The following is a 41,726-nucleotide window of genomic DNA, read 5'->3' as shown; positions in this document are numbered from 1 at the left end:
GGCGGCTACACGATCATCAAGGATTACATCCGCGAGCGCGAGCGTCGGGGCCAGGAGATGTTCGTACCGCTGGCTCACCCGCCGGGACATGCGCAGGCCGATTTCGGTGAAGCGATCGTCATCATCGGCGGGGTCGAGCAGAAGGCCCATTTCTTCGTCATGGACCTGCCGCACAGCGACGGCTGTTTCGTGCGGGCCTATCCCGCGGCGACGGCGGAGGCCTGGATGGACGGCCACGTCCATGCCTTTGCCTTCTTCGGCGGGGTGCCGTTGTCGGTGCTCTATGACAATGACCGCTGCCTGGTCTCGAAGATCCTGCCGGATGGGACGCGAAAGCGCGCCACGCTGTTCAGCGCCCTGCAGTCGCATTACCTGTTCCGGGACCGCTATGGACGGCCGGGCAAGGGGAACGACAAGGGAAGCGTCGAGGGGGTCGTTGGTTACGCCCGCCGGAACTTCATGGTGCCGATCCCAAGGTTTGCCAGTTGGGAGGCGTTCAACGCCGACCTCGAAGCCCAGTGCCACAAGCGCCAGAACGCCACTTTGCGCGGCCATAAGGAAACGATCGGCGAGCGGTTGCAGCGCGATCTGGCTGCGCTGAGGCCTCTGCCCGGGGCACGCCTGTCGTTCCGCGTCCTTGCTTCATTTGTCATTGTCGCGGTCGTCGCGCTCGATATCGCGCTGGCTGGGGCGTTCGCCGGTCTTGCCCTTGATCCGGTTGGCGTAATCCGCCGTCCGTCCGGCAAGGTTGGCGTCGAAATCCAGGCCAATCTCTTCGCCCATCTGTTTCATCGCAGGCATCCGCGCATGACACCAAGACAGACAACACGGAGGTAAGTGGGATGACACTTAACAGACGGAAATTCCTGGGCGCGACAGCGGCGATGACGGGTGCAGCGATGCTGCCCCGGGCGGTGCTGGCGGCCGATGCGATCAAGCTTGGTTCGATCGTCGACACCTCGGGCATCTTCGACGCCTATGGCAAGCCGATGGACATGGCGCTGCGCCTCGCGGTGAACGAGATCAACGGCGCAGGCGGGTTGCTGGGACGCAAGATCGAGGTGATTGCCTATGACACTCAGTCGGACATGGCGCTCTATTCTCAATACGCCCAGCAACTGACCCGTCAGGACAAGGTTGATGTGGTGCATGGTGGCATCCTCAGTGCCTCGCGCGAGGCGATCCGCCAGACGATGCGCAAGACCAAGACGCTGTATTTCTACAACGTCCAGTACGAGGGCGGCGTTTGCGACCACAACATCTTCTGCAATGGTCTCACGCCCGCGCAGCAGGCCGAGGTGCTCGTACCCTGGGCAATGAAAGAGGCGGGCGGCAAAAAGGTCTATACACTGGCGGCCGACTACAACTATGGCCAGATCACCGCACGCTGGATCGAGAAATACGTGCGCGATGCCGGGGGTGAGGTGCTGTCGACCGACTTCTTCCCGCTGGATGTGGCCGATTTCGGGGCGACCATTGCCAAGATCCAGACCGCCGCGCCCGATCTGGTGATCGCGCCGCTGGTGGGCGGTGCGCATCTGAGCTTTTTCCGGCAATGGGCGGCCTCGGGGATGAAGGACAAGATCCCGCTGGCCTCGACCACGCTGGGCGTGGGCAACGAGCACAAGGTGCTGACCCCCGAAGAGGGCAACGGCATCATGGTCGCCTATTCCTATAGCCAGGACCTCGACACACCGGCCAACATCGCCTTCAAGGAGCGCTGGAGCGCGGCCTATGGCGATCCCAGCGCGCTGCACGAGCTGGCAATCTCGACCTATTACGGTGTTCACACCTGGGCCAAAGGCGTGGAGATGGCCGGTTCGGTCGAGCGTGACGCGGTGATCGCGGCGCTGGAAACCGGCGTGTCGTTTGACGGACCGGCGGGCAAATACACCGTTGATCCCAAGACGCATCATGCGACGGTCGACGTGCATCTGATGAAGTTCAAGGACCAGAAGATGGACGTGGTGGAAACCCTGTCGCAGCGCCCGCCGATCGACACCCAGGCGGTGTGTGATCTTGAGGCCAACCCGGACGACAACACCCAATACGAAATCCAGATCTGACGCTTCTGCGGATCTGAGGCGGGGTGGCAAATGCCTCCCCGCCCCGAACTCCCCCTCCGGCGCAAAGGCCGGGGGCGGTTCCTGTACGCGCAAAACAGACCGAAAGACACGATGGACCTTTCATTCGTCATACTGGTGGAGATGCTTTACGCCGTTGCCTCGCTGATCCTGATCGGGGCGGGGCTGGCGGTGGTGTTCGGCATGATGAAGGTGATCAACCTGGCCCATGGCGAATTCATGATGATGGGCGGTTATGCCACCATCACCGCCGTGAACCTTGGCGTGAACGTCTTTGTCGCCATGTTGATCATCGCGCCGCTGATCGTGGGTCTCATCGGCCTGGTGGTCGAGCGGCTGGTGATCCGGCACCTTTACGGGCGGCTGGTTGACACCATGCTGGCGACATGGGGGCTGAGCCTGTTTTTCATCGGCATGACCACGATGATCTTTGGCAATACCACCACTGGGATTTCTACGCCGATCCCCGGCTTCGCGGTCGGCGGCTACCAGATCAACGGGTACAATTTCTTTATCATCGTGGTGGCAGTGCTGCTGCTGATCGGTATTCTTGCGGTGCTCAAGACCACCCGCGCCGGGCTGGTGGCGCGGGGTGCGATGCAACGGGCGGATATGGCCGCGTCGCTGGGATACAGCCCCGACCGGATCTATATGGCGACCTTCTTCTGCGGCTCGGCGCTCTCGGGTCTGGCGGGCGCGGTGCTGGCACCGCTGGTGGGCCTGGTGCCCACATCGGGCGGCGCCTATATCGCCAAGGCCTTTATCACCGTCATCGCTGGTGGCCCGTCGCTGGTGGCCGGGCTGCTGTCGAGCGCCGGGTTCTTCGGGATCGTCAGCCGGATCTTTACCTTTGCCATATCGCCGGTGATAGGCGAGGTCGCGTTGCTGGTGGCGGCCGTCATCCTGCTGCGGCTGCTGCCACAGGGGATCACCGGGCGCTTCCTGACGGGGAGGCTGTGATGACCGGCAGCCTGTCGCGCGACGTGATCCTGACCATCATCGTTTCGGCCATCCTGATCTGGATCATGCCCCTGATGATCGCGACCTATACGCTGACCGTCCTAGTGATCTACGGCATGCTGGGGCTGAGCCTGGGGCTGATCTGGGGTTTTGGCGGCATCCTGTGCTTTGGCCAGGCGGCGTTTTTCGGTCTCGGCGCCTATACCTATGCCATTGCCGCGATCAACATCGGCGAAAGCACGGTGCCGATTATCCTGGCCGTGCTGGTACCAGCGGTCTTTGCCGCGCTCCTCGGCGCGATGATGTTCTATGGGCGGCTTACCGATGTCTATCTGGGCGTGATCACGTTGGTGGTGACACTCATCCTCTTCAAATTCATGAACTCCACCGCCGGGCCGCAATATGTGATCGGCAAGGCGCGGATGGGCGGGTTCAACGGCATTCCCGGTTTTCAGACACTGAACGTGCCCGGAGATCCGGACGCCTATATCTGGGGCGACGCCTATTTCTATGTCTGCGCGGTGGCGCTGGCGATTGTCTTCGTTCTCGTCTCGGCCCTGCTCCGGTCAAGCTTTGGGCGTATCGCGGTCGGCATCCGCGAGAACGAGACCCGGATCGCGCTGATGGGCTATGACGTGCGGGCACGCAAGACGGTATTGTTTGCCGTGGGCGCGGCGATTGCCGGGCTGGCAGGCGCGCTGTTCGCCAACTGGGGTGAGATCGTCACGCCGAACCTCTTTTCCCTGAGCCAATCGGCCGAGATCATCATCTGGTGCATCGTCGGGGGGCTTGGCACCCGGTTGGGGCCGATCCTGGGTGCGGCTGGGCTGGCCTATCTCAAGTTCCTGCTGGGGCAGCAAAGCATGATCGACAACACGCTGATCATGGGGCTGATCCTGGTGCTTTTCGTGCTGTTCCTGCCGCGCGGCATCGTGCCTGCGCTGGCCTCGCTGTGGCGGATCAGCTTTGGCCGCCGCCCGCTGGGACGTATCCACCAGGTCCGCCGGACCCGCAACAGGGAGCGGACAGGTGGCTGAGATCGTTCTGGAAACCCATGCACTGACCATGCGCTTTGGCGGGGTGACCGCCGCTGACAACGTGAATTTCAAGCTGCGCGCGCGCGAGTTGCGGTGCCTGATCGGGCCCAATGGCGCGGGCAAGTCGACCTTCTTCAAATGCGTGACCGGATTGCAGACCCCGACCGAGGGGCAGGTGTTCATGCGCGGGCACGAGACCACCCACTGGATGCCGCATCAGATCGCCTCGCTGGGGGTGGGCATCAAGATGCAGACGCCCAGCGTTATGGATAACCTGAATGTCTTCGAGAATATCTGGCTGGCCGCCCGCCGTTTCTATCCCTCTGACGAGGCAGGCCGGAAGACAACCGAGATGATCGAGCGGCTGGCGCTGGGTCCGATTGCTCGCAGCACTTTGGGCCAGCTTGCACATGGAGAGCGGCAGCGGGTCGAATTGGGTTTGGTCGCGGTGGCCGACCCCTGGCTTGTGCTGCTCGACGAACCGGCGGCGGGGATGAGCGCCGAGGACGTGGAGCGGATGACCGGTATCATCCGCGAGCTGAACAAGACCGCTGCCATCGTCATCGTCGAGCATGACATGCAGTTCATCCGCTCGATCGCCGAGCAGGTGACAGTGTTCCACCAGGGCGCGGTGCTGATGGAGGATCATGTGGACCGGGTGATGGCGGATCCGCAGGTGCGCAATGTCTATCTGGGAAAGAAGGCCTGACATGGCGGAAGACGTAACCATGACGCTAGAGGTCAAGGGCCTGTCCGGGGGCTATGGCAAGGTGCCGATCCTGCACGGCATCGACTTTGCCGTCGCCGAGGGCGAGGTGGTGGGCATTCTGGGTCACAACGGAATGGGCAAGACCACGCTCTTGAAAACGCTGATGGGATTTCTGCCCTCAACAGCGGGCAGTGTGCGGTTCCATGCCGCCGAGATCACCCGCATGGCACCCTATGAACGCGCCGGGTTGGGGTTGGGGTATGTGCCGCAGGGCAGGGGGATTTTTCCGCAGTTATCCGTGCGCGACAACCTCCGCTTTGCCTGGCACGACTATTCCGGAGCCTCGGAACAGGACATGATGGAAAGCGTGCTGGCCGATTTCCCACGCCTGCGCCCGCTCTTGGACCGCGATGGTGGAGCGCTGTCGGGGGGTGAGCAGCAGCTGCTGGCGCTGGCGCGCTGCCTGATGGGTGACCCGGATTTCCTGCTGTTGGATGAGCCGACCGAGGGCATCCAGCCCTCGATCATCGAGGAGATGGCCGAGACCCTGCTGAAACTGCGCCGCAGCCGGGGTTTCTCGGTGCTGCTGGTCGAGCAGAATTTCGACTTTATCGCCGATCTCAGCGACCGGGTACTGGTGTTGGAACGGGGCCGGATCGCGGGCGCGCTGAGCCGCGCCGAACTGGGGGACCAGAGCAAGGTGGATCAGTTCCTTGGCTTTGGCGCGGCCCGCTCGACACGGGCACAGGGTGCGGTCACCAGATCCGCGCCACCATCTTCGCCGCGATCCGTGGCTGAGATGCCGTCATTCCCGGCTGGCACCGGGCCGCGCCGCGACCCGGCCAAACCGCAAACCCATTTCACCTCAGCGGGGACCGCAATGAGTATCAGACGCCCGACACTTGCCCAGATGCGGGCCATGGCAGACCGTTTCCGCATGAGCCTGTCGGACCAGGACCTGATGGAATACACCCAGATCATCGAACCCTATATGCAGGCCTATGATCGGCTCGACGCGATGCCCGATTACCTGCCCGAGGTGCGCTATCCACGGTCTCCCGGGCATTTCCCGGATCCGTCGGAGAACCCGCTCAATGCATGGTATGTGAAAACCGAAGTGCGCGGCGCGCCGGACGGGCCGCTGCGCGGCAAGCGGATCGCGATCAAGGATACGATCTGTCTGGCAGGCGTTCCGATGATGAACGGATCGTCGATCATGGAAGGTTATACGCCCGAAATCGACGCGACCATCGTTACCCGGATGCTGGATGCCGGTGCGGTGATCGCCGGAAAGGCGCATTGCGAGAATTTCTGCCTGTCAGGCGGGTCGCATACCAACGCCAAGGGCCCGGTCCACAACCCGCGGAAGCGCGGCTATATGGCGGGTGGCTCGTCCAGCGGCTCTGCTGCCTTGGTCGCAGCGGGCGAGGTCGACATGGCCATCGCCGGGGATCAGGGCGGGTCGATCCGTATCCCATCCTCCAATTGCGGGGTCTACGGCATGAAGCCGACCCATGGGTTGGTGCCCTATACCGGGGCGATGCCGATCGAACAAACCATCGACCACCTCGGCCCGGTAACCAACAATGTGGCGGATAATGCGCTGTTGCTGGAGGTGTTGGCCGGGGAAGACGGGCTTGACCCGCGGCAATACAAACCCAAGGTCTACCGCTATACCGAGGCCCTGGGGCGCGGCGCGCAGGGGATGCGGATCGGCGTGCTGAAAGAGGGTTTTGCCCATCCCAATTCAGAGGCGGACGTAGACCAGAAGGTCATGCAGGCCGCCGAGCGGTTCCGCGAACTGGGGGCGCGGGTCGAGGAGGTGTCTATCCCCGAGCATTATACGGCGATGGACGCCTGGACCGCGATCACGCTCGAAGGGCTTCAGGACCTGATGATGTGGGGCAACTCGACCGGCACCAATTATCGCGGCCTTTTCCTCCCCTCCATGACCGACCACATGGCGCAGTGGCGCAACCGGGCCGACGAGCTGAGCCATTCGCTGAAGGCCTGCATGTTCGTGGGCGAGCATTTCCAGAGCCAGTATCGGGGACGGTTCTATGGCAAGGGCCAGAACATCATGCGCAAGGTGAACGAACGCTACCTTGCCGCGCTGAAGCAAAACGACCTGCTGTTGATGCCGACCCTGCCGATCAAACCGCAAGAGATCCCGCCGTCCGACTGCTCGATCAGCCTTTACGTTCAGCGGGCGTTCGAGATGGTTCCGAACACCGCGCCGTTCAATGGCGGCCTGCCCGCGATGAGCGTGCCCTGCGGGCTGAGCGAGGGGCTGCCGATCGGCATGATGCTGGTGGCGGCGAACTATGGCGAGATGAAGATTTACCAGGCGGCGCACGCCTTTGAGCAAAGCGGCGATTGGCGTGCCATGTGACCAGACGGGGTGAACTGACTCATCCGGGCCATTCAAGGGAGGCGGAGAATGTCGATCCTGAGCGAAAGTCTATCCAGCCGGATTTCTGGCTGGGATACAACCACCGAAGCGGCGCCCGAAACGCTCGCCCCTCAGGGCGGGATGTCCTATGTCCGGGGCCCGTCAAACCCACCGTTGACCTATATCACCATTCCGCAACTTCTGCGCGAGGCGATATCGCGCTTTGGCCCGCGCGAGGCGCTGGTGTTCTGTGAACAGGGCATAAGGCTGAGCTACTACGACCTGGATCGGGCGGTCGACGAACTGGCCTCGGGTCTGCTGGCATTGGGGCTGGAGAAAGGCGACCGGGTCGGCATCTGGTCGCCCAACCGGTTCGAATGGGTACTGACGCAATTCGCCACGGCTCGGATTGGCGCGATCATGGTGAATATCAACCCGGCCTACCGGTTGGCCGAGCTGGAGTATGCGCTCAACAAGGTGGGCTGCAAGACGCTGATCTGTGCCCGGTCGTTCAAGACGTCGGATTATGTTGGCATGGTCCGGCACTTGGCGCCTGAGCTGGACAGCGCGGCGCCGGGGCGGTTGCATTCGGCCAAGTTACCCCATCTGCGCAGCGTCGTTGTGATGGGCGACGAGCCGGTTGCCGGCACCTATTCCTTTGAGGCGTTGCGCCGATTGGGCGGACCGGCCCAGCTGTTGCGCCTGCCAGCGGTGGACCGGACGCTAAACCCGGACGACGCGATCAACATCCAGTTCACCTCGGGGACCACCGGCAACCCAAAGGGCGCGACGCTGTCGCATTACAACATCGTCAACAATGCCCGCTTCGTGACCGGGCGGATCAATCTGACCGAGACCGACCGGCTGGCTATTCCGGTTCCGCTTTACCACTGTTTCGGCATGGTCATGGGGGTGATCGGGGCGATCAGCAAAGGGGCGGCCATGGTGTTCCCGGGCGAAGGGTTCGACCCTGTGGCGACGCTCGATACCCTGGAGCGCGAGCGCTGCACCGCCGCCTATGGCGTGCCGACGATGTTCGTTGCGATGCTGGAGGCCTTGGAAACCCGCCCGCGCGATCTGAGCGCGATGCGGACCGGCATCATGGCGGGGGCGCCGTGTCCGATCGAGGTGATGCGACGGGTCAACACCAAGATGAACATGCCCGAGGTCACGATCTGTTACGGCATGACCGAAACCTCGCCAGTGTCATTTCAGAGTTTCGTCAACGACTCGATCGACAAGCGTTGCGAAACGGTGGGCCGGGTGCATCCGCATCTCGAGGTCAAGCTGGTCGGGCCGGATGGCGATATCGTTGCCGTGGGCGAAAAGGGAGAGCTGTGCACCCGCGGCTATTCGGTGATGAAAGGGTATTGGGATGATGCGGCCAAGAGCGCCCAGAGCATCACCGATGGCTGGATGCATACCGGCGATCTGGCGGTGTTCGATGACGAGGGGTTCTGCACCATCGTCGGGCGGGTGAAGGACATGATCATCCGCGGCGGCGAGAACATCTATCCACGCGAGATCGAGGAGTTCCTGATCCGCCATCCCAAGGTCAGCGATGTTCAGGTGTTCGGCATCCCCGACGAGAAGTTTGGCGAAGAGGTCTGCGCCTGGGCCACGGCCCGGCCTGGAGAGGCGTTGAATGCCGACGAACTGCGGGCATTTTGCCAGGGCCAGATCGCGCATTACAAGATCCCGCGCCATTTCCGCGTGGTCGAGGAGATGCCGATGACGATTACCGGAAAGGTGCAGAAATTCGTGATGCGTGAAAAGACCCTCGAGGCACTTCGGCGGTCGCGCTAAGGTAAGCCCGGTGCTGGATTGGTCTTGTGAATTGGTGGGAATTGGCGATGCGCCAAGGCTAGGGCGCCGCCGCGCCAGCGCTTTCGGCCCGGGCCGCTGATGGCGGCCAAGAACGAGGCCGATCTGATCCTGTCGGATATCCAGCTGGCCGACAACTCCAGCAGCATCGACGCCGTCAATGACATTCTGCGCGAATTTGGTGATCGGCCGGTCATCTTCATCACGGCTTTTCCCGAGAGATTGTTGTCGGGGAGCGGTCCTGAACCGGCCTTCCTGATCTCGAAACCCTATACCGAAGACCAGGTTCGTTCGGCGGTCAGTCAGGCGATCTTCTTCGCCTCGACTGAGACTCTCAAGGCTTGAGCAGAATTGGTTTCACCGCGACTGTGTCGAAGGCACAGTTTTGAGACAAAGGCAAAGGACCGGGTGGTCGAAAATCGCTTCGTTGCTCAAATCTCCTTAAGGGTTCTTTTCGTGAATCCAATGCACTCGCCGGTCTGTTCATGCAGACCAGCATCACCGTCCCGCACGGCGAAAATTGACCGCAACAACGCGTACCGCTGGAGAACTTCACAACCGCAACATCGCTGTCATCGCCAGAAAACGCATTACCTTGACAAACGCGATCCGTAAATCACCTCCGAAGTCGTCACCTCAGACCACATGATTGATATAGCTGCCGGCAGACTGAAACAAATGTACCCCCGCATCCGCGGGGGTACATTATCTCAGTTAAAACGCCGACTTTAGGTCACTTCAACAGCACATCAAGCGGCACAGGCTGGCTGATGGTCCAGCTATCGGCAACGGCCGGTTTACCGTTCGTGATCTCGACAATCTGCATCTCGGCAACGTTCTGGTGGTGCAGGTCAGCGGTGAAGCTGCGCGGGCCGAACGCGGTGGGCTCGTCCTGCATCTTTTCGAGTTCCGCCGTCACCGCCGCACCATCGAGCGTGCCTGCGCGTTCCACGGCCTTGGCCCAGAGATCGAGCAGCACATAGCCCGGATAGGCATAGGAGCTTGCCGGACGGGCGCCCGTGGCCTTTTCATAGGACTGGTTGAATGTCTCGACCTCCGCGCGCGGGTCGTCGCCATAGATCGAACCCTGCACCGGCACCACAAAACCCGACAGATCGGGCGTCGCATCCAGCCAATAAGAACCGTCCACCGCAGAGCCGTTGAGGATCAGCGAATTGATCCCGGCGGCACGGATCTGGCGCACAGCCGAGGCGGCACCGGGGATGTAGGAGCAGAGCATGATCACGTCCGGTTCCTGCGGTAGCGCCTTGATCCGGGTGATCTGGCTGGCAATCGAGGCATCGTCATTCTTGAACGTATCGCGGCCCACGATCTGGGTGCCGTCGATCTGTGGGAACATCCAGTCGAAGCCGCTGCAAATCCCCTTGTTGTATTCGATTGTGGTGTCCAGCAGCACATAACCCGACTTGGCCCCGCGCTTGGCATGGCTCCACTCGGCCATGGTCGCGCCCTGCACCGCCGCCAGCACCGAACCCGAGAAAGAATGTGGCCCGACGCCCTGAATACCGGCCTTCACATCCTCGGCGCAGAGGAAAAAGGAGACCATGCCCTCGGCCTCGGCCGAGAGGGCCGCAGGCGCGCCGAAATCGTAGTCGCAGCTGACGATCATCATGTCGGCGCCTTCGTCGATCACCTGAAGCCCGGCCCTGGCCGATTGCTGGCGGTCGGTTTTGGTGTCGGCCTCGACCCATTTGATTTGTCGACCCAGCAACCCGCCATCCGCGTTGATCTCGTCGATGCGGATCTTGGCGGCTGTCGCGGCGGGGGTATCGTATGCCTCCATCCACCCGGATTTCGCAATCGCGAAACCGATGGTGATATCCTCGGCCATGGCGGGCCATGCCAGCGCGGCAAAGGCCGACGCAAGTGCAAGTCTTTTCACAGGTCTTCTCCTCAGTTGGTTGATTTCGCGCTATCCAGGCGCGATTGGCGAAGCCATTGCGGCTTCAGTTTGAATTCCTTGCCGGCGGTTACCCCGTTGGGCCGCACGATCAGCACCAGGATCATCGCCATCCCGATCAGGATCTCCTGGCTGCCCGAAGGAAGCGCGAAATGCGTTGTACCGATGGCCATGCCCTGTTCAGCCCGCACCAGCAATTCGATCAGGAGGGACAGCAACAAGACCCCCATGACTGCGCCCGACAGGCTGCCGATGCCGCCCACAACCAGCATGGCAAGCGAAATGAACGTGATCCCCAGATAGAAGCTGTCGGGGTTCAGCACACCGATGGAATGACCCAGAAGCGCGCCGGACACGCCGGTAAAGAAGCCCGAGATCACCAGCGACAGCAGCCGGTGGCGATACATGTCGATGCCACTGGCGCGCGCCGCGACCTCATCCTCGCGCGTGGCGCGCAACGCCAGCCCCGAGGCCGAATTGGCATAGAGATTGGCCGCGAAAATCGCCGCAACCGCCCAACCCAGCGCCACCCACTGATTCACATATCGCGGCAGGCCCACGACCGAACTGGTCGCGCCTGTCACGCCCTCCCAGTTGGAATAGACGGTGTTGACGATCGCCAGAAAGGCGAATGTGGCAATCGAGGCGGCGATGCCCGAAAGCCGCAAGATCGCCGCCCCTGACAAGAGTGCGATGAAGGCCGCCAGCAGACCGCCCGCGATGGCGGCCGGAAAGACGGGCCACTGAGCCTGCATCAGCCAGTCGGGCAGATCGGGCAGGAACAGCGCCTTGGATTGCGGTTTCAGCGTCAGCCAGGCCGAGCAATAGGCCCCGATCGCCATGTATCCCGCATGGCCAAAGTTGATCACGCCCGAATTGCCGACAAAGATCCAGAGCGAGACCACCAGCACCACCCGCACCAGGGTTTCAGCCATGGTGCGGGCCAGCGCCTTGTCGCCGAAGAGTGCCACCAGCACGACAAAGCCCAGAAGCAGAACCGCCAGGACGACCGGTGTCGAATAGGCCGCGATACGATTGCTTGTGTGTTGCGATTGCATGTCAGACCCTCGGCTTGGCAGATGCGGGAACGAACAGCCCCTGCGGCCGCAAGAGCAGGCAGACGATCACCAGTGTGTAGAGAAACGCATCGCGGAACGGCCGCGCGTCGAGCGGCAGCCAGGCCTGCAAGACAACCGACACGATGCCGACCATGAACCCGGCGGCCACAGCGCCGGGAAGCGAACCCAGACCACCCAGAACCGTGGCGATGAACGCGACCAGCATGATCTGCCCGCCCATCTTCACATCGGCCACGCCGGTCTGCGTCGCCATGATTAGCGCCACCGCAGCAGCCAGCGCGCCGGACAGGGCAAAGGCCCCGGTGATCACCCGGTTGGCACGCACACCCAACAGGCGCGCCATGGTGAAATTCTCGGCCGCGGCACGCATTTCCAGCCCGATACGCGTCTTTTTCAGCAACAGCGCCAGCCCGGTCACAACCAGCAGCGTCGTCACGATCACGATCAGCTGCAATAGCGGGACGCTGGCACCGGCGATGTTCACCGGTGTGTTCAACCCGGGCCAGAGGCTGATCGCCTTGGGCCGCCCGCCATAGGCCGCCAGCAGCGCGTTGCGGATCACGAAACCCAGGGCGAAAGAAGCGATCATCATCGCCACCGGATCGGCCCGCCGCAAATGCCGGAACACGGCATATTCGCTGGCCACCGCGATCAGCCCGCCCAGAGCCAGAACCACCAGGATCAGAACCAGCGCTGGCGCCCGACCCAGAAACATCATCGCCACGGCATCGGTCGATGGTACGATCAGCGCAAAGACGCAAAAGGCGATGTATTCGCCATGTGCGAAGTTGACGAGGTTCATCACCCCAAAGATCAGCGCGATCCCGAGCGCGGCCATGGCATAAAGCCCGCCAAGCGAGGCCGCGTCGAAGAATAGCTGCGCAAGGTTGGTCATGTCGTTGCCTCCGTCTCGGTCGGGGAATTGCCGAAATAGGCCGCCGCCAGTGCATCGCGGTCAGCCATGTCGGCGGCATTGCCCTCGCCCACGATCCGCCCGCCGCGCATCAGCACCATGCGCCCGCCCACCCGCGCAGCCCGCAGCGAGCTTTGCTCGACGATGAGCAGGGTCAGTCCACGTTCCTCTTGCAACGCGCAAAGCGTGTCATAGACCTGATCCACGATCTTTGGCGCCAGCCCCAGCGAGGGTTCGTCCACCATGATCAACTTGGGGTTGGTCATCAGCGCGCGGCCAATGGCCAGCATCTGTTGTTGTCCACCCGACAGGGCGCCCGCCGCCGCGCCCCGCCGCTCGCCCAGGATCGGGAAACTGTCGTAGATATCGGCGATGTCCTCCTCTACCGCGCTGGCATCGCGGCGCAGACCGGTGCCGACGCGCAGGTTTTCCTCGACCGTGAGCGCACCGAAGATCTCGCGCCCCTCGGGCACCATCGAAAGTCCCAACCGGGCAATCGCCTCGGGTGCGCAGCCGGTCAGCAGGTCACCGTCCATCTCGATCCGGCCATGGCTTGTCGCCACCGCGCCGCTGATCGCCTTTAGCAGCGAGGACTTGCCCGCCCCGTTCGGTCCCGAGACAAAGACGCGTTCGCCCTCGGTCACATGCAGCGTCAGATCGTTCACCGCAGGCACCTTGCCGTAGCGCACGGAGATATCGAAAACCCCCAGCTTGGACATCACGCGGCCTCCTGATCGGCGCCGAAATAGGCGTCGCGTACGCGCTGGCTGGCGGTGATCGCGCTGCGGTCACCCTCTTCGATCACCTGCCCGGCATCGAGCACGTAGACATGGGAACTGACCGACAGGACCAGCCCGACATTATGTTCGATCAGCAAAACCCCGGTACCCAGCTCACCCGCGACCCGGGCAATCAACGCGGCAAGGTCGTCGGCCTCGGCCTCGGACATGCCCGCCGCCGGTTCATCAAGCAGCAGGAAGGAGGGTGCGAACATCAGCGCGCGGGCGATGCCCACGCGCCGTTCGTCAGTATAGGGCAGCCCGGCGGCGGGTTTCTCGGCCAGATCGGCCACGCCCATCCAGCTCAGAACGCGCATCGCTTCGACCTCGGAGGCATGGCGCGAATGGCCCAACCCCACGCCGGTTACCGCAAGGTTGTCGAGCACGTCCAACCCGGTGAACAGCCGCCCGGCCTGGAAGGTGCGCGCCACGCCTTCGCGCCGGAGGAGATGTGCGGGATGGGCGCCGACATCGCGCCCGCCCAGCAGGATGCGGCCCGTGGTTGGTTCTTGAAACCCTGTCAGCACGTTGACCAGCGTGGTCTTTCCGGCGCCGTTCGGGCCGATGAGGCCATGAATGGCGCCCGGGGTCACGGTGAGCGTCACGTCGGTGAGAGCCTTGAACCCGCCGAACGCCACCGTCACCCCGGACGCTGCCAGGGAGAACGTGTTATCGCCGCCCATGGCCACCGCTCACGCCTCGGCCAGTTCTTTGGCCGACGCCGTGCGCGTGGCCGAAGCGTCGGCGGTCAGAACGTAAGTGCCGGTTTCGTGCAGGTTTACGGTCCAGCCCGGTTCGACAACGATGGTCGTTGTCACTTCCTCGATCACCGCCGGACCGTGCAGCACATCGCCCGCGCCCAGCACCGAGCCATCATAGACCGGTGTGTTCTGGGCAATGCCATCGGCGCTGAACACCATCTCGCGGTGGGTCTTGAGTGCCGAAGACGCCCCTTTGCCCGGCGCGATATGCATCCGTTGCGGTTTGTCGACATGGCCGGTGATCGCGCTTTCGACGTTCACCACTTCGACGGCGTTATGCGGCTCGTCATAGGTGTAGAGCTCGCGGTGGCGGGCGTGGAACGCCGCCTTGATATCCTCGAGCGAGGTTTCGGTGACCGCGAAGGGGCCGACCTCGACCGTGCATTCGTGGACCTGGCCGACATAGCGCATATCGAGCGTGCGCCTGATCGAGATGTCGCCCTCGCCAAACCCGTCGCCCGCCAAATCGTCGCGCCCGCGCGCCTCCAGCCCGTTGAAAAGGTCGTCAAGCGTCCGGGCCGCGTCAGCCCCCTGCAACCGCAGGGGCGCGGGTGCCATGTAGTTGTATTTCACGTCCGAAATGATCTGGCCATAGGCGCAAAGCCCCGAGGCGAGCTTGGAAATCAGCACCTTGGAAATGCCCATCTCGCGCGCCAGCGCCGTGATATGCGCGCCCGTCGCGCCGCCCGCGCCCATCAGCACGAAGTCGCGTGGGTCATAGCCCCGTTCGACCGAAACCCGGCGTATCGCGTTCACCATGTTGTTGTTGACGATGGTGAACATGCCATAGGCGGCGCGTTCCACGCTGATGCCCAGTGGATCGGCCAGATGCGTCCTGATCGCCGCGCGGGCCTTGGCAGCGTCGAGCGGCAGCCGCCCGCCGACAAGCCCGTCGCCGTTGAGATAGCCCAGCACAAGGTTGGCATCGGTCGTGGTCGGCCGTTCGCCGCCCTGTCCATAGCAGGCCGGTCCCGGCTCGGACCCGGCCGATTGCGGCCCCATCTGCATCAGCCCCATCTCGTCGATCCAGCCGATGGAGCCGCCGCCGGCGCCCAGGGTTTCCACCTGGATCATCGGTATGCCGATGCGATAGCGCAGAAAGTCGATGTTCTTGTTGACGTTGGCCTTGCCGTCCTTGGTCAGGGTGATGTCGAACGAGGTGCCGCCCATGTCGCAGGTGATGATGTTCCGCTCGTCCCAAGGCGCGCCGACGTCGAGCGCCGCTTGCGGTGCCGAGGCGGGGCCGGAGTTGATGGCATAAACCGACTGATCCGTCACCACCTTGCCCAGAGCCAGCCCGCCATTGGACTGGAAATAGCGGACCGGGTGTTTCGAGCCGAGTTCGCGGAAATAGGCGTCGATCGCTTCGACATAGCGTTGCAGGATCGGGGCCAGATAGGCGTTCACGATGGCGGTCGAGGTGCGGGTGTATTCGCGCACCTGCGGGTAAAGCTGGCTGCCGACGGTCAGACGCACATCCGGCATCATTTCGCGCACGATTTCCGCTGCGCGCATCTCGTGTTCGGGATGCAGCACCGACCAGACAAAGCTGATCGCCACAGATTCCACACCTTCGGCAATGAAATACCGGCAAGCGTCGCGCACATCCTCTTCGTTCAGCGGGGTGCGCACCGAACCGTCCGAGATCACCCTCTCGCTGACACCCTTGCGCAAGTGGCGCGGCACCAGCATCGTGGCGGGCGGGTATTCGGGATCGTAGCGATAACCGTCCTCTTTGTGGCCCAACCGGATTTCAATCGAATCCTCGTGGCCGCGCGTGGCGATCAGCCCGGTCTTGGCGCCGTTATGGGTGATCAACGCGTTGAGGCCGACGGTGGTGCCATTGATGCAGAGATCCGAGTTCGAGACGATCTCTTCCGCGCTCAGCCCGGTTTCCTCGGTGATCAGAGCCAACCCGTTCCGGATGGCTTTGGTGGGTTCCGTCGGGGTGGACAGCACCTTGAAGATCTGTACCTCGCCACCAGCGCTTGCCAGGATGAAATCGGTGAATGTGCCGCCGGCGTCGATGCCCAGACGATATTTACTACGCATGAGATAATCCTTTTATGTCAGAGGCTTCAGGCCGCCGCGCGGGCCTTGGCCGTGGCGGCTTCGTCCACGGTCAGCGTTTCGGGATCGGCAATCACCACGCCATAATCCAGCCGGGCGCCCTCGATCGACACCAGCCCGTTGCGGATATCGGCAACCACCTTTTGCACCTCGCGTTCAAACGGGTTGCCATAGCCGCCACCGCCCGGATTGATGTTGGCCGCGCGTTCGCCGGGCCTGATGGTTTCGATCACGTTGTCGGTGATGATCCGGGTTTCCCCGTCGCGGGTGACTTCGAGTCGCCCGACCTTTTTCTCGACCATGGCGGATTTCGCCCCGGCAGCGCCCATCGCCGGAATGCGGCGGCCCTCGCCAAAGGTGATCAGCGTCATGTCACGGTCCAGCGGTTCGACCTCCCAGCGGGTGCCCGAGCCGCCCCGGAACTTGCCCGCGCCACCACTGTCGGTCATCAGACCGTATTCGTGGATGATGATCGGATAAGAATGCTCCAGCATCTCGATGTCGCCGCTGGTTAGCGCGCCGAAACAGCATTCCGGTCCGCAGGCATGCCAGCCGTCCTGGCTGGCCGTGGCCCCCGCCCCCGAGATGATCGAGGCCAGTACCATGGTCACGTATTCTTCGTCGTGCCGGGTATCCCAGCCCGCGATATTGCAGCCATTGGCATGTCCCCACGAGGCCGAAACCTTGTCCGGCGCCGCCTGCTCAAAGGCCAGCCGCACCGCATCGGTCAGCGTCTCCATCGGGGTGGTGGTACAGTTCATGTGGGGTGCGGGCGGCTTGGCATTGCAGAGCGTGCCCTTGGGGCCCATGTCGACCGTCACATTTCGATACAGCCCCTCGTTATAGGGCGGCGGCAACTGCGCGAACATCATCAGGCCCAGATAGACGCCGGAATAGGAATTGCCCTCGTAAGAGTTGATGAAATAGGGGATCTGCGGTGGGCTGGCGATCTCGATATGACAGGTCTCGCCCTTGATCGTGACCGTCGCGGTGATGTCGAAATCGCCAAATCCGTGGCCTGCATCCTCCAGCACTGCCGTGCCGCTGTAGGTCCCGTCCGGGACCTTGGCGATCAGCCCGGACATGTGCCGGTTTGCCATCGCCAAAAGCTCTTCGATGCAGTCCTGCACCACGTCCTTGCCGTATTTATCCATCAACGCGATCAGGTTGCGAGCGCCCACCTGGCAGGCGCCGATCAGGGCGTTGAAATCGCCCTCCTGGTCGCGCCGCGCCCGCATGTTGGTCAAGAGCAGGTTCAGCACGTCGTTGCGCGGAACACCCTTGTCCCAGATCTTGACCGGCGGAATACGCAGCCCTTCGGCAAAGATCTCCTTGGCCTCGGGGTTGTAGCCTGCCGGAACCGGCCCGCCGATATCGGTCAGGTGGCCCTTGCACACGGTCCAGAACACCAGCTCGCCCTTGTAGAACACCGGGTAATACATGCAGGTGTCGATGATGTGCGACCCGGCATAATCGGGGTCGTTATGTAGGATCAGGTCGCCCTCGTTGATGTCACCATCGAAGAACTTGTTGACCGCCTTCATTGCGGGGATGAGTGATCCCAGATGGATCGGAATATCTTGCCCTTGCAGGATCATCTCGGGCGTATGGTTGAACAAGGCGGTGGAATAATCATGCGCCAGGTTGAAGACTGAACTGCGCGCGGTCTTTTCCAATGCCATCGTCATCTCGCGCTGGGTGGTCTCAAGAACACCTCTCACCACTGAAAGCGTGATCGGGTCGACTTGTCGTTCTGCCATTGTTTCCGGTCCTCTGCTTGGGTGCAGAAGACGCGCCTGTCGGGTTTCCGATTGTTCCCCCCGATCCGCCACATTCCGCTGCACTTCGATCTGGCAGACAGGGTTCCCGGGAAAACGATTCCAGTCTTGACGATCCGTGCACAAAGCTTTGGCAGATGGCGCAGGATAATTTGTCAACCAGCGCAGGATGAGTTGACGCAGAGCGCAGAACGCCTGTTTTTCTTTGGTTCTGGGCGTTCCGTAACGTAAAGTTCACCGAGGGAGGACTATTCGATGGCAGCCGCTTTACGCTTTTCGACTGGCGCGATAGAACCGCAGCATCGTTCCAGCAAATGGAATGCGGTGGTGTCCGAAGCCTACTTTCCGCTTGAGCTGCAATTCCGCGATCCGGTCCATTTCAACGGCGAACTGGCCCGGGCCGAGCTTGGCCATGTCGGCATGTCGCGGCTCACCTCGGATCCGGTGAACTACGAACGCCGCCGTTCGCATATCCGTAGCGCCCAGGAAGAAGAGTACCTTGTCACGCTGCCCCGCGCCACATCGGTCGAGTTTCGTCAGATGGGCCAAGACGTGCGCTGCGATCCCGGCGGATTTATCATCGAGCGCGGCGATGAACCCTATCGCTTTCTCTACGAGCGCCCCAACGATCTCTACGTTCTCAAGGTCAGCCGCCGGGCGCTGGCCGAGCGGGTACGCCAGCCCGATCGCTTTTGCGCCCGGGTGATCGACGCCACCACCGGCACGGCGGGGCTTTTTGCCACCATGGTCAGCCACGCGCAGAGCCAGATCGACGATCTGACCCCCACGGCCCGCGAAACCATCGGCCGGCAGTTGCTTGAACTTCTGGGACTTGCCCTCAACGATGCATCGAACGCCAGCGAAAGCGGCTATTCCTCGGTCCGCGCCGCGCATCTGTCGCGGGTCGAGAAATACATCCGCGCCAACCTGAAGGACCCAGATCTTTCCCCCGATCTGATCGCCGATGCCTGTGGCATCTCCAAACGCTATCTGCACGACCTGTTCAAGGATGTGAACGGCACGGTCAGCCAGCAGATCCGCGATCAGCGGCTGGTGGCGGCGCGCGACCGGCTTCAGGCCTCGCGCGATCTGCCCATTTCCGAGGTGGCCTATCGGTTCGGCTTTGCCGACCAGGCGCAGTTTTCGCGGCTGTTCAAGGCCAAGTTCGGGATGACGCCGTCAGAGTTCCAGCGCGGCGCGTTGCCTCGCCCCGCCTGATCCCGCGAGGGTATGCCCGCGCAGAACCGCGCCCGCCAGCAACAGCGCGTTCACCCGCCGCGCCGCCGAATCCGAGCGTGAGTTCAGCAGCACCGGAACCCGTGCCCCCAGCACGATAGAGCCGGTCTTTGCCTGGCCGTGAAACTTCCACGCTTTGGCCACCGCATTGGCGGCATCGATGGTGGGAAACAGCAGCAGATCGGCCGCCCCCGCCGCTGGCATGTCCTGTAAACCCTTGATCTGCGCCGCCTCAGGCGACACGGCCACGTCATAGCCCATTGGCCCACCGATTTCGAACCCCGGCAGCCCCGCGCGCGCCAGCGCTTCGGCGTCGCGTGTCGCCGGGATCGCATCGCTGGCCTTTTCGGTCGCGCAAACGGCGGCCACCTTCACGGGGCGCACCCCCAGCCCGGTAAAAAGCGGCAAGGTGTTACACACGATCAGACGCTTTTGATCCAGCGTCGGCATCGGCACGATACCATTATCCGTCGCCGCGATCAGCCGCCCGAGCGAGGGCATTTCCGCCACCGTCACGTTGGACAGGACATCGCCGTCACGCAGCCCGTCGGCGCGGTCGACCACCGCGCGCAGGTAACTGCCGCTGTCGACATGACCCTTCATCAGCACATCGCCGCGCCCCGCGCGAATGGCCGCCACCGCCGCACGGGCGCAGTCCTGAACACCGAAAGCCGGTACAACCTCGATAACCCCTTGCAGCCCCGGCGCCATCAAGGATGCCATCGCTTCGGGATCGCCGGTCACCACCGCGCCATCGATCAAGCCGCTCTCCAGCATGGCCGCCAACGCCGTCATCACTTCTGCCGCTTCACCGCCCGCCACCACGGGCTGCAGCGGGGCAGCGGCGCGGGCAAGCCCGCGCAGCGCCGCGAACGACCGTACCGCTGTCATGCCGCTTGCGCCGCAAGCGGCCAGCGCATCGCCTGTTCGGTCCCGCACAGCACCCGCGCCGCACCTTCGGCCAGCGCCCGACACTCGTCGCTACCCGGATAGGTGAAGAGGGGCGCCAGCCGTGCCAGCTTGCCCTCGAGATATCCGCGCACTTGGGCGCTGCTGGCCAGTCCGCCGGTCAGGACGATCCCGTCGAGATCGAAATCCGCCACCGACGCCATGGCGCCCATCGTCTTGGCCACCTGATAGAGCATCGCCTCGAAGACCAGCGCTGCTCTCTCGTCGCCTGCCGCTATCATAGCCTCGACGCGCCGGATATCCTTGGTGCCGAGCAGCCCGTAAACCCCGCCCTGCCCGTACAGTTTCTTGAGCAATTCCTCGCGCGTGTAGCGGCCCGAATAGCACAGCTCGATCAGCGGCAGCGGCGGCAACCCGCCTGCCCGTTCTGGCGTGAAGGGCGAGGATTCCATCCGGTTCGAGCTGTCGACCAGGCGCCCGTCCAGCAGCGTCGCGATGGAAAACCCGGCGCCCAGATGCGCCACAACCGCCCGCAATTCGTCAAACGGTTTGCCCAGATCGCTTGCCAGCCGCCGACCGCAGGCGCGGATGTTCAACGCGTGAACAAAGGAAAATCGCGGAATCTCGGCAAAACCCGAAACACGCGCCACGGGCGCCAGTTCGTCCACGCTGACCGGATCGACAATGAAGGCGCGCGCGCCTTGCGCGCTGGCAATACGATGAGCCAGCGGCGCGCCCAGATTGCTGGCGTGCTGATAAACCGGCCGATGCAGCGCGAAATCGACCAACGCGTCGGAAACCTCGATCACCCCGGCCGGAACCGGCGTCAGCATGCCGCCCCGCCCGGCGCAGGCCACCAGCCGCACATCCGGATGCCAGTCCAGAAACGCCGCCACCTGGGCCGAACGAAAGTCGAGCTGGGCCGCGATGTTCGAAAACTGCGCCATCTCTGTTTCGTCATGCTCAAAGGTTTCTTCCGCCAGCGGCTCCACCGAGCCGCCGCGCGACACGTAGAGCGCGCAGCGCGTCGTCGTGGTGCCTGGGTTGATCGCCAGAATGGCCTCCATCCCGTTCATCCCGCGAACTCATAGGCTGTCTTGACCGTGGTATAGAACTCGGCGGCATAGCGCCCCTGTTCCCGTTGGCCATAGGACGACCCCTTTCGCCCGCCGAAGGGCACATGATAGTCGACCCCGGCCGTTGGCAGGTTGACCATCACCATGCCCGCTTTTACCCGCTGCCGGAACGCGCGCGCGTGTTTCAGGCTGCCCGTGCAGATCCCTGCGCTGAGGCCGAATTCGGTATCGTTGGCCAGCGCCAGCGCCTGTTCGAAATCGGCCGCCTTGATCACGCTGGCGCAGGGCCCGAAAATCTCCTCGCGGCTCGACCGCATGCTGTTCGAAGCTCCCAGAAATACTGCGGGCCGCTGGAAATACCCTTCGGTGTCTCCGTTCAGACGCTCGCCGCCGATCACCTCGCACCCCTCGTCCCGCGCCAGATCGACATAGGCGAGATTGCCCTGCAATTGCGCGTCAGACACCACCGGCCCGACCTGGGTCGCGCCGTCCAGCGGGTCGCCCACGCGCAGCGCCTGCGCCCCTGCCACCAGCCTTTCGACAAAGGCATCGTGTATCCCCGCCTCGACGATCAGCCGCGAGGAGGCGGTGCAGCGCTGTCCGGTTGAATAGAACGCGCCGTTCAGACAAGCCTCGACCGCGATATCGAGATCGGCATCGTCCAGAACCACCATCGGGTTCTTGCCGCCCATTTCGAGTTGCAGCTTTTTCAGGCCCCGCGCGGCCTCGACCGCCAGCGCCCGGCCCACCGGAACCGAACCGGTAAAGGAAATCGCGTCGACGCCGGGATGCTTTACAAGGGCATCACCCACCACCGCACCGCGCCCCATGACCAGGTTGAACACACCGGCAGGAACGCCCGCCTGGTAAAGGATTTCGGCCAGCAGATGCGCACAACCAGGTGTCAGGTCGGCCGGCTTGAACACCACCGTGTTGCCATAGGCCAGCGCGGGAGCGATTTTCCAAGCCGGGATAACGATGGGGAAGTTCCACGGTGTAATGATCCCCACCACGCCCACCGGCTCGCGCGTCACCTCGATGCCCACTCCGGGGCGGATCGAGGCCAGCGCGTCGCCGTAAATCCTGAGCGCCTCGCCCGCGAAGAAACGAAAGATCTGCCCGGCCCGTACCGCCTCGCCCCGGGCTTCGGCCAGCGTCTTGCCCTCTTCACGCGCCAACAGATGACCAATCTCGTCCGCACGGGCCAGAATGGTCTGGGCCACGGTTTCCAACAGATCGGCCCGACGTTGCGGTGTGCTGGCCGCCCATCGCGCCAGCGCGCCTTGCGCGGCCTCTACCGCCGCCTGCACCGTCTCGGCCGAACCCTGGGCGTAAAGCCCGATCAGCTCGGACCGGTCCGCCGGGTTGCGGTTTTCCGAAGCGTCGGACGCGCCGATCCATTCCCCGGCAACGAGGTTCGTTTTCATCGCAGTTCCTCCCGTTGGGGTGTTGGCTCAGGCCGCCCGCGCCGCCTTGCCGATAGCCGCCTCAAGCGCGGCTTCGAGGACGTCGAGCGCCTCGTCCACCTGTGCCATCGGGATGGTCAGTGGCGGTAACAGGCGCACCACGTTGCCATGCGTGCCACAGGGCAGAATGATCAGCCCGCGCGCCTCTGCCTCGGCGACGATGGCTTGGGTCAATGCCGCGTCGGGTGCCCGCGTCGCCCGGTCGGCGACCAGTTCGAACGCCACCATGGCGCCCATACCGCGCACATCGCCGATCGCCTCCATCCCTTGCCGCGCGGCCATCGCCGTGAGCCGGTGTCGCAACACATCGCCCACCTGCTCGGCCCGGGTGCACAGATTTTCGTCGGCGATGACATCAAGCACCGCATTGGCGGCTGCCACGGCCAGCGGATTGCCCGCATAGGTGCCGCCAATGCCGCCCATCGGCGCCGCGTCGACAATCTCGGCCCGGCCCGTTACCGCCGACAGCGGAAAGCCCCCGGCCAGCCCCTTGGCCATGGTCACCAGATCGGCCGCCACCCCCGCATGTTCCATGGCAAAAAGCTTGCCGGTCCGCGCCATGCCCGCCTGCACCTCGTCCGCGATCAGCACGATGCCATGCGTATCGCAGACCGCCCGCAGCCCGCGCAGGAATTCTGGCGGCGCGATATTGAACCCGCCCTCGCCCTGCACCGGCTCGATGATGATCGCCGCCACCCGCTCCGGGTCGATGGTCGAGCGGAACAGCTGGTCGAGCTGCGCCAGGCTCATCTCCGGCGTGACCCCGTGATAGGCGTTCGGGAAGGTCGCGTGATAGACCTCGGGCGGCATCGCGCCAAAGGCGCGCTTGTAAGGCTGAACCTTGCCGCACAGCGCCATCCCCATCAGCGTGCGGCCGTGAAACGCCCCGGAAAAGGCGATGACACCCGACCGCCCGGTAAAGGCCCGCGCCATCTTGACCGCGTTTTCCACCGCTTCGGCCCCGGTCGTGACCAGCATGGTCTTTTTGGCGAAATCCCCCGGAGTGGCCGCGTTCAGCCGTTCGGCCAGCTGCACATAGCCCTCGTAGGGGGCGACATGGAAACAAGTATGGGTAAAGGCTTGGGCCTGGGCTGCCACGGCCGCCATCAATTTGGGGTGGCGGTGGCCGGTATTGTTAACCGCAATTCCGGCAGCAAGGTCGAGATAACGCTTGCCGTCCACATCCCACAATTCGGCATTTTCAGCGCGGGCCGCATAGATGCCGCGCGTTGCAACGCCCTTGGCCACTGCCGATACACGCCGTTCGATTAGATCCTTGGTCCGCGACACCTGCCCCTCCATGGTCAGCTAATACTGAGCATCGTTAGCTCAATATTTAAAGCATCTCAATTCTTTTTTCCGAAGCCCCGTTCAGGTAAATTCTCGAAAGACCATTGAGGGAAGGACGCCGGAATGACCGATTTTGATGTCGGCGCTAGACTGCGGGAACTCCGCATGAATAAAGGGTTTTCTCAGCGCCAATTGGCCGAGGCAGCCGCTGTTCCGCATGGTCAGATTTCGATGGTCGAGACAAACCGCAGCAGCCCGTCTGTTGCCACCTTGCGCAGAATTCTAGGCGGGCTGGACATAACCATGTCCGAGTTTTTTGAGCCTGAGGCGAATCAAGCGGGAGAGATCTTCTTTACGCCGGACCAGTTCAAGGATCTCACCTCGCGCATCTATTCCGACAGGATCGAAACGATTGGTCGCATGGCCTTGAAGCAGGTTGGCAACGCGCGCGAACATGGGTTGCAGATTCTGCATGAAACTTACGAACCGGGCGCCGACACCGGCGACGACATGATTTCTCACCCTTCCAGCGAAGGCGGAATCGTCATCGCGGGCGAACTCGAAGTAACCGTGGGCGATAGCGTTCGCGTTCTCAAGACTGGCGATGGCTATCTTTTCAACTCGCGCGAGCCGCACCGCTTTCGCAATACGTCCGACCGGATTGCGATCGTGGTATCGGCCTGCACGCCGCCATATCTTTGACGCCATCTACAGGTTATCTGCGACATCGCAAACCAAGCGCCCTCCCACGGTTCCTCGTTCGGGTGAATGGGGTTCACATTCTGGGATGCGACCATGACAAGGCCAGTTCATTCCGCTGCCTCCGATATCTGTGCGGCGTGCAATAGCGCTCCGATTTCCGGCCTGCACGAGCCGCAATTCGTCCCCGCCTGCAACGCGAGCCCCACGGCGGCGACACTGGTCAAACCGTCGCCTTCGATAGCGCGCAGAATCGTGTTGATGCCAACATTGAAACACGAGCACAGCACTGGGCCAGGATCAGGTACATCTGCAGGCGGATGCCCTGACAGCACCCCAGCCGCCTCTTGCGCGGGCAAGCCAGCCAGATAGTCGCGCATCACCGCGACCGGTTTCCGCGCGACGAACAGCGCCGCCAGCAGCTTCCCCTCAGCGAAAAACGCGATGCGGACAGAGCCTTTGGCCACATCGGAGATCATCGAGGCCGCGGCATCCGGTAAATTGAACAGCCGTCTAGCTTCTGCCTCCCAGTCGTGCGGGACTACGTCACCAGCCATTTCTATGCGCCAGCCCGCGTATGTGCGCATCCGCGCCCAATACGCAGACTTGGGGCATATTTCTCCGCCGGACACGGCAAAACCATACCAGGCTGCCGGGAACCGCGTCACCGCAACAACGCTGGCCTTGCTTTCCGGTTGGCCGGAAACCGGATCGACGACCGGCGCAACCAGCGCGTCGATCCGGGCGGACGGCGCGGTTTCACCGGTCCAGTGCATGGGCGCAAAGACCTGGCCCGGCTGCACCGCATCCGTGATCCGCGCCCGCAGGATTGCCTGACCATTGGGGCTGATCACCCGGAGCAGGTCAGCCGGGCTGATACCATATGCGCTGGCATCCACTGGATGGATTTCAAGAAATGGTTCGGCCAGATGCGCGGACAAACGCGGGCTAAGGCCGGTTCGTGTCATTGTGTGCCATTGGTCACGCACCCGACCCGTATTCAGGCGGAGCGGAAAGCGTGGCCCGGTTTGGGCCGCCGGTGCACGGTACGTGACGGGTATTAAACGCCCCTTGCCATCGCCATGAAAGAATACCCCGTCGCCAAAGAAACGCCCGCCCCGCCGGGTCTCCGTTATCGGCCAGCGGGTGGGCAACAGGCGGTCATAGTCAGCATCGGTCAGGTCCATGAGGCCGGAAATGTCAAAATCCCGCCCAAATCGGCCAGCGATTCCCGACAGTCTTGCGTATTCGCGGAAAATCTCGGCGGGGCTAGTATAATCGAACGCCCTGGCGAACCCCATGCGTCGTCCGACCTCGGCAAGGATCGCCCAGTCTGGCCGCGCTTGACCTGGTGGGGGGAGAGTTGAGCGTTGGCGGCTGATGGTGCGATCGGAGTTGGTGACCGTGCCGTCCTTTTCAGCCCAGGCGGTCGCGGGCAGCAGCACATCGGCCAGGCGGGCCGTGTCGGTCGCAGCAGTGATATCGCTGACCACGGTAAAGTCACAGCCCTTGATCGCGGCGCTCACAATGTCGGCATCCGGCATCGAGACGGCGGGGTTCGTGTGGATGATCCACAACGCCTTGATCCGCCCGTCACCCACGGCACGAAACATATCGACAGCCTTCAGTCCCGATGCATCAGGCACTGCCGGCGCCTGCCAGAAGTCGCGTATAGCGGTGCGGTGATCGGGGTTTTCGATGTCCAGATGGCAGGCGAGCATGTTCGCCAGCCCGCCAACCTCGCGTCCGCCCATGGCGTTGGGCTGTCCGGTCACGGACAAGGGACCCATTCCGGGCTTACCGATACGGCCGGAGGCGAGGTGGCAATTCAGGATCGCATTGACCTTGTCGCTCCCCGAAGACGATTGATTCACGCCTTGGCCGAAGACGGTCACGACCTTTTCCGTCTTCAGCCACAGTTGGCAAAAGGCGTCGATCTGCGCATCGGACAGGCCAGTAACGCCGGTATCGTCGGCACAAGCGGCTTTGAGCGCCGCATCAAACCCATCGGTGTGCCGCAGAAAACGGCGGTCTACCAAGCCGCCTTTGTAGAGCATTGCCAACAACCGGTTGAACAGCGCCACGTCACTGCCCGGTTGCAGCGCCAGATGCATGTCGGCCCCATCGCAGGTTGCGGTGCGGCGCGGGTCGATTACAACGATCCTGGTCCCGCGCGCCTGTTTTGCGGCCAATAGGCGCTGATGCAACACCGGGTGACACCATGCGAGGTTGGAGCCGACCAGTACGACCAGATCCGCCTCTTCGAGATCTTCATAAGTACCGGGAACAGTGTCGGTGCCAAAAGCGCGCTTGTGCCCCGCCACGGTCGACGCCATGCAAAGCCTTGAATTCGTGTCGATATTGGCAGATCCAATGAACCCCTTCATCAACTTGTTGGCGACGTAATAGTCCTCGGTCAACAACTGGCCCGAGACGTAGAAAGCTACGCTATCGGGTCCGTACCGGTCGATGGCGGCACGAAATTTATCTGCCACCAGTCCCAGTGCATCGGCCCATGACGCCTGTTGCCCGCCGATACGCGGGGTCAGCAGACGCCCCTCCGGACCCACGGTTTCGGCCAGCGCCGAGCCCTTGGAACACAAGCGCCCCCGGTTCGCCGGGTGATCCGGGTCGCCCCTAACATCGAGCCCGCCCTGCCCGTCGGCGCGTAGAAGCACACCGCACCCCACGCCGCAATAGGGACATGTCGAGCGGATCTCGGGGAAGGTCGAGCCATCCATCACGCAGCGCTCCTCTTGTCGACGGCCATACCATCGAGCAGAACGCGGCCCGCTTCGATCCGCACCGGGTAAGTCGTGATACGGGCATCCTCGCCCACAGCTTGCCCCGTGTTCAGGTCGAAGACCCAGTTGTGAAGCGGGCAGGTGACCTTTTGCCCATGCACAATTCCGTCCGCCAGTGGCCCGCCCTTGTGAGGGCAGGTGTTGGACGCGGCAAAGACCTCCTCTGCACCGGTGCGGAACAAAGCGATGCAACCCACGGACGTCTTGACCACGCGGGCGCCACGTTCGGGGATATCGTCGATGGCGGCTATGTCGATCCAGCTCATTCCGCGGCCTCAAGGGTAAGATCGGCAAGGTGGGCGTAGGCACGCGGCCTTGCGGCATGTTCGGCCCACGGATCCTTGCGATAGATGGATTGGGACAATTCGAACGCGTCAATCAGGCGCTGGCGTTCATTTGCATCCATGATGCGGTCACGCACCCAGTCGAGCCCGACCTTGGCCAACCATTTATAGGGCCGGTCCAGATACTTGGCGTTCTCGCGATACAGCTGTACAAAGGCGATCGTGACAGCGATTGCCTCGCCCTCGGTGGCGACATCGACAAGGCGCTCGGTCTCCTTGACGTCCATGCCCGCAGCCCCTCCAACGCCAACCTGATAACCGGAGTCAACGCAGACGATGCCCACATCCTTGCAGGTCGCCTCGGCGCAGTTGCGCGGACAGCCCGAGACGGCCAGTTTGACCTTGTGCGGTGTCCAGGATCCCCACAACGCCTGTTCCAGCTTGATCCCCAGACCGGTCGAGTCCTGTGTGCCGAAGCGGCAGTGATCCGTGCCAACACAGGTTTTCACCGTCCGCAGCCCTTTTGAATAGGCATGACCCGACACCAACCCGGCGCGGTTCAGATCGGCCCAGATAAAGGGAAGATCCTCGCCCTTCACCCCCAACAGGTCGATACGCTGGCCACCGGTCACCTTGACGGTCGGCACGTTGTACTTGTCCGCGGCATCCGCGATGGCGCGCAATTCGTCAGCTGTGGTGATACCGCCCCACATGCGCGGAACGACGCTGAATGTCCCATCCTTTTGGATGTTCGCATGCTTGCGTTCGTTGACAAACCGGCTTTGCGGATCGTCCGCGTAGTCCAGCGGCCAATCCGCCAGCAGATAGAAATTCACCGCTGGACGGCAGACATGGCAGCCGTTCACCGTCCTCCATCCCAGTTCCTGCCAGACGGCGGGCTGGGACTTCAACTCTTTGGTCTTGATGAGGCGGCGAACGTCCTCATGCGTGAGGTCACAGCAGCCGCAGACCGGCTGGGCGGTTGGCATCTGAAAGTCATCTCCAAGCGTGACCTGCATCAGCTGTTCGACAAGCCCGGTGCAAGTCCCGCAAGAGGCGCTTGCCTTGGTTCGCGCCCGCACGGCGCCCAGATCGGTCGCGCCAGCGGCGATGGCCTCTTCAATTGTCCCTTTGCAAACGCCGTTGCAGCCACAGATCTCCGCCTCAGATGGCAAGGCTGCAACGGCTGACAGAGGGTCCAGCTGTGTTCCCCCCTGAAACGCCGGGCCAAAGATCAACGTCTCGCGCATGTCGTCGATGGGCGTGCCGTCCCTGATCAGACCAAAGAACCATGATCCGTCACCGGTATCGCCATACATGACCACGCCGATCAACCTGTCGTCCTCGATCACCAGCCGTTTGTAGACCCCACGCGCCGGGTCGCGGAACACGATGTCTTCACGCCCCTCTCCTTCGGCAAAATCACCCGCACTGAACAGGTCGCAGCCGGTGACCTTTAGCTTGGTCGAGAGGGACTTCTGAACAAAAGCCGCCTCGTGTCCCAATAGTGTCTGCGCCGCAACCTTCGCCTGTTCATACAGCGGTGCGACAAGGCCAAAGACCGCGCCTCGATGCTCGACGCATTCGCCGATGGACAGGATATTGGGGTCAGAGGTCACCATCTGATCGTCCACATGAATGCCGCGTCCAACGGCCAAACCGCTCTCTTTGCCCAAGGCGATATTGGGCCGGATGCCGACGGCCATGACCAGCAGATCGCAGGGCAGTTCCGTGCCATCGTCCAGCAACAGCGCCTTGACATGGCCGTTCTCGCCAAGGATCTCTTTGGAGTTCGCAGACAGTCGGAGGGTGATGCCTTTCCCCTCCAGCGACTTTTTCAAGAGGTAACCGGCCGCTTCGTCAAGCTGGCGTTCCATAAGGTGGCCCATGAGATGCACCACGGTCACCTCTGCGCCGCGCGCAGCCATGCCTGCCGCCGCCTCCAGCCCCAAAAGACCGCCGCCGATGACAACGACACGACGCCCTTGGCCCATCGCCATCATGCGCTGGGTGTCCTCAAGGTCGCGATAGGCGATCACGCCTTCCAGATCGTGGCCGGGCAGCGGGATAATGATGGGCACCGAGCCGGTGCCCATCACCAGCTTGTCATAGGGAACCGGACCGTTTTCGCCAATGACGACCTTGGCTGCGCGATCAATGTTGGTGACCTTTTCGCCAAAACGACATGTCACATCATGGGTCGTGTAGAAGGCATCGTCATGCGTGACGATTTCCTCATACGTCTTTTCACCGGACAGAACCGGAGACAGCATCAGGCGATTATAGTTGCCGCGCGGCTCGGCATTGAACAGCGTGATATCAAATGCATCCGGGTCGGTGTCGACAAGAGTTTCGATGAGACGGCCCGACGACATGCCAGCGCCAATGATAACCAGTTTCTGTTTCATGTCCCTCACTCCGCGGCCAGCGATTGGGGTTTCGGTTGGGATTTCGGCTTGGCGCCGTGTTCGTATTCCTCAAGGAAGTCGAGCACCTCTTGGCGGTAGGCATAGTAATCCGGGTGTTCGAGCAGCGCCTTGCGGGTACGTGGGCGCGGCAGATCAACCTTGGTGATCTTGCCGATCGTGGCCTGCGGGCCGTTCGTCATCATCACCACGCGGTCCGAGAGCAGGATCGCTTCGTCCACATCATGGGTGACGCAGATCGCGGTGACCTTGGTCCGGCTCCAGACCTCCATCAGCACTTCTTGCAACTCCCAGCGCGTAAGACTGTCGAGCATGCCAAAGGGCTCATCGAGCAACAGCAGCTTGGGTGAGAGGGCAAAGGCCCTTGCGATGCCGACACGCTGCTGCATTCCGTTGGACATCTCGCTGGTGGGTTTGTCCATCGCATCCGCCAGCCCAACCCGTTCGAGGTAGTATTCAACCACATCCTGTCGTTCGGCCTGGCTGGCGCGCGGATAGACCTTGTCCACACCGATGGCACAGTTCTCGCGCGCCGAGAGCCAGGGGAACAGATTTGGAGACTGAAAGACCACGGCCCGTTCCGGATCGGCGCCTTCGACATGTCGGCCGTCCAGCTTGATCGCACCCTTGGAAATCTCGTTCAGACCGGCGGCCATCGTCAGAACCGTGGACTTGCCACAGCCGGAATGGCCGATCAGCGAGATGAACTCGCCCCGGTCGATCTTGAGATCGAAGTCCTCGACCACAGTCAGCGGCCCGTTGGGTGTCGGATAGATCTTGTGCAGTTGGCTGAAATCGAGAAAGCGGTCGTCGATCAGGTTTTTCTGCGCTTCCTTGACGGCCGCCGGAACACCGTGGATCGGGGTCAACTCGGGCAACAGACGGTTGCCTTCGACCTTGGCCGCGACGCCGACATCCATCAGGTATTTGGTCACGTTTGCGCGCAATTGCTTGAAGGTGGCGTTGGTGTTCATCGCCATCCGGTCGCGCGGGCGCGGAATGGTGACGTTGAATACCTGCCCCAACGTGCCATCGGGATTTAGTGCGATGATGCGGTCGGCAAGGATGATCGCCTCATCCACGTCGTTTGTGATCAACACACAGGTCTTCTTGTCGGCCTCCCAGATGCGTTCGATCTCCTCCGCCAGATTGGCGCGGGTCAGTGCGTCGAGCGCGGACAGCGGTTCGTCCAGCAGCAGCACTTCGGGGTTCATGGCTAGCGCTCGAGCGACATTCACCCGCTGGCGCATCCCGCCGGACAATTCAGCCGGACGGCGGGCCGCGGCGTGCGAAAGCCCCACCATGTTCACATAATGTGCAACCTTGTCGGCCTTCTCGGTCTTGCTGAGCCCGGGAAAAACCGTGTCGACCGCCAAGCCCACATTGCCGTTCACCGTCAGCCAGGGCATCAATGAATAGCTTTGGAAAACCACACCGCGTTCCGGGCTTGGCTCGGTGATGCGCGCGCCTTTGAAGGTCACTGTTCCCTTTGTTGGATGTTCAAGCCCCGCCATCAGGTTGATCAAGGTCGTCTTGCCGGTACCAGAGAAGCCCAGAAGAACCAGGAACTCGCCTTCCTGAACCTCAAGGTCGATGTTCTTCAGAACATGGGTGGCGTGCAACCCGGTGCCAAAGCTTTGGCTGACGTTCTCAAGCGTAAGGATAGCCATGGCGCTCACCGGTTGTTTGTAAAGGTAAACAGCGATTGCAGCGCGTACATCACCCGGTCCAGCAGGAACCCGATCAGGCCGATGGTCAGTACCGCGACCATGATCCTGGCCAGCGAGGACGACGAGCCGTTCTGGAACTCATCCCATACGAATTTGCCAAGACCGGGGTTCTGCGCCAGCATTTCAGCGGCGATCAGCACCATCCAGCCCACCCCGAGGCTGAGCCGCAGCCCAGTAAAGATCAGTGGCAGGGCCGAGGGCAACACCAGCTTGGTGATCTTGGTCCAGGTGCTCATTTTGAGAACTTTGGACACGTTCACCAGATCCTTGTCGATCGACGCAACACCCAGTGCGGTGTTGATCAGCGTGGGCCAAAGCGAACATAGCGTCACAGTGACCGCCGAGATGATAAAGCTTTTCGGCAGCAGGCCACCTTCGGTCGCCGCAAGGGCGGAAACGATCATGGTGACGATGGGCAGCCACGCCAGCGGTGAGACCGGTTTGAATATCTGGATCAGCGGGTTGAGACCCGCATTGGCGGTGGGCGACAGGCCCGCCAGAATGCCCAGCGGAACAGCGACCAACGTGGCCAGGAGGAAACCAAAGAACACGGTTTGGATCGACGTCCAGATCTGCTGGTAGTAGGTCGGTGCACCGGTATAGGCGCGTTCCTTGGGTTCCTTCCCCTGCGCGATCAGGCGTTCGTTCAGTTGCGCGACCTTGGCCTCGAACTCGGCGCGCTGTTCTGCCTTGGCCTGTGCATCCTTGTGCAGGTTGACAGCTTCTTCCCAGACTTGCGCGGGGCCAGGCACCGCACCAAGCGAGGTTTGCACCTTGGGCGCAAGCACAGCCCAAAGCATCAGGAAGGCGGCAATTGCCAGCATTGGCACTACTAGAAGACGCCAGATTTCCTTGGTCTGCGCGCGCGGATTGTCCCCGACGGCGGCTTTGAGGATCGGGGTGATCCATGCTAGCCCAAGAACCTGGAACCATTTGTCGGCAGAATTGATGCGGGTAAAAAGCCGCGCACGACGCGCTTCGCGTTCGGCGATATCGGTGAAATTCGGATCAACGGTTGTCATGTCAGATGTCCTTTGCGGGGATGCCGGATCGTCGCCTGCGCATCGCCCCGCCCGCTGTCCCGTGAAAGGAGCGCGCGGGGCTGCGTTGGGTCAGCCCTGGACCTCGGTGCCTATGACTGTCTGGTCACCTTTCAAGCCGATTGGCAGGCTTTCGAGGTAGGCATTGGGCGCTTTGCCGTCATAGGGGATGCCGTCGATGATGTCGGCGGCGGGGGTCGGCGCCTTGTAGCCGTCGCTGTCCCAGGGAAAGTCGGACTCGCTCGCCAGACCTTCGTCCACCAGCATGCGAGCCGCGGCAAGGTAGATGTCGGGCTTGTAGACCTTGCGCGCGATCTCATCGAACCATGCGTCAGACTTGGGTTCGGCAATCTGGCCCCAGCGGCGCATCTGGGTCAGGTACCAGACCGCATCAGAGTAAAAGGGATAGGTCGCGTTGTAGCGGAAGAACACGTTGAAGTCCGGGATGTCGCGCTTGTCGCCTTTTTCAAACTCAAAGAAGCCGGTCATCGAATTGGCGATCACCTCGTAATCCGCGCCGACATATTCCGGTCGGCTGAGGATCTCGACCGCCTCGGGGCGGTTGGCGTTGTCGTTTTCATCCAGCCACATGGCGGCCCGGATCAGCGCCTTGGTCACAGCAAGCGTGGTATTGGGGTTTTGCTCGGCGAACGCGGCGGAAATGCCGAAAACCTTTTCGGGGTTGTTCTTCCACAGCTGGTAGTCGGTGATAACCGGCACGCCGATGCCCTTGAACACCGCCTGCTGGTTCCACGGCTCACCCACGCAGTAGCCATGGATCGTCCCGGCCTCGAGCGTAGCGGGCATCTGCGGCGGCGGGGTCACGGACAGATATACATCCGCACCGATCTGGCCTGTCACGTTTTCGGGCGAGTAGTAACCGGGATGCAGCCCACCAGCGGCGAGCCAATAGCGCAGCTCGTAATTATGGGTGGAAACGGGGAAAACCATGCCCATGTTGAATGGCTTGCCTTCGGCCTTGAACGCCTCGACCACCGGCACCATCGCGGCGGCGCTGATCGGGTGCTGCGGGCGGCCATCGTCCATCTTGGGGATGTGTGGCAGCATTTCTTTCCAGACCTCGTTTGACACGGTGATCCCGTTGCCGTTCAGGTCCATCGAAAAGGGCGTAATGATATGAGCCTCGGTGCCGTAACCGATGGTGGCTGCCAGAGGTTGACCCGCCAGCATATGCGCGCCGTCCAGTTTGCCGTCGATCACGCCGTCCAGCAGGACCTTCCAGTTGGCCTGCGCTTCAAGCGTGACAAACAGCCCCTCGTCCAGGAAATACCCCTGCTCATAGGCGACAGCCAGCGGCGCCATATCGGTCAGCTTGATAAAACCAAAGGTCAATTCGTCTTTTTCCAGTTCCAGAATTTCGGCCAAACCGGGGCTGGCCAGGGCGCTGGAGGCCGCGAGGCTGAGCAAAAGTCGTTTCATCCATTGTCCTTTCAAGGCATCGGCGCGTAGAAGGCGCCGGGCAAAAACGCAAAAAGGCCGCATCACTGACCACTGGAAAACCAGCGGAAAGCGAGCAGCCTTGCTCTTGTTTTCCCTGTCATAGGGAGGAAGTCCGTGCCGAATTACGCCATTGCAATTCGACATCTCAACTGTCGCGGAACAGACCTGGATACTCCAACGAATTTCGCTGCACTGCGGCAAAAATTCCGTTCCATCGGAAAAAATGCCCGATTATTGATCAGCCCGGCACGTCCGGGTCAAAAATACAGCCGTCAAAGAACGAATCCGCCAGAAGGGTCAATTGCCCCTTCTGCGAGGCAACCGCAGTCTCGTGCAGAATCGAACCTTCGAGTTTTTCCGAAGCACCCGGCAAATCGGCTTCGATCGGCATGTGCGCGCGGAATAGATCGCTGCGATAGGCCGCTGCCCCAAGGGTCATGCTATCGACGACGTTCAAACCGTGGCGATGAGCAAGTCGACAAGCCATCCATTTCGCTTGGCTACGCCAAGGGAAATTTGCAGCGCCTCTGTAAAACTCGACAAACCGCGTAACGTCGCGATGCTCGGCTTGACCCGAAATAATGAACCTTCCGTGGAGAGCACGGTCAATCAATTCGGGAGGCACGTCGAGATATGCCTTGCGCGACAGTATCTCGGCCGTGGTCGTGTGCGTATCAGGCCGCGACAGCCATTGCCCCGCCCGCCAGACCGCGCGCATCAGCCTGCGCAACGGATGTGGTTCGGTTTCGGCCCAGTCGGTGCGCACGGCCAGAACCTTCTCCGGCGCAAAAGACCAGATTGCGTTTCCCGGCAACAGCAGGGCGCCAGAGCCCTGATCGACGGCCACCGATCCCCAAGGTTCACCCACGCAAAAGGCGTCGATATCTCCTTCGGCCAGCGCCTCGGCCATCAATGGCGGCGGAACCGTGCGAATGATAGCCTCGGTTCCGCCCAGATCGGTTCCGTCGAACCAATACCGCAGCAGTTCGACATGCATCGAAAATGGAAACGGCACACCGAACACCAACGGGCCGTCGGCGGCCCGCGCCAGCGCCCGCGCTGCCGCACGCGGATTGACAAAGTCGAATTCGTATCCCTGCGCGCGCAACCTGGTCTCCAGCGCGCGGCCCACACCGATCACGTCGCCATTGACCGAGGTCACCATAACGGCAGAAACGGGTGTCGAAACGCCGCCCAACCCCAAAGCCATGGCCACGGGCACAGGTGACAGCATATGCGCCGCATCAACACGTCCGAACGCCAACATGTCGCGCACTGACGACCAGGATGGCGCCGGGATAAGATCGAGAGAAATCCCTTCGGTCTGGGCGAACCCCAACTCTTGCGCAATGATCAAGGGGGCTGCATCAACCAGTGGCATATAAGCTACGGGCAAGGCGACGGTCCTCATCGCAGCAACTCCGATGCAGTGACCAAAGCTTCGGCGACCTCGGCCACCCTGCGGCCCTGATCCATCGCCGTCTTGCGCAACAGGGAATAGGCCGCGTTCTCGTCGATGCCCTTGACCTTCATCAGCAGGCCTTTGGCCCGGTCGATGACCTTGCGTTCTTCCAGAGCGCGGCGCGTTTCCGCAAGTTCCGTCCGCATTTGTCTTACCATCCGGAACCGCGCGATCGCCGTGTCGATGACCGGCTTTATCCGCTGCGGCGCGAGGCCGTCCACGACATAGGCCGAAACGCCCGCCTCAACCGCCGCCTGTGCAAGCCCCCCCGCCGAGTTCGAAACGAACATCGCCACCGGACGGTCAATCGGACCCGAGGCCAGTGTCAACTCCTCAAGCATGTCGCGGGTCGGGCTATTAATATCTATCAGGACGATATCCGGCTCATGCGCGGCTATGCGCCTGGCCAAGGCGCTGCTGTTTCCAACCACGAACACGTCGCAATCAGTTGCCTCTCGCAACGCATCAACGATCGCGATAGCACGGTCCCGGTCTTCTTCGACAACGACAACTGTCAGTTTGGCGCCCATGGCTCTCAGCGGTTCATTTGCTCAGGTGACACCAAGCGATAGGCCGGGAAATAACCGTGACCGCAAGAATTGATGTGTTCTCGACAGGCCAATGCTCAAATTAGCGAACATTTTGAGGAGAGGTGTCTAATAATTGGACTAACAGCCAAAAACGGCGATGGAGAGCCCCCTGAAAGACTGAGCCGGTACCGCGTGTACGCCCTTGCCTGATCCAGCCAATGTGCCTCAGCCTGGCCTCGGCAATTGATCCCTAAACAGCATGTTGTTCTTGGCCCTGTTTAGCCGGACACTCAGGCGATTGCGTTTTGAGCGGCGATGAACTCACTTGGCGAGCGCAATTTCAGCCGAGTGTGCGGGTGGTTTGCGTTGTGGCCCTCTAGCTAGCGGACAACCTTGTTGCTGGTCACGTCGTCGTCTTCGGTTGCCGCGACATTCCCCCCTTCGAGCATGAGACGGCGCCAGGGATACAGCAGGTTCAGGGCGACACCGTTGCGACGCGCGACCACCGGGATTCTGGACCCGTTGTCCAGCGTCTCTTCGACGATCCGTAGCTTCTCTGCCGCAGTCCAGCGGCGCCGACGGCCGCCATCGGTGATTATTGAATGTAGTGCACTTCGTCATGTGACGGCGCATTCCGCCGCCCTGCAATACCTCGAACAAGCATCGTTTGGCACGATCAGAGGGCTCTGTTGCACAAATTCTGTGAGGGATTCATCTCGTGAATCCAGCGTGGTAGCTGGGATGCATGAGCAGACCCACACCCCCAACGTACAGGACCAGGAACTGGCGGGCCTACAATGAAGCGCTCAAGCGCCGTGGCTCGCTGACGATCTGGTTTGATCCCGAGATGAGCTGGGATGCCGTGCCGACAGGCAGGCGTGGCCGCCAGCAGACCTACAGCGATGCCGCCATCCAGACGTGCCTTACGATGAAGGTGCTGTTCGGCATGGCGCTCCGGCAGACGACCGGGTTCGTCGAGAGCCTGCTGCGTCTGGTTGGCCTCGACTGGACGGTGCCCGACTTCAGCACCCTGTCCCGGCGCGAGAAGGCCTTGGCCGTGAACATCCCGTATCGCGGCTCCAAGGGGCCGCTGCACCTGCTCATCGACAGCACCGGGATCAAGGTCGAACGTGAAGGCGAATGGCACGCACGCAAGCATGGTGGTCCAAAACGGCGGGTCTGGCGCAAAATCCACCTTGGGATCGACGAGGAAACGTTGGAGATCCGGGCTGTCGAGATCACTGGGAGTCACGTCGGTGATGCGCCAGTGCTGCCCGATCTTCTCAGTCAGATTCCAAAGAACCAGGAGATCGGCAGCGTCACGGCAGATGGCGCCTACGACACGCGCAAGTGTCACGATGCCATCGCTGACTGCGGTGCCCATGCCGTCATCCCGCCCCGCAAGAATGCGAAGCCCTGGAAGACCATCACCGCTGGAGCCGTGGCGCGCAATGAAGCCCTGCGGGCGTCCAGGTATCTCGGCCGCGCACTTTGGCGAAGATGGAGTGGATACCACCGTCGGAGCCGCGTCGAGACGAAGATGCATTGTGTCAAACTGCTGGGCCAGCGGCTCATGGCAAGGGACTTCGACCGTCAGGTCGCCGAGCTCCAGGTCCGAATCGCCGTCCTGAACGGCTACACCGCGCTCGGCATCCCGGTCACGGAGGCTGTGGGATAAGTCTCTCCGGGGAAGGGGAAACCTCGGCCATCAACTGATTTGTGCAACAGAGCCATTGTGCTATGGTAATATGATGCTCCGAATAAAGCTACCGTGTGTGGTTTCTGTGAAGATTAACCTTGCAAAACTTCCACGGAATGGAGTATTTGCAAGGTATGTACCCACGTAAGACCCATCAACTCGTGCAATCTGCATTAGAGAGCCAAGCCGCCGTGGTCCTTCTCGGCCCCCGCCAGGTTGGCAAGACGACACTTGCACTCGACATCGCTTCGGAGCAGCCGTCAGTCTACCTCGATCTAGAGCGAGAGGCGGATAGGCAAGTCTTGGTCGAGCCAGATCTCTATCTAGACGAACAAGCGGGCAAGCTTGTTGTCCTGGACGAGGTTCAGCAGATTCCAGGTCTATTCAAGACCCTTCGAGGCCAGATCGATCACCGTCGTCGGGCCGGGTTCCGAACCGGTCAGTTTCTTTTGCTTGGGTCTGCCTCAAATGTCCTTTTGCAGCAATCGGCAGAGTCCCTTGCTGGCCGCGTTCGCTATATCGAAATGCCGCCCCTGCAGCTCGGCGAAGTGGGCACAGACCAGTTGAACCAACTTTGGCTACGCGGTGGTTTTCCCGACAGTTTCTCGGCGGAAGGCGATCAAGCCAGCATGGACTGGCGTCTCGACTTTCTGCGCGCTTATCTCGAGCGGGACATTCCTGCCCTCGGGCCGCGAATCCCGGCTGCGACCTTGCGGCGCTTCTGGACCATGTTGGCGCATGTCCAGGGCGGTCTGTTGAACGCTGCCGCACTCGCCGAAGGGCTCGGCGTCTCCGGGCAAACTGTCGGGCGCTATCTAGACTTGCTTGTCGATCTTATGCTCGTGCGGCGCCTTCAGCCTTGGCATGACAATGTAGGCAAGCGTCTGGTCAAATCGCCCAAGGTCTATGTCAGGGATAGTGGCATCGTTCATGCCCTTCTCGGCATAGGCACGATCGAAGGGCTCCTCGGTCATCCTGTGGTCGGAGGAAGTTGGGAAGGGTTCTGCATCGAGACCCTTCTTGCTGCTGCACCTACCGGCACAGAGCCCTACTTCTACAGGACCACCGCAGGTGCGGAACTCGATCTAGTCCTCCGCCTGCCCGACGGTGAAACTTGGGCGGTGGAGATCAAGCGAACAACCGCGCCAAAGGTCTCGAGGGGGTTTCACATAGGCGCAGAAGATATTCAGGCCAACCGAAGATTCCTCGTCTATGCGGGCGAGCGTGAAGTTCCGGTGTCGAATGACATTCGCGCCTTGCCGCTTGCACGTGCGATTGAGTTGCTGAGCGCGCACTAACCCAGGTCCATCTTCTGCTCGGAGCCTCCATGGAATGGGCTCTGCCACGAGTTATGGAACATGCTTCGGGGCCAGTTCTGACCCGCTGTCGTGCACTGCGCGTATGAGTGCATCTCTCTGGTCGGCCAGAGAACGCGACACACGCCGCCGCTGCGCGCAGCGCCAACCGCGCCCGCAACAAGGCTTGGGGCACCTCCGCGCGTCCTAGGGGTCGATTGCCGGAGGGGGCAGAATCTTACGCTAAGGCCAGTTTTGGCTGTTTTCGGCGTGCGTAGCCGCATTTCCTGCTATGATCAACCACATGGAGATCGACACAGACCGCATCGATGAAGTTGTTCTGGGGCTATTGTGGCTGACGCTGCATGATGACCGCCGGGCCTGGAAAGGCCATGACTGGGATGTGATGAACCGGTTGTATGAACAGGGCATGATCTACGATCCCGTCAACAAGGCCAAATCGGTCGTCCTGACAGATGAGGGTTTGGCAAAGGCGGAAGAATTATTCCGCGCGTTGTTTGCAAAATCGGACGAGAAAGCAGGCTGAGTTTATGCTGCCCGGAGACGTTGCTTTCGCCATCTGTATTCACCGGTGAGCAAGATATGGGCCCAACCAAGCGGTGATGTATGCGCCAGGAGATCGGGCGAACAATCCAACCCGGCCCTTTGCCGCTGTGTGACAGCATGGCCGAGATACTTTGTATTCCAGTAAATGATGATGGCAGCCAGCAAGTTCAGCCCGGCCATGCGGTAGTGCTGGGCCTCGGCGGTGCGATCCCGAATCTCACCTTGGCGGCCGATCCGTAGCGCATTTTTCAAAGCATGATGCGCCTCACCTTTGTTCAACCCGATCTGTGCGCGGCGCTGCATATCCGCATCGAGCAGCCATTCGATGATGAACAATGTCCGTTCGATCCGGCCGACCTCTCGCAGGGCTTGGGCAAGTTCATGTTGTCGGGGGTATGAGGCAAATTTCTTCAGCAACTGGCTGGGTGGCATGATGCCAGCCGCCATGGTTGCGACAGCTCGCAGGATGTCCGGCCAGTTTTCGGTAATCAACCGCTCCTTGATCTTGCCACCGATCATGCCCCGTAGTTCTTTCGGGGTGCTTGCCGGATCAAACGCATAGAGCCGTTTCGAGGGCAGGTCCCGGTTGCCCGGAATGAATCGATAGGACAATAGCGCCGTGACGGCAAAGACAAGATCAGTGAAGCCACCGGTATCAGCATATTGCTCTTTGATTTTCTTTCCGGCCTTGTTCATCAGCAGGCCGTCCAGAATGTACGGCGCTTCACTCACGGTCGCCGGGATGTTCTGGGTTGCGAACGGGCCGAACTGATCTGACACATGGGAATATGCCTTTAGCCCCGGTTCGGAGCCGTATTTGGCATTGATCAGATTCATGGCTTCACCGTGCCGGGTGGTCGGGAAGAACTGTCCGTCGCTGGATGCGGTTTCTCCGGCACCCCAGAACTGCGCCATGGGGAGTTTCGACAGCGCCTCGATGACCATCGCAAGCGCACGATTGATCGCGTCGCTTTCCATATGTCGACCAGGTCGTGATCGGTTGCCGCGGTGACGTGATCGCCCGGCACCCGCGCTGCTACGACCGCGAGGACATGGTCTTCGATCCGGTCCATTACCTTCCGCTGATCGAGAGGAAGCCCAACGCCCTGGATCAGGCGGCTCCCTTGGCCGAATGGAACCTGCCCGAAGAGTTCCAGATCCTGCGCCGGCTCATGGAAGCGCGCATGCTGAAGATGGGACGGCGCGAGTATGTGCAGGTGCTGCGCCTGCTCGAGACCTTCGATATCGAGGATCTGCACGCCGCCGTGAAACGGGCCCTGAAGCTGGGGGCGGTAGGCTTCGACGCGGTCAAGCACCTCGTTCTCTGCCACGTCGAGAAACGGCCGCCGAAACTCGACCTCGACATCTACCCCTACCTGCCGCGCGCCAACGTCGCGACCACCTCGGCGGCCAGCTACATGTCGCTGCTGTCGGGGGATGCGGCA

At 61.9% G+C, this 41,726-nt stretch carries 30 protein-coding genes and 5 pseudogenes; 14 read left to right on the top strand and 21 right to left on the bottom strand.

The features are described from left to right. The 8 genes and pseudogenes from istA to OE747_RS22890 form a co-directional block, all read left to right on the top strand. Positions 1–612, top strand: a pseudogene (gene istA, locus OE747_RS22925) (IS21 family transposase); the annotation flags it as partial. A 230-nt stretch (positions 613–842) separates the two neighbouring features. After that, positions 843–2,066: an urea ABC transporter substrate-binding protein gene (locus OE747_RS22920; protein WP_263830780.1), complete on the top strand. Its 1,224-nt coding sequence runs from the start codon at positions 843–845 to the stop codon at positions 2,064–2,066. A gap of 111 nt (positions 2,067–2,177) precedes the next feature. Continuing rightward, entirely contained in the window at positions 2,178–3,044 is an 867-nt protein-coding gene (locus tag OE747_RS22915; protein ID WP_263830779.1) for an ABC transporter permease subunit, read from the top strand. Beyond that, positions 3,044–4,081, top strand: coding sequence for a branched-chain amino acid ABC transporter permease (locus OE747_RS22910; RefSeq protein ID WP_263830778.1), 1,038 nt, complete (start codon positions 3,044–3,046; stop codon positions 4,079–4,081). Before OE747_RS22915 ends, OE747_RS22910 begins: the two co-directional genes overlap by 1 nt. Continuing rightward, the gene (locus tag OE747_RS22905; RefSeq protein ID WP_263830777.1) at positions 4,074–4,790 is read left to right on the top strand and encodes an ABC transporter ATP-binding protein; all 717 of its coding nucleotides are present in this window, start codon (positions 4,074–4,076) and stop codon (positions 4,788–4,790) included. The genes OE747_RS22910 and OE747_RS22905 overlap by 8 nt, the downstream gene beginning before the upstream one ends. A 1-nt stretch (position 4,791) precedes the next feature. Continuing rightward, on the top strand, positions 4,792–7,182 hold the full coding sequence (locus tag OE747_RS22900; protein ID WP_263830776.1) for an amidase: 2,391 nt from the start codon (positions 4,792–4,794) through the stop codon (positions 7,180–7,182). Positions 7,183–7,230: 48 nt separating this feature from the next. Beyond that, complete coding sequence (locus OE747_RS22895) at positions 7,231–8,988, top strand: AMP-binding protein (protein ID WP_263830775.1); 1,758 nt, start codon at positions 7,231–7,233, stop codon at positions 8,986–8,988. Positions 8,989–9,087: 99 nt separating this feature from the next. Continuing rightward, positions 9,088–9,351 (top strand): annotated as a pseudogene (locus OE747_RS22890) (response regulator); the annotation flags it as partial. A gap of 388 nt (positions 9,352–9,739) precedes the next feature. On the opposite strand, the gene OE747_RS22885 reads toward OE747_RS22890, so the two are convergent. Genes OE747_RS22885 through capB form a run of 7 tightly spaced genes read right to left on the bottom strand, consistent with a single transcriptional unit; the run spans position 9,740 to position 18,289 of the window. Next, on the bottom strand, positions 9,740–10,909 hold the full coding sequence (locus tag OE747_RS22885) for an ABC transporter substrate-binding protein (protein ID WP_263830774.1): 1,170 nt from the start codon (positions 10,907–10,909) through the stop codon (positions 9,740–9,742). Between the two features lie 11 nt (positions 10,910–10,920). Further along, entirely contained in the window at positions 10,921–11,985 is a 1,065-nt protein-coding gene (locus OE747_RS22880) for a branched-chain amino acid ABC transporter permease (protein WP_263830773.1), read from the bottom strand. A gap of 1 nt (position 11,986) precedes the next feature. Next, positions 11,987–12,901: a branched-chain amino acid ABC transporter permease gene (locus OE747_RS22875; RefSeq protein WP_263830772.1), complete on the bottom strand. Its 915-nt coding sequence runs from the start codon at positions 12,899–12,901 to the stop codon at positions 11,987–11,989. Beyond that, on the bottom strand, positions 12,898–13,638 hold the full coding sequence (locus OE747_RS22870) for an ABC transporter ATP-binding protein (protein ID WP_263830771.1): 741 nt from the start codon (positions 13,636–13,638) through the stop codon (positions 12,898–12,900). The genes OE747_RS22875 and OE747_RS22870 overlap by 4 nt, the downstream gene beginning before the upstream one ends. Continuing rightward, the gene (locus tag OE747_RS22865; RefSeq protein ID WP_263830770.1) at positions 13,638–14,381 is read right to left on the bottom strand and encodes an ABC transporter ATP-binding protein; all 744 of its coding nucleotides are present in this window, start codon (positions 14,379–14,381) and stop codon (positions 13,638–13,640) included. Before OE747_RS22865 ends, OE747_RS22870 begins: the two co-directional genes overlap by 1 nt. 9 nt (positions 14,382–14,390) lie before the next feature. Beyond that, complete coding sequence (gene capA / locus OE747_RS22860; protein WP_263830769.1) at positions 14,391–16,511, bottom strand: caprolactamase subunit alpha; 2,121 nt, start codon at positions 16,509–16,511, stop codon at positions 14,391–14,393. A 26-nt stretch (positions 16,512–16,537) separates the two neighbouring features. Continuing rightward, positions 16,538–18,289 (bottom strand): caprolactamase subunit beta, encoded by a 1,752-nt coding sequence (gene capB, locus OE747_RS22855; protein WP_263830768.1) that lies wholly within the window; start codon positions 18,287–18,289, stop codon positions 16,538–16,540. 273 nt (positions 18,290–18,562) lie between these two features. On the opposite strand from capB, the gene OE747_RS22850 reads away from it, so the two are divergent. Further along, positions 18,563–19,525 carry an AraC-like ligand-binding domain-containing protein gene (locus tag OE747_RS22850; protein ID WP_263830767.1) on the top strand — a complete coding sequence of 321 codons (963 nt, stop codon included), beginning with the start codon at positions 18,563–18,565 and terminating at the stop codon, positions 19,523–19,525. Here OE747_RS22850 and OE747_RS22845 read toward each other — a convergent pair. From OE747_RS22845 to gabT, 4 genes are read right to left on the bottom strand one after another with little or no spacing between them, the layout of a single operon-like run. Beyond that, a complete protein-coding gene (locus OE747_RS22845) occupies positions 19,487–20,434 on the bottom strand; it encodes a phosphate acyltransferase (RefSeq protein ID WP_263830766.1) in 948 nt (315 codons plus the stop codon). The two genes, OE747_RS22850 and OE747_RS22845, sit on opposite strands and share 39 nt — an antisense overlap. Then, entirely contained in the window at positions 20,431–21,519 is a 1,089-nt protein-coding gene (gene buk, locus OE747_RS22840) for a butyrate kinase (RefSeq protein WP_263830765.1), read from the bottom strand. Before buk ends, OE747_RS22845 begins: the two co-directional genes overlap by 4 nt. A gap of 5 nt (positions 21,520–21,524) precedes the next feature. After that, a complete protein-coding gene (locus OE747_RS22835) occupies positions 21,525–22,955 on the bottom strand; it encodes an aldehyde dehydrogenase family protein (RefSeq protein WP_263830764.1) in 1,431 nt (476 codons plus the stop codon). Between the two features lie 27 nt (positions 22,956–22,982). Further along, the gene (gene gabT, locus OE747_RS22830; RefSeq protein WP_263830763.1) at positions 22,983–24,284 is read right to left on the bottom strand and encodes a 4-aminobutyrate--2-oxoglutarate transaminase; all 1,302 of its coding nucleotides are present in this window, start codon (positions 24,282–24,284) and stop codon (positions 22,983–22,985) included. A 123-nt stretch (positions 24,285–24,407) separates the two neighbouring features. On the opposite strand from gabT, the gene OE747_RS22825 reads away from it, so the two are divergent. After that, positions 24,408–24,986 (top strand): cupin domain-containing protein, encoded by a 579-nt coding sequence (locus tag OE747_RS22825; RefSeq protein WP_164130186.1) that lies wholly within the window; start codon positions 24,408–24,410, stop codon positions 24,984–24,986. A gap of 107 nt (positions 24,987–25,093) precedes the next feature. Here OE747_RS22825 and OE747_RS22820 read toward each other — a convergent pair whose 3' ends face one another. From OE747_RS22820 to OE747_RS22780, 9 genes and pseudogenes are all read right to left on the bottom strand, one after another. Continuing rightward, positions 25,094–27,724: a nitrate reductase gene (locus tag OE747_RS22820; protein WP_263830762.1), complete on the bottom strand. Its 2,631-nt coding sequence runs from the start codon at positions 27,722–27,724 to the stop codon at positions 25,094–25,096. Then, positions 27,724–28,053: a nitrite reductase small subunit NirD gene (gene nirD / locus OE747_RS22815; protein ID WP_263830761.1), complete on the bottom strand. Its 330-nt coding sequence runs from the start codon at positions 28,051–28,053 to the stop codon at positions 27,724–27,726. Before nirD ends, OE747_RS22820 begins: the two co-directional genes overlap by 1 nt. Further along, the gene (nirB, locus tag OE747_RS22810; protein ID WP_263830760.1) at positions 28,050–30,479 is read right to left on the bottom strand and encodes a nitrite reductase large subunit NirB; all 2,430 of its coding nucleotides are present in this window, start codon (positions 30,477–30,479) and stop codon (positions 28,050–28,052) included. The genes nirD and nirB overlap by 4 nt, the downstream gene beginning before the upstream one ends. A gap of 5 nt (positions 30,480–30,484) precedes the next feature. Beyond that, positions 30,485–32,167 carry an ABC transporter ATP-binding protein gene (locus tag OE747_RS22805; protein WP_263830759.1) on the bottom strand — a complete coding sequence of 561 codons (1,683 nt, stop codon included), beginning with the start codon at positions 32,165–32,167 and terminating at the stop codon, positions 30,485–30,487. Between the two features lie 5 nt (positions 32,168–32,172). Beyond that, the gene (locus OE747_RS22800) at positions 32,173–33,249 is read right to left on the bottom strand and encodes an ABC transporter permease (protein WP_263830758.1); all 1,077 of its coding nucleotides are present in this window, start codon (positions 33,247–33,249) and stop codon (positions 32,173–32,175) included. 90 nt (positions 33,250–33,339) lie between these two features. Next, positions 33,340–34,707, bottom strand: coding sequence for a CmpA/NrtA family ABC transporter substrate-binding protein (locus OE747_RS22795; RefSeq protein WP_263830757.1), 1,368 nt, complete (start codon positions 34,705–34,707; stop codon positions 33,340–33,342). Between the two features lie 259 nt (positions 34,708–34,966). After that, the gene (locus OE747_RS22790) at positions 34,967–36,139 is read right to left on the bottom strand and encodes an ABC transporter substrate-binding protein (protein ID WP_263830756.1); all 1,173 of its coding nucleotides are present in this window, start codon (positions 36,137–36,139) and stop codon (positions 34,967–34,969) included. Further along, on the bottom strand, positions 36,136–36,720 hold the full coding sequence (locus OE747_RS22785) for an ANTAR domain-containing response regulator (protein ID WP_263830755.1): 585 nt from the start codon (positions 36,718–36,720) through the stop codon (positions 36,136–36,138). Before OE747_RS22785 ends, OE747_RS22790 begins: the two co-directional genes overlap by 4 nt. A 383-nt stretch (positions 36,721–37,103) precedes the next feature. After that, positions 37,104–37,319, bottom strand: a pseudogene (locus OE747_RS22780) (transposase); the annotation flags it as partial. 146 nt (positions 37,320–37,465) lie between these two features. On the opposite strand from OE747_RS22780, the gene OE747_RS22775 reads away from it, so the two are divergent. From OE747_RS22775 to OE747_RS22765, 3 genes are all read left to right on the top strand, one after another. Further along, a complete protein-coding gene (locus OE747_RS22775) occupies positions 37,466–38,398 on the top strand; it encodes an IS5 family transposase (RefSeq protein ID WP_263830754.1) in 933 nt (310 codons plus the stop codon). A 155-nt stretch (positions 38,399–38,553) separates the two neighbouring features. After that, a complete protein-coding gene (locus OE747_RS22770; protein ID WP_263830781.1) occupies positions 38,554–39,717 on the top strand; it encodes an ATP-binding protein in 1,164 nt (387 codons plus the stop codon). 301 nt (positions 39,718–40,018) lie between these two features. Next, positions 40,019–40,261 carry a DUF6429 family protein gene (locus OE747_RS22765; RefSeq protein ID WP_263830753.1) on the top strand — a complete coding sequence of 81 codons (243 nt, stop codon included), beginning with the start codon at positions 40,019–40,021 and terminating at the stop codon, positions 40,259–40,261. Between the two features lie 2 nt (positions 40,262–40,263). On the opposite strand, the pseudogene OE747_RS22760 reads toward OE747_RS22765, so the two are convergent. After that, a pseudogene (locus OE747_RS22760) lies at positions 40,264–41,277 on the bottom strand (Tn3 family transposase); the annotation flags it as partial. On the opposite strand from OE747_RS22760, the pseudogene OE747_RS22755 reads away from it, so the two are divergent. Then, a pseudogene (locus OE747_RS22755) lies at positions 41,259–41,726 on the top strand (IS21 family transposase); the annotation flags it as partial. The pseudogenes OE747_RS22760 and OE747_RS22755 overlap by 19 nt on opposite strands.

Source organism: Ruegeria aquimaris (genome assembly GCF_025751555.1).
GTDB lineage: Bacteria > Pseudomonadota > Alphaproteobacteria > Rhodobacterales > Rhodobacteraceae > Ruegeria_B > Ruegeria_B aquimaris.
The sequence above is the reverse complement of the archived record's forward strand: the minus strand, read 5'-3'. Positions and strand labels throughout refer to the sequence as shown.

Bases quoted from the DNA above. Each gene is read 5' to 3' on its own strand.
- OE747_RS22920 (WP_263830780.1), top strand. From the start codon at position 843: ATGACACTTAACAGACGGAAATTCCTGGGCGCGACAGCGGCGATGACG.
- OE747_RS22915 (WP_263830779.1), top strand. From the start codon at position 2,178: ATGGACCTTTCATTCGTCATACTGGTGGAGATGCTTTACGCCGTTGCC.
- OE747_RS22910 (WP_263830778.1), top strand. From the start codon at position 3,044: ATGACCGGCAGCCTGTCGCGCGACGTGATCCTGACCATCATCGTTTCG.
- OE747_RS22900 (WP_263830776.1), top strand. From the start codon at position 4,792: ATGGCGGAAGACGTAACCATGACGCTAGAGGTCAAGGGCCTGTCCGGG.
- OE747_RS22895 (WP_263830775.1), top strand. From the start codon at position 7,231: ATGTCGATCCTGAGCGAAAGTCTATCCAGCCGGATTTCTGGCTGGGAT.
- OE747_RS22880 (WP_263830773.1), bottom strand. From the start codon at position 11,985: ATGCAATCGCAACACACAAGCAATCGTATCGCGGCCTATTCGACACCG.
- OE747_RS22875 (WP_263830772.1), bottom strand. From the start codon at position 12,901: ATGACCAACCTTGCGCAGCTATTCTTCGACGCGGCCTCGCTTGGCGGG.
- OE747_RS22870 (WP_263830771.1), bottom strand. From the start codon at position 13,638: ATGTCCAAGCTGGGGGTTTTCGATATCTCCGTGCGCTACGGCAAGGTG.
- OE747_RS22865 (WP_263830770.1), bottom strand. From the start codon at position 14,381: ATGGGCGGCGATAACACGTTCTCCCTGGCAGCGTCCGGGGTGACGGTG.
- capA (WP_263830769.1), bottom strand. From the start codon at position 16,511: ATGCGTAGTAAATATCGTCTGGGCATCGACGCCGGCGGCACATTCACC.
- capB (WP_263830768.1), bottom strand. From the start codon at position 18,289: ATGGCAGAACGACAAGTCGACCCGATCACGCTTTCAGTGGTGAGAGGT.
- OE747_RS22850 (WP_263830767.1), top strand. From the start codon at position 18,563: ATGGCAGCCGCTTTACGCTTTTCGACTGGCGCGATAGAACCGCAGCAT.
- OE747_RS22845 (WP_263830766.1), bottom strand. From the start codon at position 20,434: ATGACAGCGGTACGGTCGTTCGCGGCGCTGCGCGGGCTTGCCCGCGCC.
- buk (WP_263830765.1), bottom strand. From the start codon at position 21,519: ATGGAGGCCATTCTGGCGATCAACCCAGGCACCACGACGACGCGCTGC.
- OE747_RS22835 (WP_263830764.1), bottom strand. From the start codon at position 22,955: ATGAAAACGAACCTCGTTGCCGGGGAATGGATCGGCGCGTCCGACGCT.
- OE747_RS22825 (WP_164130186.1), top strand. From the start codon at position 24,408: ATGACCGATTTTGATGTCGGCGCTAGACTGCGGGAACTCCGCATGAAT.
- OE747_RS22820 (WP_263830762.1), bottom strand. From the start codon at position 27,724: ATGGATGGCTCGACCTTCCCCGAGATCCGCTCGACATGTCCCTATTGC.
- nirD (WP_263830761.1), bottom strand. From the start codon at position 28,053: ATGAGCTGGATCGACATAGCCGCCATCGACGATATCCCCGAACGTGGC.
- nirB (WP_263830760.1), bottom strand. From the start codon at position 30,479: ATGAAACAGAAACTGGTTATCATTGGCGCTGGCATGTCGTCGGGCCGT.
- OE747_RS22805 (WP_263830759.1), bottom strand. From the start codon at position 32,167: ATGGCTATCCTTACGCTTGAGAACGTCAGCCAAAGCTTTGGCACCGGG.
- OE747_RS22800 (WP_263830758.1), bottom strand. From the start codon at position 33,249: ATGACAACCGTTGATCCGAATTTCACCGATATCGCCGAACGCGAAGCG.
- OE747_RS22795 (WP_263830757.1), bottom strand. From the start codon at position 34,707: ATGAAACGACTTTTGCTCAGCCTCGCGGCCTCCAGCGCCCTGGCCAGC.
- OE747_RS22790 (WP_263830756.1), bottom strand. From the start codon at position 36,139: ATGAGGACCGTCGCCTTGCCCGTAGCTTATATGCCACTGGTTGATGCA.
- OE747_RS22785 (WP_263830755.1), bottom strand. From the start codon at position 36,720: ATGGGCGCCAAACTGACAGTTGTCGTTGTCGAAGAAGACCGGGACCGT.
- OE747_RS22775 (WP_263830754.1), top strand. From the start codon at position 37,466: ATGAGCAGACCCACACCCCCAACGTACAGGACCAGGAACTGGCGGGCC.
- OE747_RS22770 (WP_263830781.1), top strand. From the start codon at position 38,554: ATGTACCCACGTAAGACCCATCAACTCGTGCAATCTGCATTAGAGAGC.
- OE747_RS22765 (WP_263830753.1), top strand. From the start codon at position 40,019: ATGGAGATCGACACAGACCGCATCGATGAAGTTGTTCTGGGGCTATTG.